Source organism: Desulfosarcina sp., assembly GCF_046496365.1.
Taxonomy (GTDB): domain Bacteria; phylum Desulfobacterota; class Desulfobacteria; order Desulfobacterales; family Desulfosarcinaceae; genus Desulfosarcina.
The window spans coordinates 1-57671 of the sequence record NZ_JAWOHB010000037.1 but is presented as its reverse complement, the minus strand read 5'-3'; the positions used below and the strand labels follow the sequence as shown (position 1 = coordinate 57671).

Here is a 57671-nt window from a genome sequence, read left to right as displayed (position 1 = left end):
GGTTTCGGCCCCGGACTCCGAGACCATCGATTTTTGCGTCGCCTTGATAGAGTCGGGACGGTTTTCGGGTGACATTCAGCGGGCCGGCCTTGGGATGCCACTTAAATTGTCCGGGCCCCACGGCTATTTCGTATTCCATAGCCATCTGAATCCGGCGGTGTTCGTGGCCACGGGCACCGGCGTGGCGCCCTTTGTGGCCTTTTGCCGAAGCGGGGCGGTTCCTGCGCTGGTGCTCCACGGCGTCGGCAGCCCTGAGCGGCTGTTCTATCAGGATCTTTTAAGGGCCGCATGCCGTGAATATGTGCCTTGCCTCAGCCGATCCGCGAAAGGCCATGCCGACTTAAAAAACGTATTTGCGGGTCGTGTCACCAGATACCTGGAGCACCACCTGCAAGCGGGCATCTATGACTTTTACCTGTGCGGTCGGCGGGCCATGATTCGCGATGCCACCGCGTTGATCGACGAACGCTTCAGCGGCTCGCGTCTGTTTGTAGAACCATACGATTGACGGTTTTTTGAAACGTCCCCTTTCCGCTTTGCCTTGATCCTACACGACCGCGGCGCAGTGAATAGGGGCTCATCTCTAACCCTGCAGGAAACCGGTGCACACCATCTGCCCCGCCTTATACGGGCGCAAACACCATTCGTTTTTCACTGTTGTCAAAGCGGATCATGGTGGCGTTGAGGATTCGCTCTTCGCCAAAAATGTTGACCAGGCGCATGCTGCCGGCCACCTGCTCGATGAGATCCACATTTTCCAGTACTTTTTCTTGGACGCCGTTTTTTAGGACAAAGACGCTGATGTCGCACATGGGGCTGCTCCTTTCAAGGGTGTCTGTATGAGGGTCGCCGCGCAGCGGCTGAATCAAGGTTTGGGCCCATCCCGCTCTCCTCACGGCTGCCGATACGGAACCGCGGTGATGCCATAGCGGCGCATGATCTGCTGCAGGGCCTGGCGCTCCAGGCCGCAGGCTCTAGCCGCCTGGGTGACATTGCCCTCGTTCAAGGCAAGCATGTGACCGATGTAGGCGGCATTGAAGGCTTTCAGGTTGTTCTCTTTGGCCTCCTTATACGGAAGGTCGATAAAGGTCGTGCTCTCGTCGGCCAAGGTGGTGGAAGTGGTCCTGCGCCCGATGCCAACGTCCGTGGGGGTGATCTCATCGGTGGGGGAAAAAAGTATTCCCTGCAGGATCATATTTTCCATCTCACGCACATTGCCCTCCCACCGGCGGCCTACGAAGGCATCCATCAATTCCGCTGAGAAATGTTTCAAGGGTTTGTCCAGTTTGGCACAGTGTTTTTCCAGCAGATGACTGGCGATCAGCGGGATGTCTTCGGGGCGGTCCCGCAGCGGCGGAAGCGCTATGGGCAGGACATTGAGCCGATAAAAGAAGTCCTCGCGGAATTCACCCGCCCTGATTTTCTCGGACAGGGGCTGGTTGGTGGAGGCGATGATCCTGACATCCACATGAATCGGCCGGGCGTCACCCAGGGCCTTGATCTCCTTTTCCTGAAGCACCCGCAGCAGTTTGGTCTGAATGGTGGTCGTGATGTCGCCGATTTCATCAAGGAAAATCGTGCCGGTGTGGGCCTCCTGGAACAGACCTTTCTTGTCTCTGGTGGCATGGGTGAACGCCCCTTTTCTATAGCCGAACAGCTCGCTTTCCAGAATCTGCTCTGGAACGGTGGGACAGTTCACGGCAATAAAGGGACGATGGCTGCGGTTGCTCAAAGCGTGCACCGCCCTGGCGGTCAGATCTTTGCCAGTGCCCGATTCACCGGTAATCAGCACCGTTAGATCGTTTTTGGCGACCATCAGGATGGTTTCATAGACCCGCTGCATCTGGGGGCTTTTTCCGACCAGCTCCTGAAACATATCCGTTGCCTGGCACTCATGGTGCAGCCTCAGGTTCTCTTTCATCAGGCGGCTGCGTTCGAAGGCCTTTTCCAGACGCATCACCAGCGCATCGTGATCGAAGGGTTTGGTGATGAAATCGTAGGCCCCGCGCTTCATGGCTTCCACGGCCATCTCGATGTGTCCGTAAGCGGTCATCATGATCACGGTTATTTTTTCACCGCTATCGGCTTTGACTTGTTCCAATACATCCAAACCGCTGATGCCGGGCATTTTGATGTCCGCCAGGACCAGGTCGTAGTCGCCGGCGCGAATCATTTCCAGGGCGGCTTCTCCGGAGGATGCGGTATCCACCCGGCAGCCCAGTTCAGGTTCCAGGCTCCTTTTGAGCAGCGTCAGCATATCCGGTTCGTCGTCAACGATGAGAAGGTTCTGCACCATGGTTTACCTCCCCGAAAGCGGGGCCGTGGTCGGCAGGGCGATGGTAAATGCGGCCCCTCGGCCCGGTTCACTTTTAACGGTAATGTTGCCGCCATGGCCTTTGATGATGCCATAACTGACCGACAGCCCAAGGCCCGTGCCTTCACCGGTGGGTTTGGTGGTGAAAAAAGGATCGAAGATTCGCAGCAGGTTCTCTTTTGCGATGCCATGCCCCGTATCAGACACCTCAACCGTGATGCGGCTGGCCGAATCGTTGAGCCCGGTGGTTATTTTAATGCCGCCGTTGCGCTTCACCGCATGGATGGCGTTCATCAGCAGATTGATGAGCACCTGCTTGATCTTCTTCGCATCCATGCGCACTGGGGGCAGGTCTGGTGCGAAGACGGTTTCGATGTGAATGTTTTCCAGGTTGCTGTGGTGGCGCACAAAACCGATCACCTCCTCAATAATAACGTGGATGTCCAGATGCGCCATCTGGGGACTGGATGTTCGTGCAAAATTGAGCAGGTCTTCGACAATGGCCTTGCAGGACCGGACATGTTTTTCGATGGTTTTCAGGTCCGTGTAGCGGTCTGAGCGGGTGTCTTCGCTGCGCAGCAGCAACTGGGTGTAGCCCAAGATGATGCCCAGTGGATTGTTAATTTCGTGGGCGATGCCCGAAGAGAGCTCGCCGATGGATGCCAGCTTGTCCGCCTGAGCCATCTGTTTCTGTATCAACCGGCGCTGTTCGATGTCCTTGATCAGAAAATGAATGGTTTCGCCATCGTCGTAGGAGCTTTTGGCCAGGCTGCCCGATAGCAGCACCCGACGACGGGTGCCGTCTTTCAACACCAGGTCGAACTCTTCGCTGGAGATGAACCCGCGGTCTTCGATGTGTCGACTGATCGAATCCCAGTCCTTGGCGCTTGACAACAGTTCCTGGAAGAACCCTTTGTCAATGGTGTCGTCCCCTTCCAAACCATGGAAGCCGACCATGCTTCTTCCCGCCGGGTTGAGATTGACGATCCGCCCGTCACGGCGCGTCACCAGGATCATGTCTTTGGAAACCTCGAAGATCCGGCGGTACTTCTGCTCGGAAATCGCCAGTGCCTCGGTGCGCTTTTCGACCAGCTGCTCCAGATTCTGATTGAGGTAGAGCAACTCCTCATGGGCGGTCTGCAGGGCCTGGCGGTCCTTGACGATGGTGCCGTAAATCGCCCAGGTCCGCTCGAAGAAAAGGGTGACCGAGGCGACGACGATGAAGGTGAAGGTGTTGACGGCGCCGGAGAAGGGCTGGATGGCTGCCCACAGGTCCTGGCGGCCAACCAACAGAAAGATTTGCTTGAGCAGGTGACCGGCGGAGCGGGAGACGGCAAAAATGGCCAGGGCCGCACACACCCACAACAGGTAGTTGACGACAATATTGGTGGGTTCGATTTTTTTCAGGCGCAGGCTGTACCCGAGACTGATAAAGGAGAAAACGATCATCAGGACGGACCCGACAACGTCGATGAACCAGATGGGGAAAAAGGTGCCGGTCATCAACGGATTCCTTTTTGGGGCTGATCTTTGCGCGCCTCAATCAACATGAATCGCAGTCCCAGCATCAGGAACACCATGGCCGGTACACATAGCAGATGATCCAGCTTGGCCACATAGTAGACAACGGCCACCCAGTTGCGATCGCCGGCGGCGGTGATGCGGATGTGCCAAGGTCCGGTATTGCTGACATCAACGGCCAGAATTTGTTCGTCGAGGAAGTGAACCAGGAAGGCATCGGCGTTCCAGAGAATGAAAAAGAAGGCCGCATACTGGATATAGCGCCATCCGGGTGCTTTCACCAGCCCGGCCTGCCGCAGCCAGTAGATCAAAAGCACCATGGAAAGCAGGAAAAAGATATGGGCGAACTGGTGGACCCACACCCCTTCGACGCCCGCATGGCCCTGGGTGGCCAGGGCGGGCGAGTCTGCCAACAACGTCAGGCAGAAACACCCACCTGCAACTGCATAGCGCGATAGGCGGTCCGCGATGTTTCGGATCATGTTCATCCTTTTACGCCCAGTATTCCTGATGAATCGGCTATGGGATTGACTGTTTGTCAACCTTTCACAGTCCGTCAATGCCAGCTGGATGTGTTGCAGGGCTTGAGCTGCTTTAACGGCCGGCTTTGTCGGCGGCGTCCAACATTTTCTGCACGCCTTTAAAATAAGGCAGATGGGGCCTCATGTATTTGAACAGAATGCGGCTGAGGATGTACATCGGTATGAATGTGAACATGTAACCCACACCGTTGGCGAACAAGAAGGAAAGGGGTGCCGCCACCGGGAAATCCACCTCGGCGAAGCGGGAGCCCAGCCAGCCCATGGCAAAGGGCAGCGGCCATAAAATGGCTGCACTGTGGGCCACCATGGTGAAAAAGCTCTTTCCCCAGACATCCGTCGCCTCTTTGTTCAATGCCTTGTAACTCTCCTTGTCGCCCGCTTGGTAAGCCATCATGGACAAGCGCTCTTTTTCCCGCATTTCAGTCGTCATCTGGTCCACGTAGGGTTTGTTGAATTTCAGAGCCAGGGAAACGGAAAGTTCGCCAATAATGACACAAAGACAAGCCAGGTTGAAGGTTCCAATCAGAAAGTCGAGGATAGGGATATGGGTCAGCCGGTAAAAGAAAATCAGGAACTGATCCGTATGGACATAAATACTGTGGAAAAAGTTTTGCATGGATGTTGAACCGACCGTTGATGTTTGTCATGCGGAGAAGTCCGCACAGATGGCTCCAGCGATAATACCGGTGCCGGCAGGCATCTTGCCGGCACCGGCTTATTTTCAGGCCGGTAACGAATCTATTTAGAAAGGCATCTTGATTCCGAAAAATCCAAGCAGTGTATATTTCAGACCGATGTATGCCGCCAGCACAATGAAAATTCCCTTCAGAACTTTTTCAGGAATGTATTTGCCGGTTCGCGGGCCGATCATGGAACCGATGAAGATACCGATCAGTTCCACACCGATCAGTGGCCAGTGAATCATGACGCCCTTCAGAACCATGAAGTTGAAAATGGCGAAAATCATACCGATCAGCACGGAGAGGGCGGAGGTGCCGGCGACCACGAACATGGGCAGGCCCACCACGCTGGTCAGGAAGGGAACATACAGGAATCCGCCGCCGATGCCCAAAAACGAAGCCAGCGCCGAAATGAAGAAACCGCCGGCAAAGGCCCAGATCGGGCTGAAACTGAAGGTCTGACCAAAAAAGGAGATTTCGATCTTGGAAAGGCTCCATTTCAAGGTTTTGACGCCTAGGTTTTCAATGGCGACCTTTGATTTGGCTGCTTCCTCAAAGGCCTTGGCGGCCGCTTTGGCCGCTTTCTTGGAGGCCTGCCCTTTGGGGCTCATCTCATAGACCATGAACCCGCCGATGATGAACACCACCAGGCCGAAGTACCCCTGGTACTGGGAGAATTTGACTTTGCCGGCGGTGGTGAAGACGATGAGCAGGGTGGCGAAAAGGGCGCCGATGCCCAGGAAAAATCCCAGGGAGGCCACCAGCCGTTTCTGCTTCCAGTAGTTGAAGCTGGAAACCAGGGCGGACGTTCCCACCAGCCACTGGTTGGAGACGCGGATGCTGTCCGTGATTCCTTTGTTCAGCGCCGGTGACGTATCTTTGAAGGTTTTTGCATAGCTGCCCAGGCCATAGATCGTCATGTGACCCACGCCGGCCATGATGCCGCCGAAGGCACCCACGGTGGAGAAGATCCAGCCTACCCAGATGGCCCACAGGAAACCCACGATCGGGTTGAGTTGCGGGCCGCCGGGGATACCTAAGAATCCGGGTTTGGCATTGGGGTCGATCTGGCCCTTTTCGGTTCCCTGGGGTGCCTGGGCGATGGCCTCTTCCAGACTGGCACTATGGGCCGTATCGGTCACCAGCATCGGCACTGCGGCGAAACAGAAAATCAAAAGCAACACGGTTACAAATTTCAAGTTGGTGTTCATCAATCTCCTCCACAATGTTGGGAATAAAGACCGAAACCCATATCGGTCGTCGTGCATATTCAGGATGAACTGAATTCATCCCCCAAAAAAACGCCTTACATCCTGCTTGCATCACCTCCAGTCCGATGAAATAAAAGGGCTGTCCGGTTATGAGCAAGTTGCATGCCATTGAACGCCCGTTGAAGGAGGAGAACGGGTTCCCAGTGGATGCCAAATAAAACTTAATATTAACAGGCTATTGAAAAATATTTTCAATCTTTCATTTCAATGGGCGATCCGCGTAGGAGCCTGCCGTGGGTGGGCAAGGCGCATTAATTATGTTGCTCCGTTTAATATCCATTTGAATGTACAGCATTTATTAAAAAACTAGGAAGCGCAATAAAAATATTTCGGTGCAAGAAAAAATGAGCACCGTATGCTGAAAATGTTACCGATAATTACCGGAAATGACAGCTCCGGCAGGCGTTTAATTTATAACAAGCTGAAAAATTAATGTTTTTAAATTTTTTATGGTTGTCGCGTTTTTGTATGCAACCCGGAATTCTGGTACGCATGTTGCTTTGTTGAAGGAGCCGATTTCGCATTGAATCGTAATCGAAACCGCTTGCCGGTTTACTATGCTGGAGGAATACTATGCAAAAAGAAGTTTACAGTCTCTGTTTTATGTGCTCGATCCGCTGTCCCATCAAGGTCAACGTCAAAGACGGTCAAGTGGTCTGGATCGAAGGCAATCCCCACGTGGCCGGCATGGAGGGCAGCCTGTGCCCCCGCGGTGCGGCGGGGACATCGCTGCTCTACGACCGCCAGCGCGTTCAGAGCCCGATGATCCGGGTAGGCGACCGTGGCTCGGGAAATTGGCGCAAGGCCAGCTGGGATGAGGCCCTGGATTACGTGGGTGACAAACTCAAGGGGATCATCGACCAGTATGGCGGCCACAGCGTGGTGCTGGGCGAACGAACCCAGTTGGCCACGCATGTGAGCAAGACCTTTTTGAAAGCCATCGGTTCACCCAACCATTTCACACATGACGCCCTGTGCAAAGGGTCGGTGAACACGGCCTGCCGTTCGCTTTTCGGCCTCACCGACGGACAGATCGGGGTCGACTACCGCAATACCCGGCACATCGTGCTTTACGGCCGCAATATTTTCGAAGCCATTTCGGTCAAGGAGGTCAACAACCTTATGGCGGCCATGGAGGACGGGGCCAAAATGACCTATATCGATCCCCGCGTATCGATCACTGCCACCAAGGCCCACCGTTACTGGATGATCCGGCCGGGCACCGATCTGGCGCTCAATTATGCCCTGATGCACGTGATCCTGGATGAACGGCTCTACGATGCCGCATTTGTGGACCGCTGGGTGCACGGTCTGACCGAACTTCAGGATTTTGTTGAACCGTATTCGCCCAGGTGGGCGGAAGCGGAGACTGGGATTCCGGCTGGGGAAATCGTTGCCCTGGCCCGGGAACTGGCTAAGGATCGGCCGGCCGTGGCGTTTCATTACGGCTATCGCGGTGCCAGCCACACCAATGAAATTTACCTCCGCCGCTCCATTCTCATGCTCAACGCGCTCATGGGTTCCATTGAGACCAAAGGCGGGATCTTCTTTAAAAAAGGCCCCGGTGAGGCCGGTGGCAAAGCCGCCCGCAAACTGGTGGATCAGGAGTTCCCGAAAATCGAGTTTCCCCGTTTCGACAAAGTGGGTACAGCCGATTTCCCGCTGCCGGATCCGGCTCATGGGGCGCCACATCGCCTGCCCCATGCCATCATCAACGCCGATCCTTATCCCATCAAGGCGCTGTTCAATTTTCGGTTCGAGCCGCTCATGTCCATCGCGGACACTGAATTGACGCGCAAGGCGCTTGACCAGTTGGATCTCATTGTGACCATTGACATCAACTACAGCGATATCGCCTGGTACAGCGACGTGATCCTCCCCGAGTCGACTTACCTGGAGAGAACCGACTGCATTCAGCAGGCCAACGGCCTCAAACCCCAGATGTTCTTGCGCCGTCAGGCGGTTACACCGCGCTACGACACGCGTGAAGGCGCCATGATTCTCAAGCAGATCGCCGACCGCATCGGCACCGGCGATTATTTTCCCTATGCAAACATGGATGAGCTGGTCCGCTGGCAGCTGGAGGGCACCGGCTTTACCATGGAAGATTTTGACGCCAAGGGGTTCGTGGCCTACGGCAAAAAACAGATTTTCTGGGATCGCACCGATGGCCTCAAACTCAAGACGCCGTCCAAGAAGATCGAGTTCAAGTCTGCACTGCTTGAGGATGCGGGATTTGAGTCTTTTCCGGCCTACGAGCCCATGCCGTCGGCCCAGCCGGACACGTTCCGGCTGGTCACCGGCCGGACGGCCTTGCACACCCATGTATCCACGCAGAATGTGGAATACCTCAATGAGCTGTGCGGCGAGAACCTGTTGTGGATCAACAACCGCAAGGCCGCCGAACTGGGCATTGCCGACCGGTCGATGGTTGAAATCGCCTCCAGCCGTCACAGCGGAAAGATGCGCGCCTATGTTACCGACCTGATCCATCCGGAGTGCGTTTTTCTGCTGCATGGCTTCGGTCATCAGGCCAAGCGGGCCGAGCGATCCTATAACAAAGGCGTCAGCGATGCGGCCCTGCAGGAGAACATTTATGACAAGGTGGGCGGAAGCCCCGCCTATCACGATACCTTCGTCACGGTTAAGGCCGCCTGACGGGTCGCAAGGTTCAAACTGGCCCTCGGTCGGAGCAGACGCTGCGGGAAAATAAACAGGAAAAGAGGACTATGAGCAAATATTATCTTTTTCAGGACACCAAAAAATGTATTGGCTGCCACGCCTGTGAAGTGCAGTGCAAGGCCAACAAAAATCTACCCATGGGCCCCCGGCTGTGCCAGGTTATTCAGGTGGGACCGAAAATGATCGGCGGGCTTCCGCGGGCGGCTTATATTTTCATGCCCTGCTTTCACTGTGAAAACCCCTGGTGTGTGGCCGCCTGTCCCACCGGCGCCATGCAGCAGCGCAGCAGCGACGGCATCGTCTTTGTGGACCATAACCTCTGTGTGGGCTGCAAGACCTGCATTTCCGCCTGCCCATGGGGGGCTCCCCAGTGGAATCCGGAAACGGGCAAGGTGGTCAAGTGCGACTACTGCAAGGACCGGGTGGATCAGGGCCTTAACCCCGCCTGCGTGACCACCTGCACCACCCATTGCCTGAAGTTTGGCAAAGTGGAAGATATGACCCAAATCCGCAGGGAGCGCCATGCCCAGACCGTCGCATCGCTGGAGCACTGCGCGTTCTGAAACAAGAGGTCATCCATGTCCAATAGCCAATGCCCGGTCACGGAGAGCATCCAATTTATCGATGAAATCATCGGCAGTGGCGGTCTGAAGCAACCGAAAAGCCGACGGATCGCCGAAGAGATTCACAGCCTTCTTGAAGATGTGGCCTGGGGGCGCGCCGGTGAGGATCATCTGCCGGCGGTTCACGGTTTGATCGGCGAGCTGTTCCAAGAGGCCGCCGAACCGGAAGGCTACCGGCTGGGCAAACACCTTCACCAGACCATGGAGACGCACGGTGAAGTGTTCGAGAGCCATGTGAGAACGCACAACTGCCCGACTGAAACCTGCGAATGGCTGACGCCGGCACCGTGCCAGATGGCCTGCCCGGCAGGTATCGACGTGCCCACCTATGTGACCCTGATCGGCCAGGGGAGGGACGCCGAGGCCATCGAAGTGATCCGCAAGGACAACCCCTTTCCGTGGGTCTGTGGGCTGGTCTGCACCCGACCCTGTGAGTTCATGTGCGTGCGCGGCCGGATCGACACCCCGGTTTCAATCAAATTTCTCAAGGCATTTGCCGCCGAACGGGCCATGTCCGAAGGCACCTACCGCAATCCGCAAAAAGCACCCGATCAGGGCAAAAGAATCTGTGTGATCGGCGCCGGGCCGGGTGGCCTGAGTGCGGCCTACTACCTGGCCTTGAAAGGGTATGGGGTTCACGTGATCGAGGCGCTGCCCACGGCCGGCGGCATGATCATGGTGGGCATCCCCCGCTATCGGCTGCCCCGGGAAGTGATCGACCGGGAAGTGGGCATGCTGGAGGAACTGGGGGTGACGTTTGCGTTCAACACCCGGTTTGGCGAAGATGTGACCCTGGACCAATTGCAGGCAGAGGGTTATGACGCTTTTTTCTTCGCCATTGGCGCCCATAAGGCCTATAAACTGGGAATTCCGGGGGAGGGGGATTTTCCTCAGACGGTGGAAGCCATCGACCTGCTTCGCCGGGTGGCCCTGGGTGACCGGCGGATGCCCGGAAAACGGGTGGTGGTTGTCGGAGGCGGCAATGTGGCCATCGATGCGGCGCGAACCTGCCTGCGCCTGGGCAGTCCGGAAGTAACCATCGCCTATCGCCGGACCCGTCACGAAATGCCGGCTGATGAAGAGGAGGTCGAGCAGGCCGAGGAGGAGGGGGTTCGGTTCTCTTTTCTGACCATTCCAGCCAAAATCGTGGGTCAAGACAACAAAGTTTGCGGACTAAGCTGTGTCCGCGCCCAGTTGGTGCAGCGCGAAGGCAGCAGTCGCATGTCTCCGGTTCCGGTTCTGGGCAGTGAATATATAATGGAAGCGGATGTGGTGATCAGCGCCATCGGCCAGAAAGTCGACCAGCTCTGCCTGGGTGAACTCGAAACGATGGACTGGACCCGGCGCGGGACCATCGATGTAAACATGGTCACGATGGAAACATCCCTTGAGGGAATATTTGCCGCCGGTGATGCGGTAACCGGTCCGGCCACGGTGATCGAGGCCATCGGCGGGGGGAAGCGGGCCGCGGAGGCCATTGACCGCTACCTGCTGGGTATTCCCCAACCGTTGATGCCGCCTGTCCCTGTGCGACGGCGAAGGGAATCCTGTATCGAGGTTCCCGCCGGCACCAAAACGGTTATCAAGCGGCCGACCATGGACATGTTGAACCTGGATCGCCGCCGGACCACTTTTCAGCAGGTTGAATTGGGATACACCGAAAATATGGTCCGTGAGGAAGCCCGGCGGTGCCTGCGCTGCGACATCTGTCGACGGTGCGGCAAATGTGTGACCGTCTGCCGTGACAAGATGGGCATCAGCGCCCTGGAGTTGGGTTACCTGGACTTCGACCATCCCGGCCATACCGATCTGCGCGTCACCGAGGAGCGCTGCATCGCCTGCGGGGCCTGTGCGGCCAACTGTCCCAACGATGCCATGAAAATTGAGGACCGTGGAAATGAGCGCCTGCTGATCCTTTGCGGAACCATCCTCAACCGGCAGAAGCTGGTTTTCTGCAATTCATGCGGCAAGGCCATGGGGCCCATGAAATATCTGGATTATATCCGCAAACGGACCCAATCCGTCACCCAGGCACCCGAAGGGGCGCTGATCTGTGACAGCTGCGCAAGGACGAAAACCGCCCGATTAAATGTGAATGCACTTCCGGTGTGAACGACCGCCGGTAATGGTGTTGACCGACAGACAGGGGGAAATGAAAATGGTTTTCCGAAGAGGGCAGAAGGTAGAAGTCTACCGCCGCAGTGCGGACGAGAGTTGGGAAGCCTATATGGACCGATTCGTCGGCCTTCACGGCATCATTACCGATCCGGATACGGCCATCAACGATCCGGATTCGCTGGTGGAGGTGAGTCTGGAAGGCAAGGGGACTCATCGGCTTCCCCAGGATTGTCTACGGCCCATCGACGATTGATGATCGTCGATCCAAAAGGGTAGGTTCATCCTTATTTTTGGGATGGGAACTGACTGCCGGACTGCACCATCTACAGGAATATATAACCGATCTGCATGACGCCATACAGGATTAAGCAATGATTACGATGAGTATCGACGGCATCTCCTACCCGGCTGAAGAGGGCCAGAGCGCTCTCCAGGTGGCCCGGGAAAATGGCATCGACATCCCGACCCTTTGTTATCATCCGGCGCTGAAAACCACCGGATCGTGCAAACTCTGTGCGGTGGAAGTGACCAGGCGGACCGGCGGCCGCCGGATTGCCATGTTGGCGTGTATTCTTAAAGTATCGGAGGGGCTGGAAATTAAAACCACAGGACCCGTTGTGGAAGCGGCCCGAAAAAAAGCGTTCATGAACCTGCTGGTCCTGGCGCCTCAATCAAAACTGTTGCGCCGGTTGGCTTGTGAGCACGGTGTTGACCTGGGGCCGCCACCGGACGGATGCGTCCGGTGCCGCCTGTGCATCCGCGTGTGCACAGAGATCGTTCGCGCCGGTGCTCTGAAAATGGTCAAGGTTGATGGTGCCGGTTCCGTGGTACCGGAACCGGATCGTTGCATCGGCTGCGGCACGTGCGCCAACATTTGCCCCACCGGCTCCATCCGCGTGGAGGATCGAGAAAACGTGCGAACCGTCATGATCCGGGATGAACTGATCGGCAAACACCCTCTGGAACGTTGCGAAGGGTGTGGCCGCTGGTTCGCCACCAGGCGATATATCGACTTTATCGAACGGCGCACGGCCCCCCATCCCCATGTTAAGGAGATCCACAAATACTGCGCCACCTGCGCCAAATTGTTTTCCGACCGTACGCGGGCCGCGTCCGATCACTCGGTTAAGACACGCATGCCGGGGCATTAAGAATTACTGATTTTGAAATGACGGGATCCTAAATTCAAGAGCCCCTTCCGCTTGGAAGGGGCTCTTTTTACCTACGGAAGGCCGGTCGGCTTCAGATCTCCAGCCAGGAGTCGGAGTAGAGGGTTTTCCCGAGGATGACGTCGACGGTCTTGGCGTAATCCAGCATCTCCTTGGAAAGGCTGGCGCGGTCGGGTTCGGTCCCGTCGAGCATACCGTAGATCAGGTTGACGATATCCTGGCGTTCGCCCTTGCAGATGGCGGTCTGCTGTTCGTCGCGCGGATCGGTGATGATCGATTGCATGCCGCACTTCATCAGCATCACCGTGTAGGTCTGGTTCAGGATGGGCCGCAGGTGGTCGGGCGGTCCGTTGGAGATGTTGGATAGGCCGCAGGTGCTCTTGGCGCCCGGGGCTATATCCGGGATCATCTTCTGGAACTCCATGAGGCTGATGGCCTGGGGCTGCTGGATGTTCACCGGGGTCACGATGCCGTCCACCCAGATTTTCTCGTTGGGAATGCCGGCTTCGTTGGCGAAGTAAAGCAGTTCGACGCACAACGCGGCGCGCTCGTTCTCATCGCGGGGCAGGCCTTCGGGCCCCCACATCAGGGCGACGAAATCGGCATTGTACTCGGCGGTCATGGGCACCATGCGTTCGTAGCGTTCCGGGCGGCACATGATGGAGTTGACGATGTGCGGGGTGCCGGAAGGGACCTGCTTGATGACCTTCAGGGCCGCTTCGATGGCGTCGATGTTGGAGGTGTCCAGTGCCAGAGGCAGGTCCGGCACCACGTCCTGAACCACCTGAACCACCCACGGCATCAACTCGTGCCCGTCCTTTTTGGCCGGACCCAGGTTGATGTCGATGTAATCCATTCGCTTTTCCTTCTGGAAAAGGGCCTCTTCCTGGATCGGTTTGGGATTGCGCTCCTTGAAAGCACGGCCGATCTTCGTTGATATGACATTTAAACTCTCGCCGATAAGTAGCATACGACTTTCCTTTCTTTTTCTCGGCATCATGCTCCGGCCAGTGCTTCGGCCACGGATGACGCTATTGCCAACATGATGGCCGGTGAGCCGGCCAGGAAACGACGGCCAGCGCCGGTGGGGTCAACCCCTCCGGCCCTGACCGTTAGATCACACAGCGGTTACGCTCTGAGGAAGCCGGGGATGTGTGCGGCTTCCCGGGGACCCACGGTGATGGTCCAGCCGGGAAGTTCCTCTTCCACGTCGCCCACGATGGAGGCGGCATAGCCGGGAATGACCAGTTCCTGATGCTTGATCTTGTCGGTGATGCCGCTCTTTTTGACGAACAGGCCCACGTCGTCGCCGGCGAACTTGCCGGCAGCCCAGGCGGTAAGTACTGACAGTCCTTCTGAATCCTTGATGAGCAGCCAGGTGGGGACCTTGCTGGCTTCGATTTCGCCGGAGACAATGAAGTAGGTCAGGGCGAAGTTGGTGGTGACCAGCACCCTGGAATTCTCGTTGGGGTTATTGATGGGGTAGATGCCTTCGGTGACGGTCATGGGCCGCTGCGGGTCGGTGTAAATGTTGAGTCGCTCCAGAAGCAGCGGGAACAGGCTTTCACCGGCAAAGTCGGACATCACCACGATGCCGCCGTATTTGGCTATGTACATGGCGGCCAGCATGGTTTCCGTGTCCAGATTGGAAGCCATTTCACAGGGCAAGGCGATGGTGGGGAATCCCACGGCCCGGTTGGCGTTTTTCAGGGCGGCACGGCGGATGGCGATCATGTCCTGGTGGGACTGTTTGGGTTCGCGTGAACCGGGATCCAGCACCAGGTCTTTAAGGCCCATGCCGGTGAGCTTCTCCGACAGGGCGGTCAGTCCGTCGATGGAATCCGCCTTGATGGCCAGGGGCAGGTCGTTCTCCTTGGCGATGGCGCCGAAGGCGTCTGCATTGGCTGGGGTGGCGGCGTACATCAAGGGCCTTTTGAAAGCGCAGGCGGCCACGCCGGCTTTCATGACGTCGGCATCTTCGCTCATCAGGATGACGTTGAACTCCGAGGTCTCGGCGACTTGTTTAGCGACGGCGGCAAAGGCATCGGCCTTGCCGTTGACATCTTTGACGGCCACCAGCTCCGGCCGCAGATTCAGGCCCACGCGTTCGTACTGCAAGGCGTTCCAGCCGGCCAGTTTGGCTTTCAGGTCCGCCGCGGGGATATCGGAGCCCACCAGCGCTGCCAGCAGGGTGGGATTGTAAAAGGTTTTTTCATGGCGGTACTGAACGGTTTCGCCGCCGGTGGCCGCCTTCCGAACACCTTTGCCGACCACGACCGGACGAATGGGCGGTGCCGAGGCTTCGGAGAGTTTCTCCCGGGCCTCGTCGGAGACATAGGGACAGCTGTCCAGCTCTGCCTTGCCGGATGCCAGGTTCATGGCAAAGGCAAGACAGGTGGGAACCCCGCATTCCTTGCAGTTGGTCTTGGGCAGGAGTTTGAAAATCTGAATACCGGTTAATGCCATACTGTTCTCCTTGTCTGTATGGGCAATTCACCCGGTCGGAGACCGGGGAATCGGTTCGTCTGTGGTAACGGGGCGGACGATGCCGTCCGCCCCGTTGTTTTGCCAGTTAGCCGATCAGGGAATCCATGGAGAGCGCCGGGTGGCCTTTTTCCTGGAGGAAGGGCAGAATCTCCTCTTCGGTGATGCCCACGGTTTCATCGGCGATCATGTCATAAAGATTCGGTACGCCCATTTCGGCGCCCCGTTTATCGATGCGTTCCTTGAGTTCTTCCTTGAGCATCTTGGGCATCCAGACCATCCGCAGGAGGCCGCCGTCACCCAGTATAAACTTGCCCTGGGTTATGTTGAACTTGGAGTGGCCCACAAAGCCCGGCGAGGAAGCGCCACCGCCCATGACACCGGCCAGGGTGGTGAATTTCATGCCGCAGGGGGTTTCCCCGGCGTAGTCGCGGCCCACGGTCATCACACCGTTGCAGGACGGCAGCATGGCGGCGATGCACTCACAGCAGCCGCAGGTGGTCATGGGGTCGGTGACCATGGAGTAGAAGTTGTAGTGGGTCACGGCCCCGCGGGAGGCCTTGTAGACGAATTCGTTGACACCCTTCCACTGGCCCAGCTTCGGGTCGATGCACTCGCCCTTTTCAATAGGTTGGTTGGGGCCGGTGGGGTTGATCTCGAAGGAGGCCTTGCAGTCCATCCAGTTGTAGGCGCCGCACAGGCCGGTACGCTCCGGGCTCACCGTGCACACATGGCTGGGGGCAAAAGACTGGCAAAGGGTGCATGAGTAGTAGGTCTCCACATCCTCGTCGGTCATCTTCTCCACCCGTTCGTCGCGCGTTTTGTACTCGGCGCGGGCCCGTTCGGTGAGTTTGTCCACGTCGGCCTTCTTGGTCATCAGGGTCACCTGGACTTTGTCCAGGATCTTGCCGAAGTCCTGGTGGAACTTGGCGTGCAGGACGACACCGATGTCTTTGAGGGTGAAGCCCTTGTCGATGGCGGCCTTGCTGATGCGCACCCAGGAGATGTCGCGCTGGCCGATGTGCATGACCCCCTGGATGTAGTTGATCAGATGGTGGATCTGGCGCTCCAGAATCGGCTCGAAGTCGGTCTGGAATTCCCGGCCGGCCACCTGGATGTAGATGCCCAAGGGGAAGGTGCCGCCTTCCTTCAGTTCACCCACGTCCGGACCGTCGACGATGACCTTACCGTCTTCAATGGCGTTCATGTCGGCCATCTTGACCAGCTCGGTGCACTGGGTTTTGCCGCCGCCGCACTGGGCGAACAGGTCGGCGCCGCGTACACGCTCGCCCTCGTAGGCCGGACCGAATGAACAAGGGATATCGATCTCGGCGATGATGGTCTTCAAGCCGCGAACCTCGACGGAGCGCTGGCACATTTCGCTGTGGGGTACATTGGCCACGACGTGCTCGTAGGTACAGATACCCGTGGGCAGGATTTCGGGGATGTCGGTGTCGGCCAGGGTCGGAAAACCCCAGTTGACGCAGCCGGCGGCGGCCACGCCCCACTCGGTGCCGATGTCGCCCAGGGCGTTGACGAAGGCAAACACGCGGTCCTTGTTGTACATGAGGATTTTTTTGTGGTCGCCGGGTTTGACGCCACCGAAAGCCATGGCTGCGCGATTGGCGAACCCCAGGGCAAACACGGCCGAGGAGATGTCCGGGCCGAAGGGAACGATGCGGGTGTTCCAGCCGATCTGAACACCGGCCTCCAGGAGCTGGTCGATAAGCGTGGTGCCATTGTGGTTGGCGGCGCAGAAGATGTAGAGGCTTCTTCTCTGGTACTCTTCGACGATCGCCTTGGCGATCTCCGGATTGGGTGCGGCACCGACCATGGCGGCAAAGCCGGGGGCCGATCCGTCCACGAACTCCACGCCGCGCTTTCTCAGGATGGTGTCATCGGCCGGGCCCACCCAGACCTTGCCCGCGTCAATGTCCGGGTCCTCTTCAGGATGGTAGAAGTCCGGGTTGTCCAGGATCCGCAGGGCTTCCATGATTTCGTAGGAGAAGATGGCGGCCATGCCGGCGTCCAGCAGGGGCCCCAGGTAGGGCAGGTGGTTCTTGCCCTTGACATGCGGGGGCAACAGGCCCCGGGCAAATGCCAGGGGTTTTTTAAGGTCTTCGAGGGTCTCCACCTTCATGCCGGTCAGCGAGTAGATGACCGGCAGGTAATAGGCGGTGTTGGGAAAACCGATCTTGGTGTCGGCGTTATGGGTATCCAGTGCTTTTTTGAAACGGCCTTCAGCGGTGGAAACCACTTTGTAACCACCCTGGATGGCGGCAAATGCGACTAATTTAGACATGCTGTATTCCTCCTTCGTTGAGGATCTGGTTAAAAATTGATTACCCTTCCAGCGCCTGGCGGTCGGCCATATCCATGAGCACGCGCTCCCTGGCCTTGTCGATGCCCAGTTCTTTGCGCTTCCGGTCGATGTGGGCGATCATCAGGCGGGCATGCTTGATGGGGTCGGCTTCCAGGTCCCACTTGCCACCGTAAAGTTTTTCCATCTCCTTGGAGATGTAATCATGAAACACGGGGGCGCCGGAGGTGGGCAGATGCAGGCCGAAGACGGTGTAAACACCCGAGGCGACAAAGTAGTGGCCGATGGAGATGGCCTTTTCGCTCATCCATTCCGGGGCGCTGCCGGCCAGGGGCAGGTCACAGATGTCCTTGCCCAGTCCGCCGGCCTTGACCACTTCAGTGGCTGCCAGCAGCAGGCGGCTGTTGTCCACGCAGGAACCCATGTGCAGGACCGGCGGGATACCCACCGTCTCGCACACCTCGGCCAGGCCCGGGCCGCAGTGTACGGCGGCCGCTTCCGGCGTCAGCAGCCCTTCCATGGCGCAGGCGATGCCGTTGCAGCCGGTGGTGAGTACGAGGACGTCATTCTTGATCAGCTCCTTGACCACCTGGATGTGGGCTTCGTTGTGGCGGGTACGGGCGTTGTTGCAGCCCACGACGCCGGCTACGCCGCGGATGCGGCCGTTGATGATGTTGTCGTTCAAGGTGTAGTAGGTGCCGCGGAAGGTGCCGCCCAGGTGATACTGGATCGACTCGACGCTGAACCCGCCGATGGAGGAGGCCTTGTACTGGGGAATCATAACCTCGCTGCCGCGGTTCTGGAAGTTGTCGATGCCCAGGCGGATGATCTTCTCCGCATCCTCCAGGGCGTGGTGTTCGTCGAATTCGATGTGGATGACGCTGTCCTGCTCCATCTTGGCGATGGGGTGGGTGGTGATCAGCTTGGTGTGGAAGCACTCGGCCACATTGGCCAGGTTCTGGAACACGCACTGGATGTCGACCACCATGGCGTCGCAGGCGCCGGTGATGATGGCCAGCTCCTGCTGCAGGTAGGTGCCGGCCTGGGGTACGCCGTGGCGCTGGAAGATCTCGTTGGCCGTGCAGCAGATGCCGCCCAGCTGGATGCCCTTGGCGCCCTTGGATTTGGCATACGCGATGATCTCCGGTTTCTGGCTCACGGCCACGATCATCTCGGAGAGTACCGGCTCATGGCCGTGGACGATGATGATGACGTGGTCTTCCTTCATGACGCCCAGGTTGGCTTCGGCCTGCAGGGGGTAGGGGGTGCCGAAAAGCACGTCCTGCAGATCGGTGGCCAGCATGGAGCCGCCCCAGCCGTCGGCCAGGGATGCGCGCGTGCCCTGCTTCATCAGGTTCTTGTAATCCTGGTCCACGCCCATGTGGGTGCGGTGCATGATCTCGACGATTTCACGGTCGATGTTTCTGGGCAATACGCCGGTTTTGGCCCACTTTTCATACAGCGGTGCCGGCGCCCGCTTGAGATAACGGAGCTCGCCTTCGGCTTTGCCCCATTCGTTAAGGGCTTTTTCGGCAACTTCCAGGGCGATTTCATCCATGTTGCGGTCCTGGATCGCGCCGTCAACATCTACAGTGGTGGCCACGTCAAACCAAGGGGCGATCGCCAAAAGCTTGTTGGGGTCCTTGATTTTGTAGGCGTCGGTCTCTTTGCGGGCCGCACTGAGGAACACCTCAGCTACGCAGCGGCCATGGTCGGAGTGCGCGGCCGCGCCGCCGGCGATCATGCGGATGAAGTTGCGGGCCGCGATGGTATTTGCCGTGGCGCCGCATAGGCCCTTGCGGGTGTCTTTTCCCTCGATGCCGCCTTTGGGCAGGGGCAGGCGGCAGGGGCCCATGGCGCAGTTTTTACAGCAGATGCCCTGGATGCCAATCGCGCATGGTTTCATCTGGACAGCCCGGTCGAATACCGTGTCAATGCCCAGCTTTTGTGCGCGGGCGATCAGTTCCTGGGTTGCAGGGTCAATGGAAGCGCCGACTGGATCGGCCAGTTTGGCTTCCTTGTCTTTGGTTAGTTCCGCCATTAGAGGTTCCTCCTCGTATTGATTTCGGCAATGGTTAACGGTTCAGGAGTTAATACAGTGAGACACGCCGGTGGACCCAGTCGAGCCGGTCAAGAATTTTTTCAGGCTCGCTTTTCTGTTCGGCGGCAGGGGTCATGGGGACCACATTGTCGACCTTGCCCGTGCTGCGTTCGGCTGCCATTTTGGTGCGCTCAGCGGCACGCTTCTGACGCAGGGCGTCCTCGGCGGCCTCTCTTTCGGCGGTGGCTTTGGCTGCTGCCGCCTGGTCTGCTTTAGTCTTGGCTTCGGCCTCGGCCTTGATCTTGGCTTCGGCGGCCACCTTGGCTTTGGCTTCCGCCTCAACCTTGGCCTGGGCATCTGCTTCAGCCTTGGCTTTGGCGGCTGCTTCGGCGTTGGCCGCAGCCTTGGCATCTTGCTTGGCTTTGGCTTGCGCGTCTACCGCTGGTGCGGTTGGTGCAGGCTCGGCCTTTTTGGCTGCTGCCGCCGGAGCAGCGGCGGGTTTGGCGACGGGTTTTTCGGCAGCCTTGGGTGCAGCTTTGGCGGCAGCGGCTGTTTTGGCCGGTGCGGCTTTCTTTTCCTGCTCCATGGTCAGGTCCGGTGCCGGGGCAAGGGCGGCCAGATCCACCGAAACGCCTTCCAGCCTTTTGACGATGGGGGCGATGTCGGCGGCGCTGCCACCGTCCATGGCGATGTCGATGAAGGCCTTGACCAGCCGGATGGCTTCGGGGTGGCGCATGATCAGGATGTCCGAACCGGCCATGAGGTAGGTGACGGCGCCCACGGCTTCCATGAGGATGCCGCGTTTTTCCGGGTCACCCAGGTTCGGGGCTTCCTCCATGCTCTGCTTGGCCTCCTTGCACTTCCAGATCTCGTTGGCCAGGTTGTTGATGATGGGCATCTGGAGTTTGTCGTCGCCCTGGGCCATCGCGGCCATTCTGAGGCGTTCCATGACCGAGTAGCTGTACTCGAGACCGTAGCCCAGACCGCCGGTGGTGGGGTCGATGATCACCCGATCCATGGGCATGCCCAGGTTTTCAAGCAGGATGTTGACCTGCTTGGCCAGGTTGACGTCGATGGGGGACGAGCTGATGATGGCGTGGCCGTAGCCCATGGCGGCGGCGCCGATGCCCTTGTGGTTTTTGTCTTCCACCGGGCCTAAGGTCAACTGCACATCCTGGCAGTCCTGGGCGATCTGCTTGAAGACCGCCTCGTCCTTTTGGTGGCTGGCGATGCCCCAGATCACCAGGGGAACGTCGATGGCACCGAGTACTTTTTTGACCGTGGCCGATGCATCCGCTGGGCTGGCGTTGGTGCCGTTGGGGTCGGTGCTTTTGAGCTGGAGCACGATAATTTCGGCGCCGTATTCCTTGACGCATTTTTTTGCCCATGCGGCCGGATCCGAAATTACGTCTTTGAAGGGTTCCAATGCGGCTGCCGGCCACTCTTCGGGCGCCATGTCCCAGATCTCCATGGCGATTCTCGGTTTGTGGGGCATTTTCCCCTCAAACTGGTAGAGTGGGTAGCAGGTCTCTCCTCCGACGGTAACGGCTTTTTTGCCTTTACCGATGGAGATGGCCTTTATCGCACCTGCATACGATTCTTTATAGAATTCGAAACTCAAAGTTACCTCCTTATCAGCTGCCGGTTAATGATTGCGGTTTGCAACAGCAATGCGGTGCTTCATCGTGCGCGCGGCCGGGTGAAGACACCCAACCCCTAAATGAAAAACTCAGGCCCCCTTTCGTATAGGAATTTATGATGTATAATATCTACAGCGGTAGATATAAAGCCGTGGAAGCGAATGGGCGGGCAATAGATTGGATTGCAGTCAGGGTGATGGGTCGTTTTCGGTTGCATGCGAAGCAGCATCGGCAAAACAGTCCTCTGGTACGCCAACAATGTCATGTTTGTCAATCGGAAGAACAGCTTGCGATCCATTGCGAAAAGGCCTTTGCGGCCAGGATGGTTTCGCGCTTCCCAAAGGCGCAAAACCAAGCATTATCCTTATAGGTTGGACGGTTTATTTGTCAATAGACGAGTGCGATTAAATCCCAATTTCCTGATAGATTGGCTTCAGTGGGAAGCCGTGGGACCATGGTGCCCGAATACCTCGGTAAATGACAGTTCATCAAATTTTTTTCCGTCCAGGTGCCGCTTTGCCGCGGCTGCTTCATGACGGTTGGCGCCGCTGGGCCATGCGCGCCTTGAGCCGGGGGAACTTGTTGATGTCCGTGTGGGGCAAAAACAGGGCCGCCACGTAGTTGTCCATGTAAGATGGGGTTTCCGACAACTCAAAATTGGTCATGCTGTGGGTAACCGCCACCACATCCTTGCGGATACGGTTGGTCAGGCTGCTCATCTTGGCTCCCAGCAGAGAGCTGTTGCCGATAAAGGTCACCTTCTCGGCGTCGATCTCCGGCAGCAGCCCGATCGTGATGGCCTTCTCCAGGTCCACATAGCTGCCGAAACCACCGGCCAGGATGATCCGATCAACATCCTGCATGTTCATGCCCACTTCGGTGAGCAGGGTCATGCAGCCGCTGAAAATAGCCCCTTTGGCCCGGATCAGGTTCTGGATGTCGATTTCGGTAAGGGCGATGTCCCGTCCGATCTGGGTTTCGTCGGCCCAGGCGAGCACGTATTCCCAGACCCCGTTGTCTTCACGAATGCGGTTGGTGGCCAGATCCCGGTTGAATTTGCCCAGGTTGTTGATCAGGCCCAGTTCGAACATGACCGCGGTCATGATGATCAGGCCTGACCCGCAGATGCCCTTGGGGCGTAAATTGCCGATGGTCATGAGCATGGGTTCCCAGGTGCCCGGATCCAGAGAAAAATCCTCGATGGCGCCCTTGGCCGCCCGCATGCCGAATTTAATGCCGCCGCCCTCGAAGGCCGGTCCGGCGCTGCAGGCGGCACAGGCCAGCCAGTCCCGGTTGCCGATGACAATTTCCGCATTGGTGCCGATGTCCATGAACAGGGTCAGCCTATCGTCCAGGTACAACCCCGAGCCCATGACGCCGGCCACGATATCTCCGCCCACGTAGCTGGAGATGGCCGGGTAGACCAGGGCCGTGACGTGGTCGCGCAGGTCCAGGCCCAAATCGACCGCCCGGATGGGTGGAAAGAGGGTGCATGCCGGCACGTATGGTGACCGGCGGATATAACGGGGGTTGATTTTGAGCAGCAGCTGGGTCATGGTCGTGTTGCCCGCCAGGGTGATGGCGGCGATGTCGTCCGGGTTCACCTTGGCACGGCGCACGATCTTGCCGATGATCGTGTTGATGGTTTCCGTTACCACCTTGTGCAGGCGATCCAGCCCGCCCTCCTTTTCCGCATACACAATTCGACTGATCACATCCTCGCCGTAGCTGATCTGGCCGTTGAAATCGCCTTGTTCGGAAAGGATCGCTCCGCTCTTCAGATCGATCAGCTGCCCGTAGATCGTGGTGGTGCCGATGTCCATGGCGATGGCATAGTTGTATGCCGTGGTGTCGCCGGGCTGCACGTTGATGATTTCGGACTTGCCGCTCTCCATCACCGGCCGGGCCAGGGTGGCGGTGACCTTGAATCCGTCCTTGCGCAGCACATCGGGAATTTTACGGATTACCGGAAGACTTACCGTCAGGCGGTGCTCCTTGTGGTGGAGTTTCAGGCGGCTCACCAAGCGGGTGACGTCTGGCAGGTGGTCCTGGTGGTCGGGTTCGGGCAATTCGATGTAGACCTTTTCCACCGGCGGCAGGAACAGCCCCTGTTCTTTAAGATCGTTGAGGTTCATCTGCCGGATGGTTGCCGTGCGTCGCGGGACATAGTACTGGCCCAGGACGCTGGCATCGACGGCCGACTCCACGGGTACGCGGATAACCACATCCCCGGTGATCGTCGACCGACAGGCCAGCCGGTAGCCTTTTTCCCTGTCGGCCGTGCTCAACTGCTCGCTGATGCCTCCCTCGACCTCACCGGCCTCCACGATGACCCGGCATTTGCCGCAGACGCCCTCGCCGCCGCAGGAGGCGTTGATGTGAACGCCGGCCTCCATGGCCGCACGGAGCAGGTTTTCGCCGTCGTTTACCTTGATTTCGCGGTGATGGGGTAGAAATTTGATGCTATGGGTGGTCATAGAAAAAATCCCTCAGCTGATTTTCATATCGTCGAATCGGCATTCCAGGGCGGCCATGCCGTCTTCCATGGTGGTGGACACATTTACCGGCAGACTGTTGAACAGGCTGATCATGGCCTTATTGCCGGGCGCCGTATAAGCGGTAAACCCGGCGATGCCATTCTCCCGGGCGCCTTCGAAGAGTTTTTTCATCATCCGCCGGCCAAGCCCTTTTCCCTGCCAGGCGCCGCTGACAGAAAAGGCCACCTCGGCCAGGTTGCAGGCGGGGTCCAGCAGGTATTCGCCGATGCCGACCACCTTGCCGAAGCCGAACTCGCCGACCACCGCCAGAATGGTGAGATTTCTGATGTAGTCCACCTGGGAGACATCACCGACATCATCGGTGCCGAAACTGGTCTTCTCGTGAAAAAAGCGTGCAAGGATATCGTTTTTGCCAAGTGTGTAAAAATGCTCCTGAATGCGCCGTTCGTCAACCGGCTTGGCCGGCCGGATGGTTACGTTTTGCCCGTCGATCACCAGCGTCTCTTCCAGGCGAAGTGGATAAACCCCTTGCAGGGCGCCTTTCAGCGTCCGCTGCGCGCCGATCAGTTTCAGCTGTTTGGCCTGGTGCAGGAGTTCATCCCGAAAATCCGGGTGGGCGATGCTGATCATGGCCATGGCCCGCTCCTGGAGGCTTTTGCCGAAGAGATTGACGACGCCGAATTCGGTGGCCACGTAGTGGACATCGGCACGGGGAACCACGATGGCGGTATCGCTCAGCATGGGGACGACACGGCTTTTTTTGCCCCCAAGGGCCGTGGCGGGAAGCATGATGATGCTTCGCCCCCCCTCGGATTGAAACGCGCCGCGAATGAAGTCCAGCATGCCGGTGACGCCTGAAAAGTTGTTGAATTCCAGGGCGTCGGCCGCCACCTGGCCGGTCAGGTCCATGGCCATGGCCACGGAAAGGGAAACCATCTTGTTGTGGGCGGCAATGATGCCCGGTGCATTGACGTAATCCGACGGATGAAATTCTATGCCCGGGTTGTTGTCGATGAATTCGTATAGACCGGGAGACCCGATGGCGCTGCTGGCCACCATCTTGCCGTTGTTCAGTCCTTTGCGGCGATTGGTGATCACCCCGCGGGCAAACAGATGCATGATTTCGTTGGTCAGATACTGGGTGTGAATGCCCAGGTCGTTTTTATCCGCAAGGGTCATCAAGGTCGCCTGGGGTGCCGTACCCGGGCTGATCTGTAGCGTGGAGCCGTCCTCGATCAGCCGGGCGATCAGCCGGGCGATGGTGTCGGCCGCTTCGGATTCGGGGACGGTCGGCAGGGTCAGGATCGGTTCCTGCTTTTCCACCACCAGGTGGACATCGTTGACGTGAATGAAGCTGCGGCCCAGGACCCGGGGCATTTCCGGGTTGACCTGGGCAATGACCAGATTGGCCGAGTTTGCCGCCGCCAGGGTAATGTCCACGGAAACACCGAGGCTCAACCAGCCGAAATCATCGGGGGGCGTGGTTTGAATCAGCGCCACGTGGATGGGCATGCGCCGGCTCTTGAAGAGGCGGGGCACGGCGGACAGATTCAGCGGGGTCAGAAAACGCGCTTTCTCAGCCAGGTGCTTGGACTTTGCCGACCCCATGTAAAAGGAGCGGATGTTCAACCGCTGACCACGGGTGCGGTCGGCGATCAGCGAGAGGGGGGCGGTTTCCAGGGACATGAGCCGCACGATCTCAAGATCGGTGAACCATTCTGTCGCCTCGGAGAGGGTCTTGACCAGATGCTGGGGTTCACCGCAGGACGAGCCGATAAACACCCGCTGACCGGGCCGGATGTGCCCGATGGCATCTTCCGCCGTGCATCGTTTCTGCACATAGCCGTCGGCCCAGTATGAATTTCCCGCCATCCGCTGCCCTTCGTATGCCAGCTGCCGGGGATCTTCAGGTCATCCCCGGCTCGAAGTCCCCCCGTTTAAACCGCACCCCTTCTGGTCTGCGCTTTGAGCGTATATTCATAACGGTTCGTTGCGCCTTTATCAAGCAAAAGTCGTGGTGTACTCAGCCGCCAACCGGTGGCGGGCCGAATCGGAGCGCTAATGAAGCCGGTTCACTTTTTCTGCATGTTGACATTGTGACCCGCATATTGTAGCGAGTTGTAGCATATAGCTATTCGGGGCCCACGCCGCTGAAGCCGCCGGAATATCGGGTGGTTCGACGGGATTATATTGACTTGCGGATTTTTCTTTTCAGGCGGTGTTCATGCTCAATCTACTGAAGGGTGTCAGCAACGCCATCGACCGGTCCAACGAGGCGGTGGGGCGTTTGGTCTCCTGGGTGACGGTGCTGCTGATCCTGCTGGTGTTTATCGATGTGCTGATGCGCTATCTGTTTAGGACCAGCTTCGTTTTCGTCCAGGAGCTGGAGTGGCACCTGTTTGCGTTCATCTTTCTCATCGGTGCCGGCTACACCCTGCTCCACGACGGCCATGTGCGGGTCGATATCATCTACCAGCGCCTCGGCGTCAAGGGCAAGGCCTGGATCAACCTTCTCGGCGTGATCTTTTTCCTCATTCCCGGTTGCTACCTGGTCATCAGCACCTCATGGCATTTTGTCAGCAACTCCTTTTCCATGCTGGAGGGCTCCCCTGATCCGGGGGGCATCCCCTACCGCTTCATTGTCAAGGGAACCGTGACTGTGGGCTATGTTCTGCTGCTGCTCCAGGGAATCTCCATGGGACTGCATGCGCTGCTGCAGCTGTTGGGTGCGGAAACTGTTGACGAGGAGAATCCCTGATGGAATATCTGGCTGCGTGGATGTTTCTGGCCCTGACGATCCTGCTGATGGCCGGTTTTCCGGTCACCTTCACCCTGCTGGGTACCGCGCTTTGCTTCGGCCTGATCGGCTTTGGCTGGTCCTTTTTCAACCTGCTGCCCCTGCGCATCTGGGGGGTCATGACCAACGTCACCCTGATCGCCATGCCGCTGTTCGTCTTCATGGGGGTCATGCTGGAGCGCTCCGGCCTGGCTGAAGAGCTGCTCGACACCATGGGACTGCTCTTCGGCCGCCTGCGCGGTGGGCTGGCCGTTTCCGTGGTGGTGGTCGGGGCCCTGCTGGGCGCTTCTACCGGCATCGTGGGTGCGACCGTCGTGACCATGGGCCTGCTGGCCGTGCCCACCATGCTGCGCCGCGGCTATAAAAATGAACTGGCCACCGGCACGGTTGCCGCTTCCGGCACACTGGGTCAGATCATCCCCCCCAGTATCGTGCTGGTGCTGATCGGCGATATCGTCGGCGTCTCCGTCGGCGACCTGTTCATGGGTGCGGTGCTGCCTGGCATGCTGCTGGTGTCCTTGTATGTCTTTTACATTCTCCTGGTCTCCTGGCTGCGGCCCAAATGGGCACCGGCCATCCCCAGGGCCGAACTGGACGCCATCTCTCCCGGCCAGCTGGCGGTCCGGGTGGCCAAGGCGCTGGTCCCGCCGCTGTTCCTCATGGTGGCCGTGCTGGGGTCCATTTTCGCCGGTATCGCCTCGCCCACCGAGGCGGCTGCCGTGGGCGCCGTGGGTGCGACCCTGCTGACCATCGCCAGCCGCAAATTCACCCTGCAGACCCTGCAGGAGGTGATGCAGACCACCGTGCGATTGACCTGCATGGTGTTTATCATCCTGTGCGGAGCGGCTGCCTTCGGCCTGGTGTTCCGCGGCCTGAACGGAGACGGGCTGGTGCGGGAATTTCTGGGATCCATGGCCCACCGTTACAGCCACAACATGGTTCTGTTCATCGTCATGGGGCTGATTTTCGTGATCGGCTTCTTCCTGGATTTTATCGAGATCACTTTTATCCATGTACCCGTGCTGGCCCCCATCATGATCGAATTCGGATTCGATCCGGTGTGGTTCTGCATTCTGATCGCGGTCAACCTGCAGACCTCGTTCATGACGCCGCCCTTCGGGTTCTCCCTGTTTTACCTCAAGGCGGTCACGCCGCCGGAAATATCAACGGGGCATATCTATCGGGGTATTATCCCCTTTGTTTTCGTGCAGCTTATCGGCCTGGCGATCGTGGCTTTTTTTCCGCAGTTGGCCACCTGGCTGCCCAAAGTGGTCTTCGGGCGATGAATGAATGGTTTGCGCTTCGTCAAGCGGGTATCGTTTCCATCATCCCATCATTAACCAAGGAGAGTCCAGAGATGAAGAGAAGAGATTTTCTGAAGAAGGCGGGCATCGGTGCGGCGGCGGTTGCGGCAACGGCGGTCAATGCGCCGACTGTGATCGCGCAAAAAAAGTACAACTGGAAAATGGTCACCACGTGGCCCCCCAAGCTGCCCGTGCTGCAGGACGGCTGTGATCGACTGGCCAAACGCATCGGAGAACTCTCCGACGGCCGCATCAATATCCAGGTGTTCGCCGCCGGCGAACTGGTCCCGGCTCTGGAGAGCTTTCAGGCGGTTTCCGACGGCACGGTGGAGGTGGGCAGCGGGGCCGCCTATTACTGGGCGGGCAAGGAGCCGGCCACCCAGTGGTTTTCGGCCGTGCCCTTCGGCTTGAACGGACAGGGCATGAGCGCCTGGTTTTACGGCGGCAATGGATTGAAATTGTGGGAGGAGACCTATGCCCCCTTCAACCTGATTCCCCGTCCGGGCGGCTCAACCGGCGTTCAGATGGGCGGCTGGTTCAACAAGAAGATCGATACCATCGATGACTTCAAGGGCCTGAAGATGCGCATCCCGGGCCTGGGCGGCAAGGTGCTGGCCAAGGCCGGCGGCACCGTGGTGCTGCTGCCCGGCGGTGAGATCTTCACTTCCCTGGAGCGCGGCGTCATCGATGCCACCGAGTGGGTGGGCCCCCTCCACGACCTGCGCTTGGGGCTCTGGCAGGCGGCCAAGTACTACTACTACCCCGGGTGGCACGAACCGGGCACCTACCTGGAGTATTTCTTCAACAAGAAGGCCTACGAGAGCCTGCCCAGGGACCTGCAGCACATCATCGATGCCGCCTGTACCGAGACCGAGCACTGGGTTCTGGCTCAGTTCGAGTCCCTCAACGGCCAGGCCCTGCAGACCCTGATCAACGAGAAAAAGTCGCAGCTGGTTCAGTTCCCCGAACAGGTCATGGCCGACCTGAAGAAGATGTCCGACGAGGTGGTGGCCGAAGAGGCGGCCAAGACGGCCATCGCCACCAAAGTCAACGAGGACTTTAAAAAATTCCAGAAAGTCGTCGGCACGTGGGGCAGTGTTTCCGAAACGGCCTACTACAATACCATTCAACCCAAGTTCCCCCTGAAGGGATAATCGCAAACCCAAGGCCGTTTGTTGTGGTCTTCAATGTACCATTCGACCATCGGTTCCGGCTGCGTGCCCGAACCGATGGTTTTTTATGGTGACCCTTCGAAGGGGGTGCCTTTTCCTGAAATCGTGGATGCAAGCGATCGCTCAACGATGTTGTCAATAATACAAGACAGCCTTGGCCTTGTTTATCTGTATCCGTTTTATGCCTTTGGGCAATTCATACCAGTCATTGATGCCTGACGATTCCGTTCGGTAAACCAACGCAGCCGTGTGGATAACGAAGTCCAGTACCTGTGGATTGACGGGTTGGCCGTTGAGCTGCAGGGAGACCAGATCGATACGGGCGGCTCCTTCCCGGGTCAGAAAAACGCCCTTGAAATCAAAATCCAGATTTTCGCCCAGCAGCGTGTCCACGTTGAGCCGCTGCGCATCAAACCGGAGTTTGCCGTGAACATGGTTGTGATCCAGCAGCTTCACCGTAAGGCTGTCGCAAACCGGCTCCTGCTCCTGTGCCAGACGATAGGCGATGTAGGCGTTGAGCTCATCTTCAGTCACTTGGGCAGTCAGATCCCTGCCGTCGGATCCGGGGGGGTGCATTTCGATGGTTCTGAGGATGTGCCCGACCTTAAGTGCATCCTTGGTCATCTGATCGATGGCCCCGATCAGAAGCACGGCAATACAGATAAGGGCGATCGATCCCCGCCGATCCAAACCGTTTTTTGTCATCATTCGTACCTCAATCCGGGTGCATTGCTCAATGGTTGATCCGATTCCAGGCGCGTCGCCGGCCGCATCGACTTCATGGACAGCTTAGCAGATCGCGCCAAAGGGCACAATTGAATACGCCCCTCGGTTTTGCCGCGGGGCGTATTCACCGCAAGGATGAAAATCCATTTCCAGTTCCCTGGCTGAGCCCGCTGATCGCAGCGGGGAAGGCGCCTGCTGCCGCGTTTCAGATCCGCAGGGGGCGACCGATTTGCGGACTGCCGTAGGCAAAAAGGGTTGTTTTCCTTATTGTTCATGGTAGTAAATGGCTGCCGCGAGTCTGGTGAAGGCAGACGAACAGGACCATCCGTGATCGACAACCAAAAACCAATTGAACAGTTCCGGGCCCTGCTTAAAAGGGCCATGCACAGCGATGCCGTCCTCCTGCGCCGTGAACTGGACCGGCTGGCGCGTTCCCGAAAAAAACTGGCGGACGCGGACGTTGCCCGGCGCCTGAACGGCCTGGCGCTGAAAATCCGTGACGCCGCTGCCAGAGGCGAGCGACGCCGTGCAGGGGTGCCCCGGTTTCAGGATCTGGCTCACCTGCCCATCACCGCCGCCAAAGCCCAGATCATCGACAGCATCCACAATCACCCGGTGACCATTATCTCCGGTGAGACCGGGTCGGGCAAAACCACCCAGATTCCCAAGTTCTGCCTGGCAGCAGGTCGCGGAATCGACGGCAGGATCGCCTGCACGCAGCCCCGTCGCATTGCCGCAACAACGGTGGCCGCCCGCATCGCCGAGGAACTGGGGGAGGATCTGGGCCGGTCGGTGGGCTACAAGATCCGCTTCCAGGACAGGACCGATCCCGATGCCTACATCAAGGTGGTCACCGACGGCATCCTGCTGGCGGAAACCCAGGGAGATCCCTGGCTGAACCAGTATGACACCATCATCGTGGACGAGGCTCACGAGCGCAGCCTGAACATCGATTTCGTTCTGGGAATCCTCAAACAGCTGGTCCACAAACGAAGCAATCTGAAGCTGATCATCACCTCGGCCACCATCGACACCGATAAATTCTCCAAGGCATTCGACGATGCGCCGGTGATCGAGGTGTCGGGACGGCTGTTCCCGGTAGAGACGCGCTATTTTTATCCTGACGACGACCCGGAGGACAAGGAGGACCGGGCGCCCGTTGAGTTGGCGGCACTGGCCGTGGATCAGTTGTTTGCGCAAGGCACCCGGGGCGATATCCTGATCTTCATGCCCACCGAGCAGGATATCCGCGAGACCTGCGAGACGCTGGAAGGGCGCCGCTTTCCGCTCAGCCTGATCCTGCCGTTGTATGCCCGGCTCGGTGTCGGCGCACAGCGCAAGGTCTTTGCGGGAACGGCGCAGCGCAAGATTATTGTGGCAACCAACGTGGCCGAGACATCCATCACCATTCCGGGAATCAAATATGTGGTGGACACGGGTCTGGCGCGTATCTCCCAGTATGTGCCCCGCTCTCGGACCACCGCGCTGCCGGTGGTGCCCATCTCCAGAAGCAGTGCCGACCAGCGCAAAGGGCGCTGCGGGCGTGTGGCCAACGGGGTCTGCATTCGTCTTTACACCGAAAAGGATTACCTCAACCGGCCCCTGTTCACCCAGCCGGAGATTCTGCGCGCCAACCTCGCCGAGGTTATCCTGCGCATGATTGCCCTGAAGCTTGGGGATATTGCCGATTTCCCCTTTGTCGACCGGCCGGCGGACAAGCGCATCCGCGATGGATTCGACCTGCTGCTTGAACTGGGCGCCATCGCGGACCAGGACGGCAACCGCAAAGGCGCCGCCGGGTATCGGTTGACTGAAAATGGCCGCACCATGGCCCGGCTGCCCATCGATCCGCGTCTCTCGCGCATGCTCATCGAAGCCCAACGGGAAGGCTGCCTTGGACCTGTGGTCGTCATTGCCGCCGCACTGAGCATTCAGGATGTGCGCGAGCGTCCGCCGGACAAAGAGGCTCTGGCGGATCAGGCCCATCGGAAGTTTGTGGACCCGCTTTCCGATTTTGTGACCCTGCTCAATATCTGGCAGGCGATCCATGCCGGCGCGGATCGCCCGGGCAGCATCGGCGAGCTGAAAAAGTTCTGCCACCTGAATTTTCTCTCTTTCCGGCGCATTCGGGAATGGCGGGACATCCATGGCCAGATCACGGCTGTTTTGAGAGAGCAGCACTTCAGTCCTGGACAAGGCGGGGGTCAATCCCTCGAAGCGCTTCCGGCTGCCGACCAAGCCGACGACGGAAGGTTTCATCCCCTGTATGCCGCCATCCATCGGTCGATTCTGAGTGGTTTTCTCTCCAACATCGCCATGCAGAAGGAGAATGTCTTTTTTCGGGCCACCAAGGACCGCGAGGTAATGATCTTTCCCGGATCGGGTCTGTTCAAGCATCCGGGCGCCTGGATCGTGGCCGCCGAAATGGTGGAGACGTCACGATTGTTCGCCCGCAAGGCGGCGGTCATCGATGTCGCTTGGCTCGAAGCGCTGGGCGGCGGCCTGTGCCGCCGCACCTGGTCCGACCCGCATTGGGAGCGCAGCCGCGGGGAGGTGGTTGCCCGGGAGCAGGTGACCCTGTTCGGCCTGCCCATCGTGCAGGACCGGCGCGTGGCCTTCGGGCGCATCGATCCGCAGCAGGCGGCGGACATCTTCGTGCGCAGCGCTCTGGTCGAAGGCGACGTGAAGCAGCCGCTGGGATTCATGCGCCACAATGCAGACCTGGTGGAGGAGGTGCGCGGCATGGAGGATCGCATCCGGCGCCGGGATATCCTGGTGGACGACGAGGTGCTGGCGGATTTTTACAGGCAGCGGCTTGCCGGTGTCTCCGACATCCGGACCCTCAAGCATCGCATCCGTAAACAGGGCGGTGACCAGTTCCTGCGTCTGGACCGGGATATGCTGATCCGCTGCGCACCGGATCCGGACGTTCTCGAACAGTTTCCCCAGCGGCTGGACTTGGGCCACCGGGTGCTGGACTGTGACTACGCCTTCGAACCGGGGGCGGAGGTCGATGGGGTTACCGTCACCATCCCGGTTGAAGCCACCGGTGAAGTCTCTCGCCAGCAGCTGGACTGGTTGGTACCGGGCCTGCTTCCCGAGAAGATCACCACGCTCATCAAGGGCTTGCCCAAAGCCTATCGGGTCAAGCTGGTGCCGGTGGCCGACACGGTGCAGACCATTTTGCGTGAGATGCCCCGGGGCCTGGAGAGCCTGCCTGCCGCCCTGAGCCGCATTCTCTTCCAGCGTCTGAAGGTGGATATCCCGGCCGCGGCCTGGCCGGTGGACGCACTGCCGGACCATTTGAAGATGCGCCTGGCGATAGTGGATGCCGAGGGTCGGGTGGTCGCCAGCGGCCGGGACGAAGACCTGCTGGCGCGCAAACGGCCGGGTCCGGCTCTGCCCCACGGCATGTCGGCCCTGGCCCGGCAATGGGAACGCCAGGGCATCACCGTCTGGGATTTCGGAGATCTGCCGCACATGCTCACCGAAGAAGACCAGCGGGGTGCGCCATGGCACCTGATCCCCAGACTGGAGGCCGACGGCAGTGAGATCCGGATCCGATTGTTCAGCGATCCGGGGGCGGCCGATGCGGCGCATGTCAAGGGGGTTGCGGCCCTGTTGGCCCGCCATTTCGCCGAGGATCTCAAATTCCTGAAAAAGAACCTGAAGCTGCCGGCGTTGTTGAAACGCCAGACGCTCTACTTCGGTGGCATGGCCGCCATTGAGGAACAGCTTTTCCAGTGCGTTACACGGGAGTTGTTCGCCCACCATATTCTCACCGCTTCGGACTACAACGCCCGTTTGAACCAACTGACCGCATTGCGGATGCACCAGTGCGGCCAGGACCTTCGCGCTGCGGTCATCGCCGTGGTCGAAGCCCACCACGAGGTACGCTGCCGAATCGCTGATCTATCGCAAAAACAGATCGCTGCTCCGGTGGTGGCGCAGTTCCTGCACACCCTCCAGTCCGAACTGACCCGTCTGCTCCCCGAGAACTTTGTGCTGATGTACGACCGTGAGCGTCTGTCGCACCTGGTTCGCTACCTGAGCGCCCTTTCCATCCGGGCCCAGCGGGGAAGCACCGACCTGGAGAAGGATCGTTCCCGGGAAACCCTGGTGGCGCCGTTTGTCGATCACCTCAATCGCATGCTGCAAGCCATGGATTCGTCGACATCCGCTGAAAAGCGGGCCGCCGTGGAAGCTTTTTTCTGGATGATCGAAGAGTACAAGGTGTCGGTCTTTGCCCAGGAATTGGGCACCGACGGGCCGGTTTCGGTCAAGCGGCTGAATAAGCGGGTGGGAGAGATCGAGCGGATGATTTAAGATAGGTGGCAAGGATTCAACTTACATGGCTTCCGGGCAGATTGAAGACATGGTTTTCTGAATTAACCCCCAATGGGGTGCGGTCAAGCACAGACCGTCATTAAACTATTTTATTTCAATTGGATGCAGGTTAGGGAGACGTCTTGACATTTCGACGTGGGCCATTTAGTATCAGCATATGCCCACAATCCGGATGGCTGCAATTTCTGCGGCGCCGACCAGCAGGCGTCTGCCTGCCGCAATCCGGCCCGGGTGCATCGCTGGCGGGGCTGATGTTGATGCCGGCCCCTGCCAAGGCCTCTCCGAACCTGAACCACCCTTTTTGCGACCTGCATGAAAATGCGTCTGCACCAATTCGCCGATCTGGGGGGTAAGGACCATGAGCCAACCACCTGACGGAGAGATTACCCTTAAACTGGCTATTGTCGGCGGCGGACGGGCCTGCGAATTCTTCCTGAAACTGCTCAGCTCGGAAAGCCTGCCTTTCCTGCGCATCGACATTGTCGGCGTGTGTGACATCAACCCCGAGGCCGAAGGCTTTCGCCTGGCCCGGCAACTGGGTATTTACACCACCACCGACTTCAGAGATCTTTTTGTGTTGAAAGACCTGGACGGCATCATCGAGCTGACCAACAATCGGGATGTGCTCATGGAGCTGATCCAGAATCGGCCCGACCGCGTAGGAATTGTGGAGCACAATGTCGGCCGGTTGTTGCGCAACCTGTTTATGGTCGATCAGAAACTCAGGTTTGCCGAACAACAGATCGTCTTTGAGGAAACCCTCCGCGATTTTCTGATCCACCAGAACCAGAAACGCATCGTGGTGATCAATGCGGATTTTACGATCGCCGCGGCCAACGATGCCTACCTGCGCAACGTCGGCCAGACCCGTGCAACCGTTATCGGCAACCACTGTTACCGGATCATTCACGGATTCGATGCCCCCTGCGACCCGCTGCGCAATGGGTTGACCTGTCCGATGCTGGAAACGCTGCGGACCGGTGAACCCACCCAGGTGATCCATCCGGTGGCGGCGGGAGACGGGATGCTGACCTTCAACGACATTGTGACCTATCCGGTGCGGGATCCAAACGGCAAAACCGTTCGGATCATCGAAATCTGGAGGGACATCGCGCAGGACCTCTCCTCCCGGTGGGAAAAACGGGAGCAGGAACTTAAATCGGACCTGAACAAGCTGATCCAGGAAGATCGTTTGGTTTCGCTGGGCAAACTGGTGGCCAGTTGCGTGCACGAGATCAACAACCCCATACAGGGGTTGCTGACCTTCAGCCACCTGATGAAAAAAATGCTGGTCAGCAACGCCTTGACGGAGGGCGAGGTCACCGATCTGCGGGCGTTTGCGGATATCATGGCGGAAGAACTGGAACGCTGCGGCAAAATCATCAGCGGATTGCTCTCCTTTTCACGGGAGACGCACAACGCATATAAAGAGATTGACCTCAATGAAGTGATTTCTAGCGTGGCCGATCTGATCCGGCATCGCATCGAACTGCAGGATCAGATTTTCAGGCTGGATATGACCACCGAACCTCTTTTTGTGCATGGAGACACCAACCGGCTGCAACAGTGTTTTCTCAATCTGCTGTTCAACGCCATCGAGGCCATGGGACCCGGCGGACGGCTGGAGATCGTTTCATGCCGCAGGGCTGCCAAGCAGGTCGCCGAAGTCCAAATCCGGGACACCGGGCAGGGAATCTCCCAGAATCATCTGAACCATATTTTCGATCCCTTTTTCACCACCAAAGCCATGGGAGAAGGTACCGGCATGGGCCTGTCCATCGTCTACGGCGTTGTTAAAAGCCACCAGGGAGAGATCTCGGTTCACAGCGACGTCGGCAAAGGCACAACGTTTACCATCCAGTTTCCGCTTGCATCGTCGGCCGCTGCACGGAAGGGTTAATGGGGGGCGTATGCAAATCATGATTGTCGATGACGAAAAAATAATCCGCGAATCTTTTTTTTACTGGTTCCAGAAAAGTGGTCACAAGGTTGCCACCGCCGCCTCGGGCGACGAGGCCCTGGCAAAGCTTGAAGAAACCCCCTTCGACCTTCTTTTTGTGGACATCAAGATGCCCGGCATGAACGGCATCGAACTGCTGGCGTCGGTGAAGGCGACGTACCCGGAGACCCTCGTCATCATCATCACCGCCTACGGATCCATCGAATCCGCCGTTCAGGCCATGAAAAGCGGAGCGACCGACTACCTGCTCAAACCCTTCAAGCCGGATCAACTCTCCCTGGTGATGGCAAAGGTGGTCCAGCAGCAGAAGCAGCAGTCCGAGTACAATTACCTGAAAGGCCGCCTCGAGAAGATCACCCGGTTTGACAATATCATCGGACAGTCGGCGCCGATGACGACCATTTTTGAAATGATCGCCGAGGTTGCCGTCACCGATGCCACGGTGCTTCTCACCGGGGAGACCGGCACCGGCAAGGAACTCATCGCCAAGGCGATTCACGCCAAAAGTCCGCGTGCTAATCTGCCGTTTATCGCCATCAACTGCGGGGCCATCCCCGATACGCTGCTGGAATCCGAGCTTTTCGGTCATCAGAAAGGCGCCTACACCGGCGCGGTTCAGGAGCGCAAGGGATTTCTTGAGGTCGTGAATGGCGGAACGCTCTTTCTGGACGAAGTGGGTGAGATCAGCCCGAAAATGCAGGTTGACCTGTTGCGGGTGCTGGAAGAAAAAAGAATCACCCGCTTGGGCAGCCGACAGCCGGTGGCCGTGGACTTCCGACTGGTTACGGCCACCAGCCGCAACCTGGACGCATCCATTAATGCCGGGGATTTTCGTGAGGATTTCTATTACCGCATCAACGTTATCCGCATCGAAATCCCCCCCCTGCGGCAGCGCCGTGAGGACATCCGGCTGCTGGCGGATCACTTTCTGAAAAAATGCTGTCACGAAACCACCAAACGCGTGGATCACATTTCGCCCCAGGCCTTCAGCAGGCTCGAGGCCTATGGCTGGCCGGGCAATATCCGGGAATTAGAAAACGCCATCGAACGGGCCGTGGTATTGTCCAAGTCACGGGTTCTGAATGAATCTGACTTTGCTTTCCTTAACCCGCCCCAAGTTGGTGTATCCGCCGGGGTCTCCCTGCGTGACATGGAAAAAGATCATATCCGCTGCATTCTGGATGCTCATGCCTGGAACATCACCCAGGCAGCCCGGACCTTGGGAATCAACCGCGTCACCCTGCATAAAAAGATCCGGCGCTACCAGTTGAAACCCGGCGGTGCTGCCAACGGTAGGCAATGATCCCGATACGGGCGCCTCACCGGCTGCAGCCGGTGGTCGCAGTAGTCCCTTTAGGACTGGCACCGATTACCGTCGCCAAGGTTTTGGCCGCCCATGTCTCCGGCTACCTGAACCTCGCGGCTGACACGTTGGCACCCATGGAAATTCCTGCCGAAGCCATGGACCACAGACGGATGCAGGTTGATGCAGCCGTCCTCATTCAGGCCATTGAGGCTATGCCCCTGAACGACTACTTTAAAATCATCGCGCTGTTGGATGCGGACCTGTTCACTCCCATTTTCACGCATCTGCTGGGTGAAGCCAGGCAAAACGGGCGAGTGGCCCTGGTCTCACTTTTCCGCCTGGACAGCCCCATTTCCGGAGCCCCGCCACGCGCCGACCAGATCCTGGAGCGGATGGCCAAAATTGCCCTGCATGAGTTGGGGCATACGCTGAATCTGCTGCACTGCGAGGATCGCCAGTGCCTGATGTATTTTTCCGGCGATGTCGATGCGCTGGATGGCATTCCGCTCAACTATTGCCGATACTGTCGGGCATCCTTGCGCCGGGTGCTGCGTGAATGCGGCCCTGGTCAACCGTCCGGCTGTTGAGGAGCGGACGGAGATCGTCACGGCTTGCAGCTGGTATGCAGGAACATGGCGGTCAACAATTCCCAGCGGAGCGTTTCTACGCTGCCGTAAATATCCCGCACGGCCGATGCCCCGGTCGCGGCCAGAAGCTGATATGGCGGGCCCAGCAAATCGTGCAGCTTCTGGCTCTCCTGGTCTAGCCACTGAACGCTCTCCTGCCCGAAGAACAGCCTTTTCAGGTTGCGCTTGGGAATGTCCGGCTCTAGGATAAAGAGCCAACCGCCGCCGTAAGGATCCTCATTGACCAGCTGCGGATGCTCCCGCACCGGATGGTTGACCGCCAGCACCGTTCCCGTCACGGGTGAGAGCACCGCCGCCCGATGGTTTTCGCGTCCGAATGTCCATCCGACGCGGTCCTGCAGCACCTCGGCCCCCAGGGGCGGCAGGTCAATGGTGTTCAGATGGCCGAAAAGACGCGCCGCAAAATCGTCCAGACCGACCCTGACGCGTCCGCCATGCTCAAACCGGGCCCAACTGTGGCCCATGTGATAGTAGTGGTCAGCGGCAAGGGCGAAACCGGACACCGTTCTGCAGACCGGCCTGCCCCAATCGGCCGCCAGATCCACCTCGTCCAGCATCTGATCAAAGGGGCAGTGATGGCATGCGTAGTTATAAGGGCAGATCTTCGGTGCAGCGATCCGCCCGGTCAGTGCATGCCGACAGGGGCGATTGGCGCCGTCGTAGCGTTCGATGAGATGCGCGACCCATTGGGGAGCCGCCGTTGGCGTGTCAACGTGGGGGTCGATCCGCATGGCCTTGCGAAGGGCTTTGTCAAAAGCGCAGGTATTGCAGTCGAACGCGTTGTCGCAGATGCGAAAATTGATCACACCGGCCTTCATCCAGATGCAGCGATCTTCGATGACATTGAAGCAAGCCACGCGCTTCTTGGATGGAACTGGGCTTTTCTTTCGAAGGGTATTCATGGCGATGACCTCCTTGGTTCGGGTACAGCCTGACGATCAATTTTAGCAAGGAGTCTGCCATAGTCTCTCAAGGCTAATAACTATCTATGATTAAATGGAATATTGATCTTTATCGCATGCTTCAAACCAGCGCTGCGCGCTTTCTACCACCAGAATGGATCAAAGCGGCTACAAAGGGTCGCCGGCATTGCAGAGAAATGGCACGTTTTATTAATAATGCCAGTTGGTTGGGAATGTGTTGTATTTTGCATCACCCCGTACGGCCGGTGTAGCCGAAATAAACACCACCCGTCGCCTCGATGATCGCGGTCCTCGACGGAAACCAAAATAACCGGGCTTTAACAAGAGACGTCCGCATGTTTTCAAAAGCGAATCAGACTCAGCTGCGATTCGGGCGGTCGTTGGGGCGCGTTGCTCCATAAAGGCCATGTCGCCATCTATAAAAGCGTTTACAATCTGAACTTTTATCTGCGTGGGCTCTCCTAAGGAGGTCTAACATTATCGAATTGACGACGCTTTGGGCTGTCGTCCCTTCGTCCCCTTGTGATATTTTTCCGCCAGCCCGCCATAATGATCCGCATCTGCCAGCCGTCCCCGCTTGCGGCAGCCCTGGGCGTAAATGGCGCACTTGGTTTCGAGCATGTCGACGGCCGCCTTGTGCTGGCCCGGGGAGAGGCATCCGCGGTCAAGCAGCCTGCAGATCGATTGGATGCGGTATCTGTCCAGCTCGGGCATGCGCGAGAGCTGGTCGGCGTGGCCGCCGTGTTTGACGATCAGGGGGCGGTCGATCAGATGGACCGGATATTTCCAGGCGATGCGCAGCCACAGGTCGTAGTCCTCGCAGGCGGGCAGGCTTTCGTCGAACAGGCCCACCTCATCCAGCAGCGGCCTTCTCACCATGACCGCAGACGGGCTCACCAGACACAGGGCCAGGCTTTCTTCAAAGATCATGCCCGTCTTTTTGCGGTGGCGCCGGCCCGGATTGACCCGCACGCCGTTGCGGATCCAGATCTCTTCGGTCTGGCAGATCAGGGCATCGGGGTTCTCGGCGAAAAAATCCACCTGGGCGGTGATTTTTCCCGGCAGCCAGATGTCGTCTGAGTCCAGCAGGCTGATCAGGTCGCCGCCTGCCGCCCGGATGCCGGCATTTCTGGCTGTGCTGACGCCCCGGTTATCCTGGCGGATGACACGGATGCGCTGTCCGTAAGCCGACAGTAGCCCAGGGGTGTCGTCGCTGGAGCCGTCATCGACGACGATCAGCTCGAGATTGTCATATTGCTGATCGAGCACCGAATCGACGGCCTGTTCGACGATCCAGCCGCGGTTGTAGGTGGGCAGAATGACGCTGACCCGGGGCTTCATCGATATTCTGGTGAGTGTTTGGGCCATCTGTTGCCACCAAGGATCACCTGCCTACACTGCTCTGGCATCTCCGATTCGTCGATCTCATCATAGACAGATGGCGGATCAAAAAATCGAGGTTGATGAATTGATCGATTTCCCTTATATTAGTTCAACAGCTAGTTCAAGTAATGTCAGCGCGATTCTTCATTCAAGTTCATTCATGAAAACGGTATTATCCAGTGTATCGGCGCCTGCTGATCCACTTACCGCGCTTTCTACTGTGTGGGGACAGACTTTTTCCCAAAGGATTGGTCGGCGAAACGGTTGCCCCGACCTGCTGAAACCATTTCAGCACGCCCGAATGAGTGCCGATGCCGAAGGCAATCTAGGCTGCCTTTATCTGAATAACAGGCTGACGGATCACATCGCGGACCAGTCGAGTGCCGCAACGCAGAGGAGGCAAAAAGAGACCCTGTCCGAACCGTTTTTTTTAACCGGTCACTGTTGTTGACCAAACCAAAGGAGGCTCCGATGAAAAGATCATTGCTCGTTGTCACTGCCCTGTTTTTTGGCCTGTCACTTCTGGTGGGCTTCGGTCCTGCACCGGTGCAGGCGGAAAACACGTTTGTTACCATCGGCACCGGTGGCGTCACCGGTGTGTACTATCCCACCGGCGGCGCCATCTGCCGGTTGGTGAACAAGTCACGCAAGGAGCACGGCATCCGCTGCTCGGTGGAGAGCACCGGTGGTTCGGTTTACAACCTCAACGCCATCCGGGCCGGCGAACTCGACATGGGTGTGGCCCAGTCCGATTGGCAGTACCATGCGTATAAAGGCACCAGTCAATTTGCCGATGCCGGCCCTGACAAGGACCTGCGGGCCGTCTTCTCGGTGCATCCGGAACCGTTCACCGTCGTGGCCCGGGCCGACTCGGGCATCAAGACCTTCACCGATCTCAAAGGCAAGCGGGTCAACATCGGCAACCCCGGATCCGGCCAGCGCGGCACCATGGAAGAGCTGATGAAGGCTCTCGGCTGGACCAAGGACGATTTCAAACTGGCCTCCGAACTGAAGCCGGACGAACACTCCAAGGCCCTGTGCGACAACAAAATCGATGCCTTCGTTTACACCGTGGGGCATCCTGCCGGCAACATCCAGGAGGCCGTCTCCTCCTGCGACGCGGTGCTGGTGGACGTATCCGGGCCTGCGGTTGACAAGCTGGTCAAGGACAACGCGTACTATCGCTATGCGACCCTTCCCGGCGGCATGTACCGCGGAACGGACACCGACACGAAAACCTTCGGTGTGGGCGCCACCTTTGTCTCCTCGGCCAAGGTTCCCGAAGAGATCATCTACAACGTGGTCAAGGCGATCTTCGATAACTTCGACGAATTCAAGAAGCTCCACCCGGCCTTTGGCATCCTCAAGACAGAGGAGATGATCAAAGACGGTCTCTCCGCCCCACTGCATGACGGGGCCGTGAAATACTTCAAGGAAGCGGGCTTGATGTAAGCCATTTCCTTCCGAGAGGGGGGACCGCTCCACAGCGGTCCGCCGCTTTCCGGTTCGCTTCCGGCTGTTGCCACAGCGCCTTGAACCTTTTCTTTCCTTACCGCCACGGGACCAGCGTCTTGCCCCCCACCGCTTTCCGTGGTTCTGATTGTGCCTGTTGATCGCAAAGGAAGATCACCATGACCGAACCGAAAGATCGCACGCCTTCAGTGGATGTGGCCCGGGAGATCATTGCCCAGACGGAAACCGGCGCCCGCAACCCCACCGGAAAAATCCCCAAGCATGTCTTGTTTTACGTGCCGCTGGCCTGGACCCTGTTTCAGCTCTGGTACGCCTCACCCCTGCCGTTTCTTTTCAACTTCGGGATCTTCAACTCCACCGAGGCCCGGTCTATCCACCTGGCGTTTGCGATATTTCTGGCCTATACGGCCTATCCCACCTTTAAAAAATCCTCGCCCCGGGACTATATCCCGACCCAGGATTGGGTGCTGGGCCTGGTGGCGGCTTTTTGTGCGGCCTATCTGTTCCTCTTTTATGCCGAGCTTTCCGGGCGGCCGGGCAACCCGACCCAGCTTGACCTGGTGGTCGGGGTCATCGGGCTGATCCTGCTGCTGGAAGCGACCCGGCGCGCCCTGGGGCCTCCGCTGATGGTCGTTGCGGCCGTCTTCATGATCTACACCTTTTTCGGTGCCTACATGCCGGACGTCATCGCCCACAAGGGGGCCAGCCTCTCCAAGGGGATGAGCCACTACTGGCTCTCCACCGAGGGGGTCTTCGGGGTGGCCGTAGGGGTCTCCACCGAAATGGTCTTCATGTTCGTACTCTTCGGCGCTCTGCTCGAATCGGCCGGGGCGGGCAACTATTTCATCCGGGCGGCCTTCGCCGGATTGGGCCACATGCGCGGTGGGCCGGCCAAGGCCGCGGTGGTCGCTTCGGGATTGACCGGCCTGGTGTCCGGCTCGTCCATCGCCAACGTGGTGACCACCGGCACCTTCACCATCCCGCTGATGAAAAAGGTCGGGTTTTCACCGGAAAAGGCCGGGGCGGTGGAGGTGGCCTGTTCCACCAACGGCCAGCTCATGCCGCCGGTGATGGGAGCTGCGGCCTTTTTGATGGTCGAATACGTGGGCATCTCCTACATCGAGGTGATCAAGCACGCCTTTTTGCCGGCCGTCATCTCATACATGGCCCTTTTTTACATCGTGCACCTGGAAGCATGCAAGATGGGACTCAAGGGCCTGAAAAAACCAAGCACCGGGGCCACGCTGCTCCAGAAAATGACAGCCTTTGCAGGCGGTTTTGTGCTCATGGCCGTGCTGACCGTCGTGACCTATTACGGGATCGGATGGATCAAGACCGCCGCCGGCGATGCAGCCATCTATATCGTCGGCGCGATCCTCCTGGTGGCCTACCTCTTCCTGCTGCGCCTGGCCTGCAGGGTGCCCGAGCTGGAAACCAGCCTCGAAATCGACAAACTCCCGTTTCTCCTGCCGACCCTATTGACCGGCTACTACTTTCTGCTGCCGCTGGTGGTGTTGATCTGGTGCCTGGTGGTCGAGCGGCTTTCGCCGTCTCTTTCCGCCTACTGGGCCACGATGCTGCTGATGGTGATCGTCGTCACCCAGCGGCCGCTCAAGGGGTACTTCCGCAAGATCAAGGAACCGGAGTTTTCCTTTCGGCGCGGGCTGGAGGATCTGGTGGCCGCCATGGTCGGCGGCGGCCGCAACATGATCGGCATCGGCGTGGCCACCGCGGCGGCCGGCATCGTGGTGGGCACGGTGACCCTGACCGGCATCGGATTGGTTATGACCGAATTCGTGGAGTTCATCTCCGGCGGCAACCTGCTGCTCATCCTGATCTTCACCGCGGTCATCAGTCTGCTGCTCGGCATGGGGCTGCCCACCACGGCCAATTACATCGTGGTCTCGACCCTCATGGCGCCGGTGATCGTCGACCTGGGGGCCAGGTCCGGCCTGCTCGTGCCCCTGATTGCGGCCCACCTGTTCGTATTTTTCTTCGGCATCCTGGCCGACGACACCCCGCCGGTGGGTCTGGCGGCCTTTGCCGCAGCGGGAATCTCCGGCGGTGATCCGATCCGCACCGGCATCCAGGGCTTCGGATACGACATCCGCACCGCAATCCTGCCGTTTATCTTCATTTACAACAACGAACTGCTGATGATCGGCATCGGGGCCTGGTATCATTTTCTGGTGGTGGTCGCCGGGGCGGTGGTGGCCATGCTGATCTTCGCCGCCGGCACCCAGCGATATTTTCTGACCAAAAACCGGATGTGGGAAACCGTTGCCCTCCTGCTGGTGGCTTTCACCCTGCTGCGCCCCGGATTCTGGTGGGACATGATCTACCCGCCGCTCCAGGAGGTCAAGGCCACCCGAATCGAACAGATCGTCGAACGGACCGACGCGGGGGCCCATCTGATGCTCGAGGTGGCCGGCGAAGACTTCCGCGGCCGGCCGTTCACCAAAAGCCTGATGTTGCAGGTGGGCGATCAGCCCACGGCTGCCGAACGCCTGATGGCCATCGGCATCGAGACCTATGTGGAAGAAGGCCGACTGTTCGTGGACAATGTGGTCTTTGGGAGTCCGGCGGAAAAGGCCGGCATGGACTTCGACCAGGAGATTCTGCACATCTACGTGCCGGCCAAGATACCGCCCAAGCATCTGATGTTCATCCCGGCGGTTTTGCTGCTGGCCTGCGTTTGGTTCCTTCAGCGCGGGCGCAGCCGGCGACTGGCGGCGGCCTGAAGCGGCCTCAGGGCCATTCCCCGCCGCGCCGCAGGCGTCCGGGAGGGGGACCGCAAACACGGCCAACCCGCCGCTGACTTGCATCAATAATGGTTGATCCCGAGGGCAAACCGGTGGGGATGTGGTACTCGCGCCGCAGTCTCACGACCATCCGCTTCGAGCCGGACGGGGTTATTGCCGTCAGTCTGCCCGATCCCGGCAGTGAACCGGCGCTGATGAACCGCAGACCCGGGGGGTTGCACTGATGTTTCAGCGTGGATGCGCCCAATTGATCACTGCGCGTTGATCTTGCCGCGCGGATCCAGGGCCATGACCACCGGAGAGGTGCTCTTCATGGGCACGAAGGCCACCTGATCCGCCACGGGCACGATCTCCACCTTCTCGTGCTTCCTCAGACAAAAAGTGACTGCGGCAAAGGTGCAATTGATCAGACACCAGAAAACGAAAAGACCAAAGGGCGTTCTCAGCAGGGTCATCAACCCGGATGCCAGCACGGGACTGACGCTGGCGCCGATGCTGTAGGCGAACAGCAGACCGGCGCTGACAGCCACCGCGTCCTGTCCGCCGAAGATATCATGGGCCCTGGCCACTGAGACCGGGTAGATGGCAAAAGCCAGGGCGCCGAACAATCCCATCTGGGCGGCCATGCCCCCAAAGGATGTCTCTGCGTTGATGAACATGAATCCGCTGACTGCGGCAAGGGCGGTTGCAACACCGATGAGGACTGCGATGCGGTCAAAGCGGTCCGACAGGTTGCCTATCAACCACTGGGCGGTCAGGCCGGAGAACACCGTGATGGACATGATCCAGGACAGCTGGTGCAGCGTCAGGCCGATGTCGGTGCAGAGCACCGGCGTCATGGCATAAAAGGCACTGTTGGTCAGGCCCGCGGCCATGCTTCCAAGCATTCCCAACGGGGCTTTGCGGAAAATGGCGATGAAGTGGTATGGTTTGGTTTCAGGCAGGCGCGGGTGGACGCCCTCGGTGGTCGAAACCGGGATGAGGCAGAGTGCGAAGAGGATCGCGGCAATGATGAACAGGCCCTGCTCCTGAACATTGCCGATGTTGAGCAGCTGCTGGCCGATCCCGATGCCCAGGTAGGTCAGGGTCATATAAATGGAAAACACCCGTCCCCGGAAACGCGATTCGGTGCATTCGTTGAGCCAGCTTTCGATGACCATAAACATGCCGAAGGTCGTGATGCCGCTTAAAAACCGCAGCGTTCCCCAAAACCATGGGGACAGGTGCAGTCCGTGGAGCAGGGCGACGGCTGTGGTCGTGGCGGCAAAAACGGTAAAGGCCCGGATGTGGCCCACGCGCTGGATCAGCCGATGGCAGGTGAATGACCCGGCCAGCAGGCCCGTGAAATAACACGACAGGACCATGCCGGTAGTGGCCGTAGAGAACCCTTCCACGGCCATGCGTGTGCTCAGCAGGGTGTTGAGCAGACCGTTGCCGGTTAAAAAGACAAAGGCGGCGGCAAACAATGCACCAAACGCACCCAGGGCCTTGACCATGTTGTTTCCTTAATTGGTGCCATGGCCATCCAAACATCGGCCAGCATGAAAAGCGACGACCGACAAAAGCAAATCTCCACACAATAAGCAATCCCTTTTTGTAGCCGGGTCCGATGGGGGCGCATTCCGCCGGTTTGCATTTTTGAAGATCATGCGTATTTTTTTTCAGGTCAAACCGGTTGAAGCGAAAGGAAAAAACAATGAATGACATGCATGCGTGCAAACCCAAAATCCTCATGGATCTTGAATCGCTCAATGCAACCAACGCCCTGGGGTGCCCTGCCTGCGGCCGGAAGTTCAGTTTGGGCGACAGTGCCGTGCTGGCCTGCGGCGCATGGGGCAGCGGCCCGCGGTACATTCACGAAAACGAAGCCGTCAAGGACAGCAAGACATCCCAGTATTTTGAACGTGGCTATTACATGAGCCTCAAGGAGGACGCCTAGCCGTGGTCACGCACCCAAAAGTGGTCGCCTGGGTAGATAGACAGGGTCGTTCTTGGCAGACAATGGCGCTTGTCCGAACGCGTCAGATGGCAAAGCGCTTGCTTTTAAACAAGGGCAGGGGGTCGATGAGGTGTTTCTTGAACCAGAGGGGCAGATCCATTGAGCCCATGCCGTAGGCCAGCAGCTCCACGACTGAAAATACCGGCAGGCGCTTGTCTGAGGGGCTTCTTATTTCCAGGTTGAGTTGGCACATGGCGCACGCCGTGACCACGCATTCGGCGCCTGCGGAAATGGCCTTGTTCATAATATCTGCGACCATGGGCGCCACAATGTCCGGTCTGGCCACTGACAAAAATGCCCCGCAGCATTTTGCCTGATATCCCCAGGCAAGTGCATCGGCACCCAGCCATCCCATGACAGACTCCATGCTGCCATGCAGTTTGGGATAGTGTCTCAGCTCGGGTGGCGCGGCCAGCAGACAGCCGTAATAGGGCACAAAGCGCAACCCCGTCAGGGGACGCCGCAGGGCATCGCGGTAAGGCGCTGTCATCAATCGGTGCGGCAGAAGGTCCAGCAGGTGATGAACCTGAAGATCCTTTTCAAGTGTGTCGCCCAGGATTTCGCGGTTCACCCGGCGGCTCGTATCATCACTGCGAAGCTGATTGGAAGCCACCCGCAGGCGATTGGCGCAACCGGCGCACATGACCATCAGGTCCCGGCCCATGGCCTGGGCCTGAAACAGGTTGCGGGCGGCAAGGGACACCGCCAGTTGGGGCCTGACCGCGTGAATGGACGACGACCCGCAGCAGTTCCAGTCCGGCAGGGCCGCAAGGTTGATGTCCAGCTGATTGCAGACCTGGTGCAGCGCCGCGTCGATCTCTCGGGCGGTGGAGCTGAGCGTGCATCCCGGGTAGTAGGCCAGATCGATGCTATTCATGGGTATCGAAGCTTCTCCTGCGTCGGTCGTAGTGGGCGAATATCCGATCGACTTCATCACGATCCGCCACGGTTTGGGAGAGGAGTTCGAGCTTTCCGCGGGTGATCATCTTCAGGCCCGATTGCAGATCGGAGAAAATTCGGCCCGAAAGGACCTTGAACTGAACCATCGCTTCCAGTTTGTTCAGTCGCCCGTGGCGTGCGATGGATCCATACACGTATTTGTGAAACCGGAAGATGTCCATTTCCGGGGCGGCTATGCCGTTACGGATGGCCAGCTGGCGGAGGGCGTCCATGACCGCCGCCACGTCGATGCTGTTGGGACACTGGCTGGAGCAGGTGTGGCAGCCTACGCAGAGCCAGATGGTCCTGCACCTGAGAGCCTCCTCCCCGCTGCCCAGCTGGACCAGGCGGATGACTTGATTGGGCAACAGATCCATATGACTGGAAAACGGGCATCCCCCGCCGCAGGCCAAACAGTGCCAGCACATGTTTACGTTCTGGCGGGAGAGGTGATTGACGATTTTCAAGAATCGATCCTCATGCCCGCCGGTGACGACATCCGGTTCAACGGTTGGGTACGTGTCCGCCCCTTGATGTGTTTGCATTGGCTACTCCATGAAACCGGTGACGGTCCGAGTCCTTGTTGACGGGTGGGGTGCATCCTGGTTGGGTCGATTTTATCCTTTTTCAGGCTGCCGACCTCACCCTGGGCGTTTATTTTTCATCAAGCATCCCACAGCATCGGTCCGGTTTGATTGACCTGAATCAATTACCTGGGCGAATTATGTGTTTACATTCACTTACCAGCAACACGCACTGACCGCGGATGCGCTGTGGATCGACTCACCCAAAGGGGGCTGCAATGAAAAAAGAATCCGTTAATGGCGAGAAAAAAAAGGCCGGGACCCGTTCATCCATCGCCGTATCATCGGAAACCGTCTGCGAGGATGATGCCTGCATTGGAAAAATTGTCAAGACCGCATCGCCGCCATCTGAGCAAGAATCAGAAACCAAAGAGAAAAACAAGCGATCAGCGAGCACGGCCATGTCCTTTGGCGGCAAGGAGGGTTGCACCGACGAGGCCTGCATCGGGAAGAGCTAACTGAGCATCGTACTGCCGTCGATGCGATGCCGGCAGGGGGGATGGGATGACCCTTGCCGCAAAACCGGCTTTCGCTGCCATGGCGGTGGCGCCCCTCGGCGATGTCTCATGGGCACCAGAACCGCCTTTGCCGATGGCGCTCACCTTCACATTCGTGAACCGGATGGCGTGCCGGCTGAAAGAACCCCACCTGCCTATTCAAAGATTTTCCAATAACCTGCCTGTTTAACGTATTCGACCGTGGACGCGGGCACCCATGTTTTTTCATCCTGGTCCTGTTCGTAGCGCCAGTGATCACCCATCCACACCTTGCGGATTCCGTAATCCCAATAACCGGGTTCTGTGCGTGTGTCCATGACCGGCGGCACCCAGGTTCTTTGCGGTTCGGGGGGCGATGTCGGCGACGCCGGCGGCGGGGTGTTGACAATGATGATCGGCTGCGGCTCCTGAACCTGGGTGGTGCCGGCGGGCCACCAGTAGGCGGGGCGGCCGTGGCCGCGCCTGCCGGGCGGGCTGCCCCGATAAATCGGCTGGCCGGGTTTTCCCGGCCGGACCGAATCCACCGGCAGCTGGACCGGCATCTTAAGCCGGGCGCGCATCTGTGGAGACAAGGGATAGGTAGCCGGGCCGCTGCCGAGTGGCTTTACCGCCGGTGGGTGGTCGCGGAAAGCCTGCAGGTCCATCGGGCAGGCGAAAAATAGTACGGTCAACGCCAGCGCAATTTTTTTCATGATCCATCTCCCTTGGGCGTTGCCCTGTCAGAAAAAGTGGGTCTGTCCGTGGTCCAGATCGACCCACCGGGACAAGAGGCCCTTTTGTTCCAGGGCCTTTGCCAAATCCCGGGGGGGGAAGTGAACCGGCTCGTCCCCCAGTCGAAAGGTCCCCCAGTGGGCAATCATCAGCTGCCTGGCCCTGATCTCCTGAAATGCCCGGACCGTTTCTACCGGGTCCATGTGGCTGGATGCCATGAACCAGCGCGGCGCATAGGCCCCCGTGTTGAAGATGGCCAGGTCAATGTCATAGTCGTCAGCCAGTTGTTCGAAGCCGTCGAAGTAGGCGCTGTCCCCCGAAACATAGATCACTGGTCCGCCGGCGGTTTTGATCAGGTAGCCGCCCCACAGGGATCGGTTGGGCCCCACGATGGGGTTGCGCATGGTCCAGTGGTTGGCCGGCACAAAAATGATCTCCCGGGGGCCTTCACTGTAGCGCTGGTACCAGTCCAACTGTGTGCGACGGGACATCCCCACCGCCTTGAATTCGCTGTCGTAGCCCAACGGGCTGATCACGTGGGTGTCGGGGTCAAGGGCCGCCAGGGAGCGGCGGTCAAGATGATCGTAGTGGCCGTGGGTGATCAATATGTGGTCCGGCTGTGGCATGGCATCCAGGTTGAAAGCCAGGGGCGTATAATCCCTTATGAACCAGAAGATGCCGTCGAACACCGGGTCGATAAGCAGAACGCGATCAACATCCTTGATCAAAAGGGTCGAATGCTTGATGAACGTAACCGATACACCCCGGTGGGCCTTGACCGGCTCCCAGTCGATGGATACGGGCGAAAGCGGCTGGTCGTCCAGGAAGTCACCATAGGCATTGCTGTGAAACAGCTTCCAGGAGAGCACCTGCCAGAATCGCCCGCTGCGCGGGACGCTCATCGGGTTTAAAAAGGCATCCGAACCATGGTGCAATTTTCGGCGGGCCATCTCCCGCAGGCTGTTCCCATTCAACGGGCGATAGTGAAGCCCTGCCGCGGAATCTTGTGTTGCCGCGGCGACCCGCGCCATCCGGGGCAGGTACTGCATCCCTATCAGGGCGTTGAAAGTCATTGCGAGCCTGCCCATGAAGCGTCTCCTGGACATGCACTGATTCGTATCACGCTTGTTGACGGTGGTGTCGAACGGTAGCTGCTACCTTTTTTTGCCAGTCCTTTTGTATGCTAACCATCAATTCCCGAAGATGCAACCGCAGCTGGGACTTACCGATCCCTTAACGGATCTGAACATGGACATACCCGCCGCTGCCGTACCCGAACGCTTTGAATACATGGTGGTAGTCGCACGACAACCCCTTGTAGAAAACTTCCAGGTCCACCTGATAGGGTTTTTCCTGTTCCGGATCCACATCGAGCAGGGTCACCCGTCGGGTGGCGGCATCATAGGCGCCGACCGGCGATATGTGGGGGATATTCAGGGCGGGGACCAGGGATCCCTGATCGAAGTGGATGATGATCAGGCCGTCGCCATGGCGATCAAAATCATGCAGACGCCTGGTCAGTATTCGGCGGACAGGCGATTTCGGGGCGGCATTTTTGGGTGTCTGGACAACGTCAACAGCACGAACCTTCAGTTTGTAGGCCGTGATGCTGTCCTTGACCACCTGGCCCAGCAGCGGCAGCGGCAGCCCGCGGCGTCCTCGGTAGCCGCCATCGCTCATGCGTGCTTTCCAGTTGCCGGTTGTTACCCGATCGAGGATATCCCTTTGACTGACGGGATGGGCAGCGTCGTTTTCCAAGGCCCTGATGGCGTTGATGCACGAGACCACACTGGCCACGGAGCACGATGATTCGTGAAATTGCTTGACATGGTATTTCCAGATTGCCCGTTTAAGTGGATTCCATTGGGGCTGGACCGAAAAATTCACGTACCGAATCCGGTCTTTTTGAAAAGCACCGGTGCCGGTTATCCGATGAAAGCCATACCGGGTGTACAGGTAAGGCCGGATCAGGTTTCGCAGCAGGTTCATTTGCATCCTTCAGGCTTGAACGAAACCAGAATATGGTCATTGAACGGATTCCTTCAAGTCTTTTCTGCGCAACGCCGATAAAGCAGCCAGACCATGGGCTTTTTCGGCAATGGCTGCCGGATGGCGTCAATAATCTGTCACCAAAGGCAGGATGACAAGATCCCGAGGGACCGGCGACACGTGCAGCCAGGCTGGGATTCAGCGCCCATGGCGGCCGGTCAATACCCGTACAGCTTCTGTGGTATCGAAATTGCTTGTTGAATGGGTTGAACGTCAAGCGATCGCACTGTTATAAGGAAATGTCGCCATGCCTCCTACGCGTATGAAAATTTGGTTTCTCATTGTTTCCGTTCTGTTTGGACCCACCCTGTCATTCGGTAAAAGCGCCGAAGCAACGTTTCCAGAATACGCGGTCATCGATGCAAATGTATCCTTCTGGGTTAACATTTATGCTCACTATGCAACCACCCAGGCCGTCGTTCACGACAGCGTCGATCTGGATGTGGTCTACGCGGTGATCGACCTCGAACCCGCCGACCAAGCGGGGGCCAGGAAGGTTAACCGGCAGCGGATGACCCAGGCAAGCCAGCGATACGCCCTTGTCCTGGAGCGGCTGGCCGCCGATCCATTGACAGACGATGCCGAATGCCGCCGGGTGTCGGCGCTGTTCGGATCCCGGGCGGATGCCGGCACATTCAACCGTGCCCGTCATCGAGTCCGTTGTCAGATCGGTCAACGGGACCGCTTCCAGGGGGGGCTGATCCGTTCAGGCGCCTATATCGACAGGATGCGGACCATTTTAAAATCCCATGGCGTTCCCGAGGATCTGGCCTATCTGCCGCATGTGGAATCATCATTCAACAACCAGGCGTACAGCAAGTCCGGTGCTGCGGGAATGTGGCAGTTCACCCGATCCACGGGCATACGATTCATGACCGTGGATTATGTGCTGGATGAGCGGCGCGACCCCATCGCCGCCACCCATGCAGCGGCAAAGTTGCTCAAGGAAAACCACAACCGGCTGGGCAGCTGGCCCCTGGCCATTACCGCCTACAATCACGGTGCCGCAGGCATGCAGCGGGCCAAGGCCGCCCATGGCGACTATCCCGCAATCGTGGCATCCTACAGGGGCCGGTCCTTTAAATTCGCTTCGAGAAACTTTTATTCCGAATTTCTAGCCGCCCGTCGGGTGGCATCCGACTATCACCGTTATTTCGGTCCTCTGACCCTGAGTGCGCCGGTGCGATCGAGGTCCGTGAGCCTGGATGGTTTTGCGGCCCTGGCAGATCTTTGCGACCATTTCAAGGTGCCTCCGGAATTGGTCCGGGCCATGAATCCGGCGCTGCGGCCGCCGGTATTCAGCGGCCAGAAGTATGTGCCCAAGGGCTATGTGCTGAACCTTCCCGTCCCGGTTGAATCAGGCGGCGCAGCGCTGGTCGGCGCTGCCCCGGAACTGTTCAAGCCCGGTCAAAAGGCCAGCCGGTTCTACACCGTGCAACAGGGGGAGACGGCCGGCAAGATTGCCCGGATGCACCATGTGCACCTGGACGACCTGGTTCTGGCAAACAACCTGGACCGGCGGGCGACCGTATATGCCCGACAGACCCTGCGCATTCCCCAGTCCGGGGAATCGGTCCGCACGGTGGCATCCGCTCAACCACTCAAACCGGCGGACTCCATGGTTTCTGCGGTGGCTGCAGACCGCAAAGACGCTTATTCCACCCTATCGGAGCGCATCCCTTTGGAAAATTCGGTCGTTCGGTACCGGCGTCCGGGACCGGTTCCTGCCGATATGCTGGCAGTGGCTGAGCTTGAACCCGATGAGGCGGCCGCTGCTCAAGATGGGATTGACTCTGATCCGGGAGTGAAACCGGACGTCCTTACCGCTGACATCAGTTTCGCCAGAATTTTCCAGTTCCGGCAGCAGCCGGCGGGGCTCATTCACGTCGAGGTCGAAGAGACCCTGGGCCATTACGCCGAGTGGGCCGGTGTGCGTGCCTCTCGCATCCGTCGTCTCAACAACCTGTCCTTCGGCCAGCCGCTGCAGTTGCACAAGCAGATCATCATTCCCCTGGGCGAAGTGACCGCGGCGGATTTCGAAGCCCGACGTTATGAGTTCCATAAGCGGCTGCAGGAGGATTTTTTTGCGGCCTATCGGATCGGTGAACTTCAGCGTTACCGGGTCCAGCCAGGGGACAGCTACTGGACCCTGTGCCGGGAAAAATTCGACCTGCCGCTCTGGCTGCTCAGGCATTACAATGCCGATGTGGACCTGGCGGAATTGAGAATTCACCAGCCGCTTACGATTCCCGCCATCGAAAGTCTTCCCGAAAACAGTCTGGACGGACTCGACGGCAAAGCCATACCCGAAGCCTGAACCCCGTCGGCAAGATCGCCCCCCGCCTGCTCGCGCCTTGACTCGGGTGGCCAATCCCATTATGATGCCCCATGCGTCGATGGTTGCGCGATTAATTAACACCCACAAGGCCAACAGACATCACTCCCATGACCGACAAATTTCCGCTGCCGGCGAGACTGGCCGCTCTTTTCGTGTACAGTCGCCCATTTTTGGTATTTGGCGGCATGATTTGCGCCGTTGCGGTCATGTGGGGCAGAAACCCGGTGGTCTATACCGTCGGTGTTTCGCTGCTGATCCTCTCCATGATTTTTGATCTGGTGGATGGCTGGTTCTCGGCCCGGTTCAGACCCAATGCCATCCTTGCCCCGCTGGCCGACCGGCTGATGGACAAGCTGGTCTATTCGATCATCTTCCCGGTTATTGCCGCCGGCATGATGTGGCGCCTGCTGGTGTGGCAGGTTGACCCCACCCATGGGCAGTTGCTGCATGCGATCCTGGTCCTCGTGCTTTGTGTGACGGTGTTGGTTCGGGACAGCTTTGCCTCATTCATGCGCGGATTTGCCATCCGCCAGGGGGTGGAGCCGGAGAGCAGCGAGTACAATCGCATGCGAACCATCGTTGCAGCGCCGGTCAGTGCACTGCTTTACGCCTACGCCTTTTATATTCCTGAAGGCCCGGATTCATGGATCTATTTTCGCATCTCTTACTTGGGAAATGTCTCCCTGCAGGTCCTTTTTTTTGTTGAGATTTTATTTTTCATCATCAACTTGGGCTCAATTGCCGGTTATTGCCGCAAGTACGGTACGGCGTGCCTTGACGAACTGTGTTTCGGAGACCAGGTGCTGCGCCGGAAAATTTTGTCGGTATTTCCCAACGCCCTCACGGTGATGAACGCGCTGATGGGGCTCATCGCCGTTTTTTTTGCCTACCAGGGCCGCATGCGCGAATCCTATCTCATGATGATCGGGGCGGCCACTTTCGACAAACTGGATGGTGCGCTGGCCCGCCGTTTAGGTCTGACGGAACCGCTTCCCGATGATCCGCCCAAAAAGAAGATCAACATGGGCAGCATCATGGATGATCTGGCCGATGCCATCAGCTTCTGCATCGTGCCCGCCTGGATATTCTACATCACCTTGAGCCAATTCGGCCAGGATCGCCTAGCGAACCTGCACATCGGTTGGATCGCCGCGTTCTATGCATTGATGGGCATGGGACGCCTGGTCTACTTTACCCTGGACAAGACACCGATACCCGGTTTTTTCAAGGGATTGCCCTCTCCGGCGGCGGCCATGCTGGTCATGTCTCCGCTGGTGATCTTCGACCACGCCCTGGCGCTGTCGCCGGACCGGATCGTTTTCTGGGGTTTTTTTGCCACGGGGACCATGGTGTTTGCCGGAATCATCATGAACATTTACCCCATCCGGTATATCCACCTGGGGCGGACGATGAGTCGCCATCCCTGGTTCGGCCGCGCGAACCTGCTCCTGCTGACCGTCAGCATGTTCAGCCCTATTTTCGGACAGATCTGTCTGGGGTACATGATCCTGTACCTTCTTTCGCCCCTGTTTACCTGGCGCATCCAGCCCGAAGATGCCGCACGGGAGAACCACGGCAAGACAATCATTGAAAGCTGACGGGTTTACCGGGGATGCGTCAAGGCCCGATCCGCAAGTCGTTTGCGGCAATAGATATGCCCGACGGGCACCCGACCGGCGGGTATGCATTTTTGATCAACTTATCCATATGAATCCAACACCAGGAGCCACGCCATGGAACTTTGCCCCTGCGGAAGCGAAAAAGCCTATGCTGATTGCTGCCAGCCGCTGATCAACGGAGACCGAACCGCCGATACCGCCGAAGCGCTGATGCGTTCGCGCTACAGTGCCCATGCGAAAAAGGCGTTTGACTACATTTTTGAAACCACCCATCCCTCCAATCGTCAGGATGCCGATCGGAAGGGTACGGCTGCCTGGTCACGGAAACTGGACTGGCAGCGCATGGAAATCAGCAATATCGAAAATGGCGGTCCGGACGATGCGGTGGGCACGGTAACATTCGCGGCACGCTACCGTAAGGACGGCAAGGCATTCGATCACCACGAAATTGCAGAATTTGTCCGTGAAAACGGACGCTGGTATTTCAAGGACGGCCAGGCCCCGCAGGCGGTGCAGGCCGTTCGCCAGGGTCCGAAAATAGGAAGGAACGACCCGTGTTCCTGCGGCAGCGGCAAGAAGTACAAGAAATGCTGCGGGGCCTGAAAAAGAACGGTGGTTGCCAACGATCCCAAGCTTGAGGACTCAAAACCGGGTCTGGCGCCTTTGATCCTGGCGGTGCGCTTCAGATCCATTGAATGGCGGAGGTGTGAATATGTTTATCGACCTGCTAAGATCGCGGCGAAGCATTCGAAAATTCGAGGATAGACCCGTGGAACCGGGAAAGGTCGATCTGCTCGTGGAGGCGGCGTTGCGGTCACCCGCTTCACGGGGATTCAACCCCTGGGAATTTGTTGTGGTCACCGATCCGCAGATCCTCACCCGTCTGTCAACGGCCAAGCCTCATGGCGCCTCTTTTCTGGCCAAGGCGCCCTTGGCCGTGGTGGTGTGTGTGGACCCGGAAAAGTCCGATGTCTGGGTGGAGGATGCCGCTATCGCAACGACCCTTTTGCATCTGGCTGCCACCGATCTGGAGCTGGGCAGTTGCTGGATCCAGCTGCGCAAACGGGACCACGACAGCTCCAGAACCGCCGGCGAATACGCAGCCGAGGTTGTGGGTTTGCCCGCAGGGTTGATCGTGTCGGCCATCATGGCCATCGGATATCCGGCCCATCAGCCCGAACCCCATCCGCAAACGTCGCTTCAGCGCGACAAAGTCCACATCAACCGTTACGGCAATAACGCCTAAACCGCAGCCATTATCGGCTGGAATGGCCGCCGAGGGTCAGGCCGGCCCGAAGGCGCTTTCGAAGAGCCCTCGGATTGCGTTTTTACCCTCCGCGGTCAAATTGCGGGTACCCGTGCCCACGAAGGTGTTCTGTTCGATAACCGGGGTCTTTTCCACCCAGGCGGCTCCCTCCCAGACAAACCAGCCCTGGCGATCCTGATCATAGACATGCACCGGCCGGTTGAACAGCTTGGCCAGTTCAACTCCCCAGCCGGTGCCGCCCTTGACCGTGCCGTCCGGCTGAATCCAGCCGACTGCAATCACGTGATAACCATTGTTGACCATGTGAAATATGGTCTGAATCACCTTGCGGATCTTGTTGGCCTGGGCAAATTTCCGGCCCATGCGTGCCGACACGATCTCCATGCTCACATTCCCCTTGTCCAGCTCTTCAGGTCCCAGTTCGCGCAGTCCACGGGAGCGTTCGATGGTGTGTCCCGGGAAGGAAAAGTTGACCTCCTGGATGCCCCAGGCTTCGGCCAGGCGCCCGAATTCGGATTCGGCGCCTTTGTGGCCGCCGCTGTAGAGGGTGATATGGGAACGATCTGTCATCATTTTCTCCTTTCATGAAAAGTCGGTTCAAGGCACACGATTTTCCGGATTGGCCATCGATACCTTTCCCGCAAAAATATCGCACCCCTCCGTTTCCAGGTGGGGTGCGGTGGAAATAATAAGCGTGGAATCGGTGAATACAACCACAGGAAGCCTGTTTATTTTTAATTTAACGATTTTCCAGTGCAGGCCAATCCGCAGCCAGGACGCAAATCTCGATTGCGTGACCGCATGGGATCGTAGTATCATCCATCGGTTTCCAGCCGTTGATCGGACCGGATGCTGTATCTGTCAATCAATCGTTTTACCGGAGGCTTAGCATGTCAAAATCACGCGACACCAAAAAAGATACCAAAAAAAAACCCGCCCAGACACCCAAGGAAAAGAAAAAAAAC

General features: G+C 58.4%; 46 protein-coding genes (1 of these 46 running past the window's edge). 23 read left to right on the top strand and 23 right to left on the bottom strand.

What is annotated here, in order from left to right; genetic code table 11:
• On the top strand, positions 1 to 508 hold the 3' portion of the coding sequence (locus R6V78_RS02280; RefSeq protein ID WP_410287702.1) for an FAD-dependent oxidoreductase. 167 nt of this gene lie to the left of the window's left edge; 508 of the gene's 675 nt are visible here — the last part of the coding sequence; its start codon lies beyond the left edge, outside the window; it ends in the stop codon at positions 506 to 508.
• Positions 509 to 623: 115 nt separating this feature from the next.
• Here the strand turns inward: R6V78_RS02280 and R6V78_RS02275 are convergent, their stop codons facing one another.
• The 6 genes from R6V78_RS02275 to R6V78_RS02250 form a co-directional block, all read right to left on the bottom strand.
• Positions 624 to 812: a CooT family nickel-binding protein gene (locus tag R6V78_RS02275; RefSeq protein ID WP_410287701.1), complete on the bottom strand. Its 189-nt coding sequence runs from the start codon at positions 810 to 812 to the stop codon at positions 624 to 626.
• Positions 813 to 892: 80 nt separating this feature from the next.
• A complete protein-coding gene (locus R6V78_RS02270; protein ID WP_410287700.1) occupies positions 893 to 2296 on the bottom strand; it encodes a sigma-54-dependent transcriptional regulator in 1404 nt (467 codons plus the stop codon).
• A 3-nt stretch (positions 2297 to 2299) separates the two neighbouring features.
• Positions 2300 to 3817, bottom strand: coding sequence for a two-component system sensor histidine kinase NtrB (locus R6V78_RS02265; protein ID WP_410287699.1), 1518 nt, complete (start codon positions 3815 to 3817; stop codon positions 2300 to 2302).
• Positions 3817 to 4317 (bottom strand): hypothetical protein, encoded by a 501-nt coding sequence (locus R6V78_RS02260; RefSeq protein ID WP_410287698.1) that lies wholly within the window; start codon positions 4315 to 4317, stop codon positions 3817 to 3819. The genes R6V78_RS02265 and R6V78_RS02260 overlap by 1 nt, the downstream gene beginning before the upstream one ends.
• 112 nt (positions 4318 to 4429) lie before the next feature.
• Positions 4430 to 4993: a hypothetical protein gene (locus R6V78_RS02255; protein WP_410287697.1), complete on the bottom strand. Its 564-nt coding sequence runs from the start codon at positions 4991 to 4993 to the stop codon at positions 4430 to 4432.
• Positions 4994 to 5119: 126 nt separating this feature from the next.
• Positions 5120 to 6268, bottom strand: a complete 1149-nt coding sequence (locus tag R6V78_RS02250; RefSeq protein ID WP_410287696.1) for a sulfite exporter TauE/SafE family protein — start codon at positions 6266 to 6268, stop codon at positions 5120 to 5122.
• A gap of 633 nt (positions 6269 to 6901) precedes the next feature.
• On the opposite strand from R6V78_RS02250, the gene R6V78_RS02245 reads away from it, so the two are divergent.
• The 5 genes from R6V78_RS02245 to R6V78_RS02225 all read left to right on the top strand — a co-directional run bounded on the left by R6V78_RS02245 (position 6902) and on the right by R6V78_RS02225 (position 12902).
• Positions 6902 to 8986: a molybdopterin-dependent oxidoreductase gene (locus R6V78_RS02245; RefSeq protein ID WP_410287695.1), complete on the top strand. Its 2085-nt coding sequence runs from the start codon at positions 6902 to 6904 to the stop codon at positions 8984 to 8986.
• A gap of 71 nt (positions 8987 to 9057) precedes the next feature.
• Positions 9058 to 9573, top strand: a complete 516-nt coding sequence (locus R6V78_RS02240) for a 4Fe-4S dicluster domain-containing protein (protein ID WP_410287694.1) — start codon at positions 9058 to 9060, stop codon at positions 9571 to 9573.
• 15 nt (positions 9574 to 9588) lie between these two features.
• Positions 9589 to 11745: an FAD-dependent oxidoreductase gene (locus R6V78_RS02235; protein WP_410287693.1), complete on the top strand. Its 2157-nt coding sequence runs from the start codon at positions 9589 to 9591 to the stop codon at positions 11743 to 11745.
• Between the two features lie 46 nt (positions 11746 to 11791).
• On the top strand, positions 11792 to 12004 hold the full coding sequence (locus R6V78_RS02230) for a hypothetical protein (protein ID WP_410287692.1): 213 nt from the start codon (positions 11792 to 11794) through the stop codon (positions 12002 to 12004).
• A 118-nt stretch (positions 12005 to 12122) separates the two neighbouring features.
• Positions 12123 to 12902: a 2Fe-2S iron-sulfur cluster-binding protein gene (locus R6V78_RS02225; protein ID WP_410287691.1), complete on the top strand. Its 780-nt coding sequence runs from the start codon at positions 12123 to 12125 to the stop codon at positions 12900 to 12902.
• Between the two features lie 91 nt (positions 12903 to 12993).
• Here the strand turns inward: R6V78_RS02225 and R6V78_RS02220 are convergent, their stop codons facing one another.
• The 7 genes from R6V78_RS02220 to R6V78_RS02190 all read right to left on the bottom strand — a co-directional run bounded on the left by R6V78_RS02220 (position 12994) and on the right by R6V78_RS02190 (position 25775).
• Positions 12994 to 13890: a dihydropteroate synthase gene (locus R6V78_RS02220; protein ID WP_410287690.1), complete on the bottom strand. Its 897-nt coding sequence runs from the start codon at positions 13888 to 13890 to the stop codon at positions 12994 to 12996.
• A 158-nt stretch (positions 13891 to 14048) separates the two neighbouring features.
• Positions 14049 to 15386 carry an acetyl-CoA decarbonylase/synthase complex subunit gamma gene (gene acsC, locus R6V78_RS02215; RefSeq protein WP_410287689.1) on the bottom strand — a complete coding sequence of 446 codons (1338 nt, stop codon included), beginning with the start codon at positions 15384 to 15386 and terminating at the stop codon, positions 14049 to 14051.
• Between the two features lie 106 nt (positions 15387 to 15492).
• Positions 15493 to 17706, bottom strand: coding sequence for an acetyl-CoA decarbonylase/synthase complex subunit alpha/beta (gene acsB, locus R6V78_RS02210; RefSeq protein WP_410287688.1), 2214 nt, complete (start codon positions 17704 to 17706; stop codon positions 15493 to 15495).
• Between the two features lie 40 nt (positions 17707 to 17746).
• Positions 17747 to 19765, bottom strand: a complete 2019-nt coding sequence (gene cooS, locus R6V78_RS02205) for an anaerobic carbon-monoxide dehydrogenase catalytic subunit (RefSeq protein ID WP_410287687.1) — start codon at positions 19763 to 19765, stop codon at positions 17747 to 17749.
• Between the two features lie 49 nt (positions 19766 to 19814).
• Positions 19815 to 21386: an acetyl-CoA decarbonylase/synthase complex subunit delta gene (locus R6V78_RS02200; RefSeq protein WP_410287686.1), complete on the bottom strand. Its 1572-nt coding sequence runs from the start codon at positions 21384 to 21386 to the stop codon at positions 19815 to 19817.
• Between the two features lie 549 nt (positions 21387 to 21935).
• Positions 21936 to 23882 (bottom strand): ASKHA domain-containing protein, encoded by a 1947-nt coding sequence (locus R6V78_RS02195; protein ID WP_410287685.1) that lies wholly within the window; start codon positions 23880 to 23882, stop codon positions 21936 to 21938.
• Positions 23883 to 23894: 12 nt separating this feature from the next.
• Positions 23895 to 25775, bottom strand: coding sequence for a GNAT family N-acetyltransferase (locus R6V78_RS02190; RefSeq protein WP_410287684.1), 1881 nt, complete (start codon positions 25773 to 25775; stop codon positions 23895 to 23897).
• A 352-nt stretch (positions 25776 to 26127) separates the two neighbouring features.
• Between R6V78_RS02190 and R6V78_RS02185 the strand changes: the two genes are divergently transcribed.
• The 3 genes from R6V78_RS02185 to R6V78_RS02175 all read left to right on the top strand — a co-directional run bounded on the left by R6V78_RS02185 (position 26128) and on the right by R6V78_RS02175 (position 29158).
• Positions 26128 to 26661 (top strand): TRAP transporter small permease subunit, encoded by a 534-nt coding sequence (locus R6V78_RS02185; protein ID WP_410287683.1) that lies wholly within the window; start codon positions 26128 to 26130, stop codon positions 26659 to 26661.
• On the top strand, positions 26661 to 27986 hold the full coding sequence (locus tag R6V78_RS02180; protein WP_410287682.1) for a TRAP transporter large permease subunit: 1326 nt from the start codon (positions 26661 to 26663) through the stop codon (positions 27984 to 27986). Before R6V78_RS02185 ends, R6V78_RS02180 begins: the two co-directional genes overlap by 1 nt.
• Positions 27987 to 28057: 71 nt before the next feature.
• Complete coding sequence (locus R6V78_RS02175) at positions 28058 to 29158, top strand: TRAP transporter substrate-binding protein (RefSeq protein WP_410287681.1); 1101 nt, start codon at positions 28058 to 28060, stop codon at positions 29156 to 29158.
• A 153-nt stretch (positions 29159 to 29311) separates the two neighbouring features.
• Here the strand turns inward: R6V78_RS02175 and R6V78_RS02170 are convergent, their stop codons facing one another.
• A complete protein-coding gene (locus R6V78_RS02170; protein WP_410287680.1) occupies positions 29312 to 29884 on the bottom strand; it encodes a hypothetical protein in 573 nt (190 codons plus the stop codon).
• A 345-nt stretch (positions 29885 to 30229) separates the two neighbouring features.
• Here R6V78_RS02170 and hrpA point away from each other — a divergent pair, with 345 nt between their 5' ends.
• The 4 genes from hrpA (at position 30230) to R6V78_RS02150 (ending at position 38102) form a co-directional block, all read left to right on the top strand.
• Positions 30230 to 34228 (top strand): ATP-dependent RNA helicase HrpA, encoded by a 3999-nt coding sequence (hrpA, locus tag R6V78_RS02165; RefSeq protein WP_410287679.1) that lies wholly within the window; start codon positions 30230 to 30232, stop codon positions 34226 to 34228.
• 379 nt (positions 34229 to 34607) lie between these two features.
• Positions 34608 to 36149 (top strand): ATP-binding protein, encoded by a 1542-nt coding sequence (locus R6V78_RS02160; RefSeq protein WP_410287678.1) that lies wholly within the window; start codon positions 34608 to 34610, stop codon positions 36147 to 36149.
• A gap of 10 nt (positions 36150 to 36159) precedes the next feature.
• Positions 36160 to 37512, top strand: coding sequence for a sigma-54-dependent transcriptional regulator (locus R6V78_RS02155; RefSeq protein ID WP_410287677.1), 1353 nt, complete (start codon positions 36160 to 36162; stop codon positions 37510 to 37512).
• 32 nt (positions 37513 to 37544) lie between these two features.
• The gene (locus R6V78_RS02150; RefSeq protein WP_410287676.1) at positions 37545 to 38102 is read left to right on the top strand and encodes a zinc metallopeptidase; all 558 of its coding nucleotides are present in this window, start codon (positions 37545 to 37547) and stop codon (positions 38100 to 38102) included.
• A gap of 17 nt (positions 38103 to 38119) precedes the next feature.
• On the opposite strand, the gene R6V78_RS02145 is transcribed toward R6V78_RS02150, so the two are convergent.
• Both R6V78_RS02145 and R6V78_RS02140 read right to left on the bottom strand, forming a co-directional pair.
• A complete protein-coding gene (locus tag R6V78_RS02145) occupies positions 38120 to 39064 on the bottom strand; it encodes a glycine cleavage system protein H (RefSeq protein ID WP_410287675.1) in 945 nt (314 codons plus the stop codon).
• Between the two features lie 498 nt (positions 39065 to 39562).
• Positions 39563 to 40426, bottom strand: a complete 864-nt coding sequence (locus R6V78_RS02140; RefSeq protein ID WP_410287674.1) for a glycosyltransferase family 2 protein — start codon at positions 40424 to 40426, stop codon at positions 39563 to 39565.
• On the opposite strand from R6V78_RS02140, the gene R6V78_RS02135 reads away from it, so the two are divergent.
• The 4 genes from R6V78_RS02135 to R6V78_RS02120 all read left to right on the top strand — a co-directional run bounded on the left by R6V78_RS02135 (position 40404) and on the right by R6V78_RS02120 (position 44927).
• Positions 40404 to 40919: a hypothetical protein gene (locus R6V78_RS02135; protein ID WP_410287673.1), complete on the top strand. Its 516-nt coding sequence runs from the start codon at positions 40404 to 40406 to the stop codon at positions 40917 to 40919. The genes R6V78_RS02140 and R6V78_RS02135 overlap by 23 nt on opposite strands.
• Positions 40920 to 40939: 20 nt before the next feature.
• Positions 40940 to 41920 carry a TAXI family TRAP transporter solute-binding subunit gene (locus R6V78_RS02130; RefSeq protein ID WP_410287672.1) on the top strand — a complete coding sequence of 327 codons (981 nt, stop codon included), beginning with the start codon at positions 40940 to 40942 and terminating at the stop codon, positions 41918 to 41920.
• A 179-nt stretch (positions 41921 to 42099) separates the two neighbouring features.
• Entirely contained in the window at positions 42100 to 44682 is a 2583-nt protein-coding gene (locus R6V78_RS02125) for a TRAP transporter permease (protein ID WP_410287671.1), read from the top strand.
• 89 nt (positions 44683 to 44771) lie between these two features.
• Complete coding sequence (locus R6V78_RS02120; RefSeq protein ID WP_410287670.1) at positions 44772 to 44927, top strand: hypothetical protein; 156 nt, start codon at positions 44772 to 44774, stop codon at positions 44925 to 44927.
• Positions 44928 to 44954: 27 nt separating this feature from the next.
• Here the strand turns inward: R6V78_RS02120 and R6V78_RS02115 are convergent, their stop codons facing one another.
• The gene (locus tag R6V78_RS02115) at positions 44955 to 46199 is read right to left on the bottom strand and encodes an MFS transporter (RefSeq protein ID WP_410287669.1); all 1245 of its coding nucleotides are present in this window, start codon (positions 46197 to 46199) and stop codon (positions 44955 to 44957) included.
• Between the two features lie 200 nt (positions 46200 to 46399).
• On the opposite strand from R6V78_RS02115, the gene R6V78_RS02110 reads away from it, so the two are divergent.
• A complete protein-coding gene (locus tag R6V78_RS02110; protein WP_410287668.1) occupies positions 46400 to 46642 on the top strand; it encodes a hypothetical protein in 243 nt (80 codons plus the stop codon).
• Positions 46643 to 46724: 82 nt separating this feature from the next.
• Here R6V78_RS02110 and R6V78_RS02105 read toward each other — a convergent pair whose 3' ends face one another.
• Together R6V78_RS02105 and R6V78_RS02100 are read right to left on the bottom strand one after the other, a co-directional pair.
• Positions 46725 to 47579: a CoB--CoM heterodisulfide reductase iron-sulfur subunit B family protein gene (locus R6V78_RS02105; RefSeq protein WP_410287667.1), complete on the bottom strand. Its 855-nt coding sequence runs from the start codon at positions 47577 to 47579 to the stop codon at positions 46725 to 46727.
• A complete protein-coding gene (locus tag R6V78_RS02100) occupies positions 47572 to 48186 on the bottom strand; it encodes a 4Fe-4S dicluster domain-containing protein (RefSeq protein WP_410287666.1) in 615 nt (204 codons plus the stop codon). Before R6V78_RS02100 ends, R6V78_RS02105 begins: the two co-directional genes overlap by 8 nt.
• A 257-nt stretch (positions 48187 to 48443) precedes the next feature.
• Here R6V78_RS02100 and R6V78_RS02095 point away from each other — a divergent pair, with 257 nt between their 5' ends.
• On the top strand, positions 48444 to 48683 hold the full coding sequence (locus tag R6V78_RS02095) for a hypothetical protein (protein ID WP_410287665.1): 240 nt from the start codon (positions 48444 to 48446) through the stop codon (positions 48681 to 48683).
• Positions 48684 to 48877: 194 nt separating this feature from the next.
• Here the strand turns inward: R6V78_RS02095 and R6V78_RS02090 are convergent, their stop codons facing one another.
• The 3 genes from R6V78_RS02090 to R6V78_RS02080 all read right to left on the bottom strand — a co-directional run bounded on the left by R6V78_RS02090 (position 48878) and on the right by R6V78_RS02080 (position 51422).
• A complete protein-coding gene (locus tag R6V78_RS02090) occupies positions 48878 to 49414 on the bottom strand; it encodes a hypothetical protein (RefSeq protein WP_410287664.1) in 537 nt (178 codons plus the stop codon).
• A 27-nt stretch (positions 49415 to 49441) separates the two neighbouring features.
• Entirely contained in the window at positions 49442 to 50521 is a 1080-nt protein-coding gene (locus R6V78_RS02085; RefSeq protein ID WP_410287663.1) for an MBL fold metallo-hydrolase, read from the bottom strand.
• Positions 50522 to 50666: 145 nt separating this feature from the next.
• A complete protein-coding gene (locus tag R6V78_RS02080) occupies positions 50667 to 51422 on the bottom strand; it encodes a phytochelatin synthase family protein (RefSeq protein ID WP_410287662.1) in 756 nt (251 codons plus the stop codon).
• Between the two features lie 307 nt (positions 51423 to 51729).
• Between R6V78_RS02080 and R6V78_RS02075 the strand changes: the two genes are divergently transcribed.
• From R6V78_RS02075 to R6V78_RS02060, 4 genes are all read left to right on the top strand, one after another.
• A complete protein-coding gene (locus R6V78_RS02075; RefSeq protein ID WP_410287661.1) occupies positions 51730 to 53799 on the top strand; it encodes a transglycosylase SLT domain-containing protein in 2070 nt (689 codons plus the stop codon).
• A gap of 128 nt (positions 53800 to 53927) precedes the next feature.
• Complete coding sequence (locus tag R6V78_RS02070) at positions 53928 to 55418, top strand: CDP-alcohol phosphatidyltransferase family protein (protein ID WP_410287660.1); 1491 nt, start codon at positions 53928 to 53930, stop codon at positions 55416 to 55418.
• A gap of 135 nt (positions 55419 to 55553) precedes the next feature.
• Entirely contained in the window at positions 55554 to 56042 is a 489-nt protein-coding gene (locus R6V78_RS02065; RefSeq protein WP_410287659.1) for a YchJ family protein, read from the top strand.
• 109 nt (positions 56043 to 56151) lie between these two features.
• Complete coding sequence (locus R6V78_RS02060; RefSeq protein ID WP_410287658.1) at positions 56152 to 56685, top strand: nitroreductase family protein; 534 nt, start codon at positions 56152 to 56154, stop codon at positions 56683 to 56685.
• A gap of 36 nt (positions 56686 to 56721) precedes the next feature.
• Here R6V78_RS02060 and R6V78_RS02055 read toward each other — a convergent pair whose 3' ends face one another.
• On the bottom strand, positions 56722 to 57276 hold the full coding sequence (locus R6V78_RS02055; protein ID WP_410287657.1) for a hypothetical protein: 555 nt from the start codon (positions 57274 to 57276) through the stop codon (positions 56722 to 56724).
• Positions 57277 to 57671: the final 395 nt, after the last annotated feature.

Excerpts from the sequence above, each read along its gene's own strand:
- R6V78_RS02275 (WP_410287701.1), bottom strand. The coding sequence starts at position 812 with ATGTGCGACATCAGCGTCTTTGTCCTAAAAAACGGCGTCCAAGAAAAA.
- R6V78_RS02270 (WP_410287700.1), bottom strand. The coding sequence starts at position 2,296 with ATGGTGCAGAACCTTCTCATCGTTGACGACGAACCGGATATGCTGACG.
- R6V78_RS02265 (WP_410287699.1), bottom strand. The coding sequence starts at position 3,817 with ATGACCGGCACCTTTTTCCCCATCTGGTTCATCGACGTTGTCGGGTCC.
- R6V78_RS02260 (WP_410287698.1), bottom strand. The coding sequence starts at position 4,317 with ATGATCCGAAACATCGCGGACCGCCTATCGCGCTATGCAGTTGCAGGT.
- R6V78_RS02255 (WP_410287697.1), bottom strand. The coding sequence starts at position 4,993 with ATGCAAAACTTTTTCCACAGTATTTATGTCCATACGGATCAGTTCCTG.
- R6V78_RS02250 (WP_410287696.1), bottom strand. The coding sequence starts at position 6,268 with ATGAACACCAACTTGAAATTTGTAACCGTGTTGCTTTTGATTTTCTGT.
- R6V78_RS02245 (WP_410287695.1), top strand. The coding sequence starts at position 6,902 with ATGCAAAAAGAAGTTTACAGTCTCTGTTTTATGTGCTCGATCCGCTGT.
- R6V78_RS02240 (WP_410287694.1), top strand. The coding sequence starts at position 9,058 with ATGAGCAAATATTATCTTTTTCAGGACACCAAAAAATGTATTGGCTGC.
- R6V78_RS02235 (WP_410287693.1), top strand. The coding sequence starts at position 9,589 with ATGTCCAATAGCCAATGCCCGGTCACGGAGAGCATCCAATTTATCGAT.
- R6V78_RS02230 (WP_410287692.1), top strand. The coding sequence starts at position 11,792 with ATGGTTTTCCGAAGAGGGCAGAAGGTAGAAGTCTACCGCCGCAGTGCG.
- R6V78_RS02225 (WP_410287691.1), top strand. The coding sequence starts at position 12,123 with ATGATTACGATGAGTATCGACGGCATCTCCTACCCGGCTGAAGAGGGC.
- R6V78_RS02220 (WP_410287690.1), bottom strand. The coding sequence starts at position 13,890 with ATGCTACTTATCGGCGAGAGTTTAAATGTCATATCAACGAAGATCGGC.
- acsC (WP_410287689.1), bottom strand. The coding sequence starts at position 15,386 with ATGGCATTAACCGGTATTCAGATTTTCAAACTCCTGCCCAAGACCAAC.
- acsB (WP_410287688.1), bottom strand. The coding sequence starts at position 17,706 with ATGTCTAAATTAGTCGCATTTGCCGCCATCCAGGGTGGTTACAAAGTG.
- cooS (WP_410287687.1), bottom strand. The coding sequence starts at position 19,765 with ATGGCGGAACTAACCAAAGACAAGGAAGCCAAACTGGCCGATCCAGTC.
- R6V78_RS02195 (WP_410287685.1), bottom strand. The coding sequence starts at position 23,882 with ATGACCACCCATAGCATCAAATTTCTACCCCATCACCGCGAAATCAAG.
- R6V78_RS02190 (WP_410287684.1), bottom strand. The coding sequence starts at position 25,775 with ATGGCGGGAAATTCATACTGGGCCGACGGCTATGTGCAGAAACGATGC.
- R6V78_RS02185 (WP_410287683.1), top strand. The coding sequence starts at position 26,128 with ATGCTCAATCTACTGAAGGGTGTCAGCAACGCCATCGACCGGTCCAAC.
- R6V78_RS02180 (WP_410287682.1), top strand. The coding sequence starts at position 26,661 with ATGGAATATCTGGCTGCGTGGATGTTTCTGGCCCTGACGATCCTGCTG.
- R6V78_RS02175 (WP_410287681.1), top strand. The coding sequence starts at position 28,058 with ATGAAGAGAAGAGATTTTCTGAAGAAGGCGGGCATCGGTGCGGCGGCG.
- R6V78_RS02170 (WP_410287680.1), bottom strand. The coding sequence starts at position 29,884 with ATGATGACAAAAAACGGTTTGGATCGGCGGGGATCGATCGCCCTTATC.
- R6V78_RS02160 (WP_410287678.1), top strand. The coding sequence starts at position 34,608 with ATGAGCCAACCACCTGACGGAGAGATTACCCTTAAACTGGCTATTGTC.
- R6V78_RS02155 (WP_410287677.1), top strand. The coding sequence starts at position 36,160 with ATGCAAATCATGATTGTCGATGACGAAAAAATAATCCGCGAATCTTTT.
- R6V78_RS02145 (WP_410287675.1), bottom strand. The coding sequence starts at position 39,064 with ATGAATACCCTTCGAAAGAAAAGCCCAGTTCCATCCAAGAAGCGCGTG.
- R6V78_RS02135 (WP_410287673.1), top strand. The coding sequence starts at position 40,404 with ATGACGCTGACCCGGGGCTTCATCGATATTCTGGTGAGTGTTTGGGCC.
- R6V78_RS02140 (WP_410287674.1), bottom strand. The coding sequence starts at position 40,426 with ATGAAGCCCCGGGTCAGCGTCATTCTGCCCACCTACAACCGCGGCTGG.
- R6V78_RS02130 (WP_410287672.1), top strand. The coding sequence starts at position 40,940 with ATGAAAAGATCATTGCTCGTTGTCACTGCCCTGTTTTTTGGCCTGTCA.
- R6V78_RS02125 (WP_410287671.1), top strand. The coding sequence starts at position 42,100 with ATGACCGAACCGAAAGATCGCACGCCTTCAGTGGATGTGGCCCGGGAG.
- R6V78_RS02120 (WP_410287670.1), top strand. The coding sequence starts at position 44,772 with ATGGTTGATCCCGAGGGCAAACCGGTGGGGATGTGGTACTCGCGCCGC.
- R6V78_RS02115 (WP_410287669.1), bottom strand. The coding sequence starts at position 46,199 with ATGGTCAAGGCCCTGGGTGCGTTTGGTGCATTGTTTGCCGCCGCCTTT.
- R6V78_RS02110 (WP_410287668.1), top strand. The coding sequence starts at position 46,400 with ATGAATGACATGCATGCGTGCAAACCCAAAATCCTCATGGATCTTGAA.
- R6V78_RS02105 (WP_410287667.1), bottom strand. The coding sequence starts at position 47,579 with ATGAATAGCATCGATCTGGCCTACTACCCGGGATGCACGCTCAGCTCC.
- R6V78_RS02100 (WP_410287666.1), bottom strand. The coding sequence starts at position 48,186 with ATGCAAACACATCAAGGGGCGGACACGTACCCAACCGTTGAACCGGAT.
- R6V78_RS02095 (WP_410287665.1), top strand. The coding sequence starts at position 48,444 with ATGAAAAAAGAATCCGTTAATGGCGAGAAAAAAAAGGCCGGGACCCGT.
- R6V78_RS02090 (WP_410287664.1), bottom strand. The coding sequence starts at position 49,414 with ATGAAAAAAATTGCGCTGGCGTTGACCGTACTATTTTTCGCCTGCCCG.
- R6V78_RS02085 (WP_410287663.1), bottom strand. The coding sequence starts at position 50,521 with ATGGGCAGGCTCGCAATGACTTTCAACGCCCTGATAGGGATGCAGTAC.
- R6V78_RS02080 (WP_410287662.1), bottom strand. The coding sequence starts at position 51,422 with ATGAACCTGCTGCGAAACCTGATCCGGCCTTACCTGTACACCCGGTAT.
- R6V78_RS02075 (WP_410287661.1), top strand. The coding sequence starts at position 51,730 with ATGCCTCCTACGCGTATGAAAATTTGGTTTCTCATTGTTTCCGTTCTG.
- R6V78_RS02070 (WP_410287660.1), top strand. The coding sequence starts at position 53,928 with ATGACCGACAAATTTCCGCTGCCGGCGAGACTGGCCGCTCTTTTCGTG.
- R6V78_RS02065 (WP_410287659.1), top strand. The coding sequence starts at position 55,554 with ATGGAACTTTGCCCCTGCGGAAGCGAAAAAGCCTATGCTGATTGCTGC.
- R6V78_RS02060 (WP_410287658.1), top strand. The coding sequence starts at position 56,152 with ATGTTTATCGACCTGCTAAGATCGCGGCGAAGCATTCGAAAATTCGAG.
- R6V78_RS02055 (WP_410287657.1), bottom strand. The coding sequence starts at position 57,276 with ATGACAGATCGTTCCCATATCACCCTCTACAGCGGCGGCCACAAAGGC.